36 protein-coding genes and 1 pseudogene (1 of these 37 cut by a window edge) are annotated in these 45065 nt (G+C 57.7%); 25 read left to right on the top strand and 12 right to left on the bottom strand.

Annotated elements, in window-relative coordinates; genetic code table 11:
• Nucleotides 1-729: 729 nt before the first annotated feature.
• Together CWI75_RS12305 and CWI75_RS12295 are read left to right on the top strand one after the other, a co-directional pair.
• Nucleotides 730-3921 (top strand): type I restriction endonuclease subunit R, encoded by a 3192-nt coding sequence (locus CWI75_RS12305; protein ID WP_101521777.1) that lies wholly within the window; start codon nt 730-732, stop codon nt 3919-3921.
• Nucleotides 3922-4546: 625 nt separating this feature from the next.
• Complete coding sequence (locus CWI75_RS12295) at nt 4547-5215, top strand: hypothetical protein (RefSeq protein WP_101521776.1); 669 nt, start codon at nt 4547-4549, stop codon at nt 5213-5215.
• 552 nt (nt 5216-5767) lie between these two features.
• On the opposite strand, the gene CWI75_RS12290 is transcribed toward CWI75_RS12295, so the two are convergent.
• The 7 genes from CWI75_RS12290 to CWI75_RS12260 all read right to left on the bottom strand — a co-directional run bounded on the left by CWI75_RS12290 (nt 5768) and on the right by CWI75_RS12260 (nt 12943).
• On the bottom strand, nt 5768-7918 hold the full coding sequence (locus tag CWI75_RS12290) for a DUF5906 domain-containing protein (protein WP_101521775.1): 2151 nt from the start codon (nt 7916-7918) through the stop codon (nt 5768-5770).
• Complete coding sequence (locus CWI75_RS12285) at nt 7915-8628, bottom strand: hypothetical protein (RefSeq protein WP_146003590.1); 714 nt, start codon at nt 8626-8628, stop codon at nt 7915-7917. Before CWI75_RS12285 ends, CWI75_RS12290 begins: the two co-directional genes overlap by 4 nt.
• 71 nt (nt 8629-8699) lie before the next feature.
• Complete coding sequence (locus CWI75_RS18920; protein WP_101521773.1) at nt 8700-8903, bottom strand: helix-turn-helix transcriptional regulator; 204 nt, start codon at nt 8901-8903, stop codon at nt 8700-8702.
• A gap of 459 nt (nt 8904-9362) precedes the next feature.
• Nucleotides 9363-10190 carry a hypothetical protein gene (locus CWI75_RS12275; RefSeq protein ID WP_101521772.1) on the bottom strand — a complete coding sequence of 276 codons (828 nt, stop codon included), beginning with the start codon at nt 10188-10190 and terminating at the stop codon, nt 9363-9365.
• 21 nt (nt 10191-10211) lie between these two features.
• Nucleotides 10212-11453 (bottom strand): tyrosine-type recombinase/integrase, encoded by a 1242-nt coding sequence (locus tag CWI75_RS12270; RefSeq protein ID WP_101521771.1) that lies wholly within the window; start codon nt 11451-11453, stop codon nt 10212-10214.
• A gap of 302 nt (nt 11454-11755) precedes the next feature.
• Entirely contained in the window at nt 11756-12307 is a 552-nt protein-coding gene (locus CWI75_RS12265) for a nucleotidyl transferase AbiEii/AbiGii toxin family protein (RefSeq protein ID WP_101521770.1), read from the bottom strand.
• 39 nt (nt 12308-12346) lie between these two features.
• Complete coding sequence (locus CWI75_RS12260) at nt 12347-12943, bottom strand: DUF6088 family protein (RefSeq protein WP_101521769.1); 597 nt, start codon at nt 12941-12943, stop codon at nt 12347-12349.
• Nucleotides 12944-13420: 477 nt separating this feature from the next.
• Here CWI75_RS12260 and CWI75_RS18350 point away from each other — a divergent pair, with 477 nt between their 5' ends.
• The 11 genes and pseudogenes from CWI75_RS18350 (at nt 13421) to CWI75_RS12215 (ending at nt 26525) form a co-directional block, all read left to right on the top strand.
• On the top strand, nt 13421-13594 hold the full coding sequence (locus CWI75_RS18350; RefSeq protein ID WP_155523014.1) for a hypothetical protein: 174 nt from the start codon (nt 13421-13423) through the stop codon (nt 13592-13594).
• The gene (locus CWI75_RS12255) at nt 13591-14955 is read left to right on the top strand and encodes a PQQ-dependent sugar dehydrogenase (RefSeq protein WP_101521768.1); all 1365 of its coding nucleotides are present in this window, start codon (nt 13591-13593) and stop codon (nt 14953-14955) included. The genes CWI75_RS18350 and CWI75_RS12255 overlap by 4 nt, the downstream gene beginning before the upstream one ends.
• Nucleotides 14956-14978: 23 nt before the next feature.
• Nucleotides 14979-15173, top strand: a pseudogene (locus tag CWI75_RS18695) (peroxidase family protein); the annotation flags it as partial.
• A gap of 436 nt (nt 15174-15609) precedes the next feature.
• Complete coding sequence (locus CWI75_RS12245) at nt 15610-16017, top strand: BlaI/MecI/CopY family transcriptional regulator (RefSeq protein ID WP_101521767.1); 408 nt, start codon at nt 15610-15612, stop codon at nt 16015-16017.
• Between the two features lie 4 nt (nt 16018-16021).
• Nucleotides 16022-16990: a M56 family metallopeptidase gene (locus CWI75_RS12240; protein ID WP_101521766.1), complete on the top strand. Its 969-nt coding sequence runs from the start codon at nt 16022-16024 to the stop codon at nt 16988-16990.
• Between the two features lies 1 nt (nt 16991).
• Nucleotides 16992-18176, top strand: a complete 1185-nt coding sequence (locus tag CWI75_RS12235; RefSeq protein WP_101521765.1) for a TolC family protein — start codon at nt 16992-16994, stop codon at nt 18174-18176.
• A 2-nt stretch (nt 18177-18178) separates the two neighbouring features.
• Complete coding sequence (locus tag CWI75_RS18430; protein ID WP_162300066.1) at nt 18179-18538, top strand: hypothetical protein; 360 nt, start codon at nt 18179-18181, stop codon at nt 18536-18538.
• A complete protein-coding gene (locus CWI75_RS12230; protein ID WP_162300065.1) occupies nt 18528-20054 on the top strand; it encodes an efflux RND transporter periplasmic adaptor subunit in 1527 nt (508 codons plus the stop codon). Before CWI75_RS18430 ends, CWI75_RS12230 begins: the two co-directional genes overlap by 11 nt.
• 15 nt (nt 20055-20069) lie before the next feature.
• Entirely contained in the window at nt 20070-23153 is a 3084-nt protein-coding gene (locus tag CWI75_RS12225) for an efflux RND transporter permease subunit (protein WP_101521763.1), read from the top strand.
• Nucleotides 23154-23248: 95 nt separating this feature from the next.
• The gene (locus CWI75_RS12220; RefSeq protein ID WP_101521762.1) at nt 23249-23743 is read left to right on the top strand and encodes a nitroreductase family deazaflavin-dependent oxidoreductase; all 495 of its coding nucleotides are present in this window, start codon (nt 23249-23251) and stop codon (nt 23741-23743) included.
• A 634-nt stretch (nt 23744-24377) separates the two neighbouring features.
• Complete coding sequence (locus tag CWI75_RS12215; RefSeq protein WP_101521761.1) at nt 24378-26525, top strand: hypothetical protein; 2148 nt, start codon at nt 24378-24380, stop codon at nt 26523-26525.
• Nucleotides 26526-26602: 77 nt separating this feature from the next.
• On the opposite strand, the gene CWI75_RS12210 is transcribed toward CWI75_RS12215, so the two are convergent.
• Entirely contained in the window at nt 26603-26998 is a 396-nt protein-coding gene (locus CWI75_RS12210; protein WP_101521760.1) for a hypothetical protein, read from the bottom strand.
• A gap of 192 nt (nt 26999-27190) precedes the next feature.
• Here CWI75_RS12210 and CWI75_RS12205 point away from each other — a divergent pair, with 192 nt between their 5' ends.
• Nucleotides 27191-28273, top strand: a complete 1083-nt coding sequence (locus CWI75_RS12205) for a DUF2855 family protein (protein ID WP_101521759.1) — start codon at nt 27191-27193, stop codon at nt 28271-28273.
• A gap of 22 nt (nt 28274-28295) precedes the next feature.
• Here CWI75_RS12205 and CWI75_RS12200 read toward each other — a convergent pair whose 3' ends face one another.
• A complete protein-coding gene (locus tag CWI75_RS12200; RefSeq protein ID WP_101521758.1) occupies nt 28296-30050 on the bottom strand; it encodes an N-acyl-D-amino-acid deacylase family protein in 1755 nt (584 codons plus the stop codon).
• 338 nt (nt 30051-30388) lie between these two features.
• On the opposite strand from CWI75_RS12200, the gene CWI75_RS12195 reads away from it, so the two are divergent.
• Together CWI75_RS12195 and CWI75_RS12190 are read left to right on the top strand one after the other, a co-directional pair.
• Complete coding sequence (locus CWI75_RS12195) at nt 30389-31327, top strand: NAD(P)H-dependent flavin oxidoreductase (protein WP_101521757.1); 939 nt, start codon at nt 30389-30391, stop codon at nt 31325-31327.
• 48 nt (nt 31328-31375) lie between these two features.
• The gene (locus CWI75_RS12190) at nt 31376-31738 is read left to right on the top strand and encodes a DUF3127 domain-containing protein (RefSeq protein WP_101521756.1); all 363 of its coding nucleotides are present in this window, start codon (nt 31376-31378) and stop codon (nt 31736-31738) included.
• A 14-nt stretch (nt 31739-31752) separates the two neighbouring features.
• Here CWI75_RS12190 and CWI75_RS12185 read toward each other — a convergent pair whose 3' ends face one another.
• Complete coding sequence (locus CWI75_RS12185; protein WP_241521197.1) at nt 31753-32073, bottom strand: type II toxin-antitoxin system RelE family toxin; 321 nt, start codon at nt 32071-32073, stop codon at nt 31753-31755.
• Between CWI75_RS12185 and CWI75_RS12180 the strand changes: the two genes are divergently transcribed.
• Both CWI75_RS12180 and CWI75_RS12175 read left to right on the top strand, forming a co-directional pair.
• Nucleotides 32053-32910 (top strand): SDR family oxidoreductase, encoded by an 858-nt coding sequence (locus tag CWI75_RS12180; protein WP_101521755.1) that lies wholly within the window; start codon nt 32053-32055, stop codon nt 32908-32910. The genes CWI75_RS12185 and CWI75_RS12180 overlap by 21 nt on opposite strands.
• 63 nt (nt 32911-32973) lie before the next feature.
• Nucleotides 32974-33828: an SDR family NAD(P)-dependent oxidoreductase gene (locus tag CWI75_RS12175; RefSeq protein WP_101521754.1), complete on the top strand. Its 855-nt coding sequence runs from the start codon at nt 32974-32976 to the stop codon at nt 33826-33828.
• 6 nt (nt 33829-33834) lie between these two features.
• Here CWI75_RS12175 and CWI75_RS12170 read toward each other — a convergent pair whose 3' ends face one another.
• Nucleotides 33835-35076, bottom strand: a complete 1242-nt coding sequence (locus CWI75_RS12170) for a cytochrome P450 (protein ID WP_101521753.1) — start codon at nt 35074-35076, stop codon at nt 33835-33837.
• A gap of 189 nt (nt 35077-35265) precedes the next feature.
• Here CWI75_RS12170 and CWI75_RS12165 point away from each other — a divergent pair, with 189 nt between their 5' ends.
• From CWI75_RS12165 to CWI75_RS12145, 5 genes are all read left to right on the top strand, one after another.
• Nucleotides 35266-35703, top strand: coding sequence for a nuclear transport factor 2 family protein (locus CWI75_RS12165; RefSeq protein WP_101521752.1), 438 nt, complete (start codon nt 35266-35268; stop codon nt 35701-35703).
• A gap of 147 nt (nt 35704-35850) precedes the next feature.
• Nucleotides 35851-37128, top strand: coding sequence for an O-acetylhomoserine aminocarboxypropyltransferase/cysteine synthase family protein (locus CWI75_RS12160; protein ID WP_101521751.1), 1278 nt, complete (start codon nt 35851-35853; stop codon nt 37126-37128).
• 140 nt (nt 37129-37268) lie between these two features.
• Entirely contained in the window at nt 37269-38519 is a 1251-nt protein-coding gene (locus CWI75_RS12155; protein WP_101521750.1) for a cytochrome P450, read from the top strand.
• Nucleotides 38520-38529: 10 nt separating this feature from the next.
• The gene (locus CWI75_RS12150; RefSeq protein WP_101521749.1) at nt 38530-39501 is read left to right on the top strand and encodes a Rieske 2Fe-2S domain-containing protein; all 972 of its coding nucleotides are present in this window, start codon (nt 38530-38532) and stop codon (nt 39499-39501) included.
• 65 nt (nt 39502-39566) lie between these two features.
• A complete protein-coding gene (locus tag CWI75_RS12145) occupies nt 39567-40331 on the top strand; it encodes an acetoacetate decarboxylase family protein (RefSeq protein ID WP_101521748.1) in 765 nt (254 codons plus the stop codon).
• Between the two features lie 13 nt (nt 40332-40344).
• On the opposite strand, the gene CWI75_RS12140 is transcribed toward CWI75_RS12145, so the two are convergent.
• A complete protein-coding gene (locus CWI75_RS12140) occupies nt 40345-41973 on the bottom strand; it encodes an ABC-F family ATPase (protein WP_101521747.1) in 1629 nt (542 codons plus the stop codon).
• A 415-nt stretch (nt 41974-42388) separates the two neighbouring features.
• Between CWI75_RS12140 and katG the strand changes: the two genes are divergently transcribed.
• Together katG and wrbA are read left to right on the top strand one after the other, a co-directional pair.
• A complete protein-coding gene (katG, locus tag CWI75_RS12135; RefSeq protein WP_101521746.1) occupies nt 42389-44617 on the top strand; it encodes a catalase/peroxidase HPI in 2229 nt (742 codons plus the stop codon).
• Nucleotides 44618-44721: 104 nt separating this feature from the next.
• A protein-coding gene (gene wrbA, locus CWI75_RS12130; RefSeq protein WP_101521745.1) for an NAD(P)H:quinone oxidoreductase crosses the window boundary here: on the top strand, nt 44722-45065 show its 5' portion. Its footprint extends 256 nt past the window's final position; the window shows 344 of its 600 coding nt (coding positions 1-344); the start codon lies at nt 44722-44724; its stop codon lies off the right edge, out of view.

Below are 45065 nucleotides of genomic sequence, written 5' to 3'. Positions count from 1 at the left end.
TATTTAGCCGTTTTAGAACCGTCCGTGGAAGCGGGGTAGAACCCAGAGCAGTTCTCGGGATGGGAGAAAGGATGTATTTTCGGAAGAGAGAGCTGAGAGAATTAACTGGATCCGAGCGACTCTAGAGTCGCCTGCAGCCAACTGGAAGGCAGGATGGAATAATAAGTTAAAAAGGACCGAACACTCCAGACGAGTGGCCATTCTGCACGACGACTACGTAGTCGTCATACGGTTGAAAGTGAACGGAGAAAATCTGCAGGCTGAGTTCGTAACCGCCTTCGTGGCAGATAACTCCCTCGGTAAGATTCTCGCTGGGGAGCAATGGAATCGAGAGCAATGTTTTAGAGAACTCTCGTGAAGTTTGGTGGCCGCTGATTTGCCAGGCTGGCTCAGCAGACCGAAGCCTCTGTAAGTTCCACGCCGATTGGCTAAGAACCGAGATGGAATATAGCAGGCCGCCAGACGAAAAAAAAGCCCAGCGTTCGCCGCTTTTATACCATTTTGGAATAACCGTAAGAGATCTAGTATTAACACTAAGCCATGGAAAGCAGGAGACCACTGAAATATTCATCGAGGCGTAGGATAGATTGACGGTTTTGAATCCAGCGTAGCCACTGTAGCAACCGTATCATACGACTCTAACAAAACGGCTCGTTGTGTTTGCACTGGACTCTTCCTTACCATACCTTTACCAGACAACCAAACCAGAACAACAGTAAAGGCTCAAGGATGGCTGACAGCCGGGAAACGCAATTCCAGCAGGACATCATCACCCAGATGGTGGCTGAGGGCTGGCTGACAGGCCCTGCCAGTGGCTATGACCGCACCACAGCCCTGTATACGGAAGATCTCCTGGCCTTCTATCAGGAAGCCTACCCGGGCCCCTGGCAGAAGTTCAGTAAGAACAACCCCCAGGACCCTGCGGGTGCGCTGGTAAAAGCGGTCGTCAGAGAGCTGGACCGGCATGGCACCCTGGAAGTACTGCGCCATGGCTTCAAGGTGCCGGGGGTAAAGATTGACCTGTGCAGCTTCCGCCCTGACCATGGCATGAACCCCGAGGCCCAGGCGCGGTATGTCGCCAATCGCCTGCGTGTAGTGCAGGAGGTGTCTTACTCACCCCATGCACGGGAGGGTGAGTACAACCCGCGCCTGGACCTGGTGTTATTCGTCAATGGTATTCCCACCGCGACCTTAGAGCTCAAGAGTCAGTTCAAGCAATCGGTGGAGAACGCCAAACGGCAATACCGGCAGGACCGGCCACCAAAGGATCCCATAACCCGCAAGCAGGAGCCGCTGCTGAGCTTCAAGCGCGGCGCCCTGGTGCACTTTGCGGTGAGCCAGGCAGAGGTGGCCATGGCTACCAAGCTTGATGGCAAGGCGACCTACTTCCTGCCGTTTAACCGGGGCAGTCTTGAGGGTGGCGCCGGCAATCCGCCCGCACCGGACGGCGACACCTACGCTACCGGCTATCTGTGGCAGGAAGTGTTTCAGAGGGATGCCTGGCTGACTATTCTCGGGCGCTTCCTGCACCTGGACCGTAAGGAGGTCACTCACTTCAACGGAACCAGGGGAGTTAAGGAATCACTCATCTTCCCCCGCTACCATCAGTGGCAGGTGGTTAACCGGCTGGTTGAGGCGACTCGTACTGAGGGTGCGGGGCAGAAGTATCTGATACAGCACAGTGCCGGCTCCGGTAAATCCAATTCAATAGCCTGGGTCGCGCACCAGCTTGCTTCGCTCTACGATGAGAGCGGCGACAACAAGCTCTTTAATTCTGTTGTGGTGGTAACGGACCGCACGGTGCTGGATAGCCAGCTGCAGGACACCATTTACCAGTTCGAGCATGCTCAGGGGGTGGTGCTGCGTGTTACCCGCGACATCGGCAACCAGAGCAAGTCGGAACAGCTGGCGGAGGCACTGGCCAACCAGACCCGGATCATCATTGTTACCATACAGACCTTCCCGGCCCTATTTGATGCCCTGGACAAATACCCGGAGCTTACCAGCGGTCGGTATGCAGTGATCGCAGATGAGGCTCACTCCTCACAGACAGGTTCCTCGGCCACCAAGCTGAAAGCCATCCTGGGTGCTGACAGGCCGGAGGGGGATGAGGTCAGTGCCGAGGACCTGCTGGATGCCGCGGTACAGTCGCGCAAGCCCAGCGAGACCATCAGCTACTATGCCTTTACCGCTACGCCCAAGGCGAAGACCCTGGAGCTGTTCGGGCGGCCACCCAATCCAGAGCTACCCTCGGGCTCGAACAATCTGCCGGAACCCTTTCACCTGTATTCAATGCGCCAGGCCATCGACGAAGGTTTTATCCTGGATGTGCTGCGTCGCTACACCACCTATAACACCGCATGGAAGCTGTCTCATCCCCATGCGGACGGTACTGAGGTGGAGTCCCGCAAAGCCTCCGCCAAGCTCGCTCGATGGGTTCGGCTACATCCCTACAATATCAGCCAGCGGGTTGAGATTATTGTGGAGCACTTCCGTGAGCATATTCGCCACCTGCTGGACGGGCAGGCGAAGGCCATGGTGGTCACCGGCAGCCGCCAGGAGGCAGTGCGCTATGCGCTGGCCATGCGCCAGTACGCCACTGATAGAGGCTACCAGGACGTGCACCCGTTAGTGGCCTTCTCTGGCACTGTGCCGGCCGATGAGGTCATTCCGGAGGAAGTGTCCGAAACCAGTAGTTTGCTTAACCCGGGTCTCAAGAGCCGGGACCTTGCCGATGCGTTTGATACCGCCGATTTCAATGTGATGATCGCCGCCAACAAGTACCAGACCGGTTTTGATCAGCCCAAGCTGTGCGCCATGTACGTCGACAAGAAGTTGCAGGGCGTTGACTGTGTGCAGACCCTCTCCCGGCTGAATCGAACCTTCCCCGGCAAGGAAACCTTCATCCTGGACTTCTTCAACGACACCCAGGATATTCTCGATGCTTTCGCACCTTACTATGGCAAGGCTGAACTGGAGGATGTCTCGGACACTCAGGTGGTCTATGACATCCAGAAGACTCTGGATCAGGAGGGTATTTACCATGGCGAGGAGGTTGCCGGCTTTGCCACCGCCTTCTTTGACCCCAAGGCGCCTGCGTCAAAGCTGAGCTTCTACTGCCAGCCGGCGGTGAATCGCTTCAGTGTGCGCTACAAGGCCGCTGTGGAGGATGTACGGCTGTGGGGCCAGAGCAGTGCCGCAGCTGAAGGAACGGGCGACAGGGAAGGTCTTGCCCGGGCTGAGCGGGAGCATCAGGAAGCAGGCAAGGCCCGCGACGCCCTGGAGCTGTTCCGCAAAAACCTGCAGAGCTTCGTCCGCGCCTATGAGTTCCTGTCACAGATTGTGCACTACGACGATCCGGAGCTTGAGCAGCTTTGCGTTTACGCCAGACACCTGTACCCATTACTGCGCATCGACCGGCTGGAAGAAGACCAGATTGATGTTACCGAACTCTCCCTTACGCATTACCGGCTGACCAAGCGGGCAGAGCTTGAATTGCGTATTGCCGATGAAGAAGGTGAGTACGGACTTAAGCCCCTCACCGAAGTGGGGTCGGGCAAGCCCTACGACCCAGAGAAGGAGCGGCTCTCCGAGATCATCAACAAACTCAACGAACTCTTTGGAGCCGAGGTGGGCGACGACGACCAGTTACATTTTGCCAATGGCATTGCTGACCGCATTGAGCGCGACGAAGAAGTCATGGCCCAGATCCGTAACCATTCCCGGGACAAGATCATGCATGGACTGTTCCCGAAGCGGGTTCTTGATGCGGTGCTGGATGCGTTGGGAGATAATGAGAAATTGTCACTGCCCATTCTCGACAGCGACGAGTGCGGACGCCATTTTGCCATGACGATTCTGCAGGTGCTGGCGATGCGGGATATTCATGCTGGGGCGTTAATGGGGAGCTCGGGTGCCTAGCCTGGGAGCATGAAGCAAATTTATTTGATCACATATCCCACGGGGAAAATTTACGTCGGCAAAGACAGTATCGGCAGTCATAGGTATTTTGGTAGCCCGGACATGAGAGTGGTCAACGACGACTTTGCCAGCTTGCCGGATTCCATCAAAAAATATTATATCGTCAGGAAGCAAGTCCTGTGAGAGCTGTTCGGAAGCCGAGCTTTCAAAGAAAGAAGTAGAATACATCCGAGCTTATAACGCGAATGATCCCATGGTTGGCTACAATCGATGGCCTCGCTTCACCGGCTCTTAACAACGCGCCGGACGTCGCTGCAAAGCGCAGGGTACTTCCTATCAACGTAAAAACGATCAAAGTCTGCTCGGATGTAGCCGCGTAATGACCTGCAAGCGGATTCCCGCGTATCTTGGCGGGGCTCTCTGTTGCCAATGAGCAGCCCGTGGAGCGGCGCGGACAGTACACGTCGGCTGAGGACGAGGTGCGAGCGAGGGAACGGGGACTACCGTCTGACCCGAATCCCATTACTCCGTATGGTTAACGAAAGAGCGCCTGATGCGGGCCTTCCCTGGGCCCTACAGAGGTCATATGCGGTTTCTTTAAGTTCAGGCCTAGCGAGTTAGGAACATGCAAACACCTTTCGATTTTTTGGAGCGAACAAAAAGTGCTGTAGAACATTTACTCGATGGCATAAACGAATACATAGCCATCTTGAATCCCGCAGCGGGGCCAATCCTCGTGGGTATATATAAAACTCAAGCGGAACGAGGAGCAGCCATGGCAAGATGGATAAAATATAATCAATCCGAATTCCAGCAGGCTCAGCAAGTTCAACGCGACTACATGGCTGAGCAAGATGCCATGGGTGTGCTGTGTGGTTCACTTCTTCAAATTGCGGCAGTAGGTGTCGAGCGATACGGAAGAAATCAAATTATTCCCGGCAATATCTATCCCTCGATCAAGGCAGGGTCTCGCCAAGAAAAGTTTTGCACTGGAAGACTGATCCGTAATGTCCAGCTCGGGTTGGTCATCTACGCAGCCCGAAACCAATACAACCACTTGGATGAACTCGAACTTCATAAAACTAGCACCGCAGTAATGAATTTATTAGCAACAGAACATGATTATGGTCCAGGAATACGCGATCCAGCATACGACATGCAAAACCGTCAGCTGGATAATTACCTTCAGTGTTTCGATCCTATGATTAACACAGCCGCTAAAAGGGAGTCCGTTGAAGATCCAAATCCGAGCCTCGGCCACTCCAGACGCCTCTATGCGGAATGTCGGGTCTAGCTCGGAAGTGTCCTCGCCAGATTTAATCTCATTAACTCGCCTCGACCCGATACCCGACCGATAGCCGTTAGTAGTGCGCCCGATACTATACCCGCCGACAATCTTGCCGATCTATTCCGGACTTACGCGCTGAATATTGGGTTTCATGTAGTTTTACCGCGAGACCGCGAGTCCGCTCGGTAGATGGCAGGGCTGTCAGCGTTAGAGGCGACCTCTTCACAATGCCGAGCCGCCGCGAGGCCGCGTCTACACTGAGCCGGTCAGGGGTGTCATAGTAGTCATAGCTAGATTTTAAAAAGATAAGTAGGAGTATTTTTAGCGGTTATCACGGTCGTGACACGCGCAAAAGTGTTTAAATTAGGGTGACAGCCATGACAGCCATGACAGCCATGACACAAGCCAGTAGTTTGGGTGGATGCGCGCTGTGATGTTGCTATGGTCCGGAATACGCAGTCGTTAGTGGCTGCCAAAACGAGTTCTGCCGCCAGCCAGCCTGGTGAGGGGCGGCTGGCGGCAGTTACAGGTGGGTTCCGGCACTTAATGGCCAATGGATCACGCGTCGTTATCCTGTTCCCCCCAGTCATGTGGCTGCCCCAGCGCCTGTTCAAACTGGCGTCTGGCTGCGGAGAGCGTGGGCATCAGGTATCCCTTCACCCGTCTGCCATCAACCGTGGGTCGCGTGGGACTCAGGTTAACGAAACTTTTTATTTTTTTACCGAATATAGCCAGGGTGCATGGGTAACGTTCCCCGAGTTTCCTGGCGTTATTGAGGTAGTAGTCATGGAGGCGGCCTGAGCCAGCAAAAGCAGGCCATGCGTTCTGCCTATGAGCACTAAATGCTGCTGCCGACTCGAGGTTGCCACTACTATCGCAAGGGCCAATGCCGCCTTCGTCAAGCACGTCAAGCCACCAGCGTTCAACCGACGACAATGATAGTTCTTTTTGCTCGGCCAGGGCAGCGGTGCGCGGAAACTGCCGGATTTCTACGCCAGATAGGTCTCGGCTCAGCAGTTCGTGCAGCAGCGCCTCCCGGCCACCAGTGTCCATCTGTTGCTGTAGTGTGGCGAAATACGTGTGGTCCTGGATGTGTGTATCGGCCACTTGCAGCACGAAAAATCGACGCTCCTCTAAACCGGCAGGGACGGCCCAGTCACTATTGGTCGCCATGATGACTCGGGTGTAGTTGCCCAGCTCAATCACGCCTTGATATTTTTGCTCGTACTGCCGCCGGGGTTCTGTGATCAAAGTCTTGAGGGTGCCTTCCTGCTCTTTGTTGCCTCCCCAAATGACCTCGTCTGCAAATACAAGAACAGCATTCTGGAGATGGCCGTTAAAGCGCCCCAGCAGGTGCTCACGGCTGGTTACATGCCGGAAATGGTTACCAAAAATACGGCCAAAGTTTAATGCCACCACACCCTTTCCGGTACCCTGCCGTCCTTTCATGACGACCGCGACACCTGGTAATTTTCCCGGGAACTGGACGAGATGAGCCATCCAGTTCAGCAGGTAGTCATAGCACGCGTCATTACCGGAGCATATGTTGACACGAAGGTGCTCCAGGAACAGGGAGCAATCTCCGGAGCGCGGTTCCACGTCGAGTCCTCGCCATAGGTTGTAGACATCGTCGTTCGCCGCCGTGGTGGAAGGGTCGAAGGTGATGTCCGAATATGACCGGCGAGTAGGGTGGCTCATCCAACAACTGCCTAGGGGTTTACCTTCAAACTGATGGTTATTATAAAAATTTCGAAAATCGGAGGGCCCCATGAAGTCCACCCCGCGTTCCCGTTCACGCAGCACGAGGGTTTTGCCGCCGACCGTAACGACCGCATGGTCCCGGTTCAGTGCCGCTATCTCCTTGGGTACTACGCGGGCCTCTGCCCGCTTCCGAGCGTCGGTTTTCTTGATTGACGCGTAGGTCATTTGGACCTTTTTCGTGGGAAGAGGAGGGCTGCAGCACGTTTTATTCCAGTCAGTGAGTATTGCCACTGCCTCATCGTCGCTGCACCCCTGGCTAATGAGCCGACCGGCATAGCTTGCCAGCGCGCTGGTGCGTTGGCCGTCGTGGTAGACCTGCTCTGGCTTGAATGGCGGTAAACTTGCGGCTGACGCCGCCTCTGGAGGTTCCTCGTACAGTTCTAGCCCACGGGTTATTGTCTCCACGGTATAGGCAGGATGATGGGACAGTCTCTCAATTCTGGTCAAGAAAGGCTCAGAGAGCTTGCCCGTGACCTTGTCGAGCTTCCTGTGGTAATACCCTGGGACGCGCATTATGCGCGGCAGGTCATTTACTGACGGATCTCCATTGAACCTGGCAGCGAGGCGCCGCTGTAACGTGGTGAACTCGTCCAGGTTGCAATCGCTGACCAGGTAGTAGGCGTGCCATTTCCCCCGGCTGCTTTCCACAATCATATGCGGCTGCAGGCCCGCAGACAGTACGGGTTCGAGCGGCGGGCCGTCCAGATCAAGAAAAAGGGATCTTACCCTGGTAATATTTGCCGCGCTTCGCCCTTTGCCGTCAGTTTCATTGACGCAAGCAAAAATGCCCATTCCAGCGGCGTTTAATTGGCCGAGCTGGTCCTGCACTTTGGACAGTGTGCCATGCAGTATCCTGGGCTGGCCCGCTTTGAGCGGTATCACTTGGAAGGTGTGTGTGTCGCCGGGGTTACTGGCGAGGTGGTCTATGAAGCGGGCTGCGTCGCTCATTGTTGGCCCCCCATTTCTAGGAGGCTGTAGGATATGGCGATTTGGTTTTGATCATCCCAATCAAACTCGTAATCGGCAATTTCAACCGTAGTTACTTCAAACTTGGTTTTGTCCAGCCTGCTGGCCACGCTAGCGGGGTACTGAATGCCGAGTGTCCTCAGTTCATCTGAGGTTTTAGGCCCAGTGCTCAGCGCTGCTTTAAAGAGAGCGATATCCTGCTGGCATATTTCTCGGGGGACGTTTTTGAGGCTTGGGCTCGCTATATCTACAAGCATCTTGATGTCAGTTCTGGCGGCGAGCTCCGTGATCGTATTCGGACAGCCTGGATATTCGGCTAGTTCTGAAACTGCCACTGCGTGTTGTACTTTGCTATGGAAGTCCATGGCGCTTAACGCTCGGCTGTAGGCATTTCTGTGCTCGCAGCACAACACGGCGCGGGTTTCTGCTAATAGCTCTGCCCTTAATAGTGCCTTTATATGGCATGTTGTCTTTAGCGGCTTGAGAAACCGCGCATCATGCCCATGGTCAGCGCACGCATTCCATATGTCGTTGTTGTAGTAAAAGGCTTCACGTGATCCGCCGGAGAGGATGGGATTGATTATTTTGTAGGGTAGGCTCCGGCTTATATCAGAGCCTCTAGGCCTGATAGTGCGTTTGGCCAGGAGGTTAATGATGGAATCCGTGATTGGATGATTGCGGGTAGTTTTCATGGGTTGTGTCGCCTTTGTCGTGTTGGTTGAGTAGAAGTGATGTGGACCTGAAAAAACTGACATGATCGGCATCATTTATTTCCCCCTGCTGGCTGTCTTGATGCGATGAATGCCTGGATATCGGTTGCTCGCCACGCCACTGTGCGCGTACTGATCTGAAGGCTCCTCGGGAACTGGCACCGCTTTTCTAGGCGCCAGGCTGTAGTGCGGGATATGCCTGTCATGCTCTGGACTTCAGGCCAGCGCAGGAGGCGGTCTTGCTGATGTGAATGCATGCGATTGCTCCGCGTTTCGGGTGTTGACGCCATTAAACAACGGCCACCGGATGCGTAGCGCTACGCATAGAAAAATAGCTACACGACCGACTACGCGTCCGCCCATGAGGTATGCCTCAACCGGGCTAGGCGGAGCTAGATATGAAATGAAGCGGGGGAGGGGGGTAATTCATCAGCTGAGGGATATCGTGCTACGTTAGCTGGCCGGAGATCATATCGGGAAGGGGGTAGAAGGGCGGCCAGATAAGTTTAGCCGCGTCCCGAGGGTCCATTGCAAATCAGTGGGATCTGGTGGTAACTGAGGCTACTGCTGCCTTCGATAGTAGGTAGCAGCCACGCTCCGATATGCCAAGCTCTCTTATGTGGGGGTGGTTTGGTATCCAGTGAACTTCTGTTCTATGACTGCTTTCCGACCGTGTCCTCGTCTGTCGAAGAGTTTTGGTAGAGGAAAACTTACGTTCAGCGCGGTCGCTGCTTCCTTAGGCGTCTACTGAATGTCGCCTTCGTATACTCCGTTTTCCTCGATTCGAAGTGTGTTGTCCAGTAGCTGAGCGCCAGGCATGGCGGCCTACTTCCGGGAGGGCCTGGTTCGAAGGTAATTGCAAAGGTGTTGTCGTCCTGATGGTAGAAATCTTGCCAGCCTGGCGCCCGTTGGTAGAATCGATCCCAAGCATCTGCAGGTGAGATTTCTGGGTGACCTTTCAAAATATCATCGATAATCATGTCTACCACTTTGTTATAGACATACACTCTCCCGGGCTGGCCGCCGGAGTGACGGGCCCTAGTCGTAGCTTCTGTTAGCACGCTAATCTTCTCCGCTGGACGGTTATCGTTATTTTCCTCTGTCGTCTGTCCCTGGGGGGGGTGCTCAAGACCGATGAGTATATCCCACGCGGGGTGATCGCCCCTTTCGATGGTTGCAGGGGAATAGTCAATAATATTGCTTACATGATCGTATCCGCAAAATTTCTCGTAGCACGCCAAAAACGGTGTGGTTAAGGTGCCATCGTCGAGACGCATACCAGCGCTACGTAAACCTTCAATGAGAGCCGATCCGTGGAGAAGAGATTCCACTGGTAAGACATCCTGCTCAGTTTCAAGTGCCTCCCTTCCGAGGATACCCTGTTCGGGTTCAAGTTCAGACAAGATGACATCAAGCACTCGGTCGAGTACCCCCTTTTTCTCTAGCCACTTCAAATGTCTGATGCGTGCAGTGGCCTCGGGCGAGTCTTTTTTTCCATCGCAACCGATAGCACGAAGGTCGTTTTTTTTTCTCTGGTTACCCATTTTTCCGTCCCGTCTTAGCTATTAGTTTTTCCGGTGCGTACAATTGATATCACGATTGCTCGACGAGCAGAAGCTCGCCCAGTCTGCCATAAGCTGTTTCCGTAGATCGAAGAGATCGCCCCGGCGATAGGCGCGCTCCACAGCATCCCCGACCGTATGCGCCAGGCACAGCTCGCAGGCCTCCCGGGGGTAGGTTGTCTGCTCTGCAGACCAGTCGCGGAACGTGGACCGGAATCCATGGACCGTAATCTCCTGTTCACCTATCCGCCTTAAAACAGCGGTTAGCGACATATCCGACATCGGGGCGCCATTCTTGCTGCCTGGAAACACGAGAGGGTTTTTTGCCACTCGTGGGAGCGCTTGGAGCAGCTCAATCGCCGCATCGGTTAGCGGTACGCGGTGTTCTTTCCCTGTTTTCATGCGGCTGCCGGGTATGGTCCACGTACCCTGGTTGAGATTGATCTCGTCCCATGTTGCGCCGCGTACTTCACCCGATCGCGCAGCCGTTAATATTGTAAACTCCAATGCTCTGGCGCCCATGCCGGCACGCTTTCTGAGTATCGTAATAAACTCAGGTAATCGATGGTAGGGTAAAGCGGGGTGGTGTTTGACTGCGGTGACCTTGCGTACAGGGGGGAATATATGGTCCAGGTGGCCGCGCCACCTGGCGGGGTTCTCACCTTCCCGGAACTTACTGACCGTCGCCCAGCTGATGATATTCTCCATACGGCTCCGCACCCGGGACGCAGTTTCCGACTTGACGTGCCAAATAGGTTCCAGGACGGAGACTATATGTGGTGTATCTATCTCATTAACTGCCATACTGCCAATTTTGGGGTAGACGTAGGTGTTCAGCGTCGCTTCCCACTGCGAAGCATGTTTGGCGTTCTTCCATCCGTGCCGCTTTGACTCGATAAAGGCATCTGCACACTGTTTAAATGTACGCTTGAACTCTTCAGTGGCTTTTTCTTCTTGGCGCTTCGACTGGGCCTCGCGCATAGGGTCAATTGGGTTGACGGGGTCTTTAACCTTGATCACCAACTCTCGGGCCACGTCTCTGGCCCGAGCCAGAGTGAGGCCCCTCAACGGGCCCAATGACATATTTCGGCGGGTGCCGTCAGGTGCCACATACCGGAAGATCCAGTTACGGCTATTCCCCCTCACGAACAGGTATAAATTTCCACCATCGGCATGCCAGCCATTTGGCAGGCCCTTCAATGATATCGGTTTTAACTTCCCCGGTAGGTGGTCTCGCTTTGTCATCAGATCCCTCTCCTGTATACCATATTGTATACCATTTTGAGTGAGATGTAGTGAAGTGTCTTGAAACCTTATGGAACGTTATGTTCTGATAAGTCATTGATTATAAAAAATAAATAAATCTCTTATGAAATCTTATGATACCTTATGGAACGTCGGGAAGGCGGACTCTCTCTCCGCCATTTTCATATAAGATTTAAAATCAATAATTTAAAACGAAATCTTTCAAATACTCACCAACCTACCCGGCAAATAATAAGCGCTCGGTAGGGTCTAGAATGGCCCCCGCTATCACCGATCCCACACTAAGGTCTCATTATCGTAGTGGATTCGTTGATGGTTGCTTCGATGGTAGCACAGGCGTCCAGCAGAGCATTGAACGGAAGTGCGTCACCAACCATGACCTCGTCAGCGATCATGGCTTCATAATCTTTGGCAAGGGCAGTTCTCGCATCGCCGTCTGGAACGAGCTTCAGCTTCCCCGTCGTTGCTGCGAAATAGTCAATGGTTTCGCCGTCCATGTCTTTTTCGATAAAGAAAAGTGACTTGTGCTCAGCAACAGTTGAGGCAATTGCGTGATTCGATATTGCAGCAGCGTAATGTTGGCTGCGACTGATCGCGGCCAGGTCGTGCCAATGTCTAGCATAACGCTCTCCGCGGAGACGGCCCTGGGCGCAGAATACGTGGGCAGCCGTCGCTTTTTCCCAGAACGTTCGAGCAAGGCTCATGACCTGTGGTGATGCAGTTGGGAATTCGATCTCAGCCAGGTGCTCGGCAATGTCGCATTCTACAGATTGTCTTTCGTGCGGCTCGCCCGTTGCTCTACCGCCGAATTCCAGTGTGACAACCGGCGCTATATACCCCGTTGGTCTTTCTGACCGAGTTCAAAAAAACTCTCAGGCATGCGCCCCTTCCTTTCCGATGGCCTGAGCCATCCAGGAAGGGAGGGCAGCGCGGGCCAATGTCAACGCTCTCCATTCGGCCGGGGGAAGAGTGCGATGCAGCGATGCCAGGGATGCATCGGCATGTGTCGATCCGATCCAGGCCAACGCCCGGACGGCCTCGCCGGCAGGCCGCGGTCCAAGCATCAGCATCCAGCGGGGGGTGTGCTTGATCAGGACTTCCCCCTTGCCCAGCTTGAGCTTTCGGGTGCGACCGGACGTCAAGTAAACCTCCTTGATGGGTACCTGCTGGGTCAGGCCCAGAGCGTTAGCTGAGTTTGCGCCGTGCCGAACCACGGTTTCACCGCTTCGCTCTGCCAGCGACCGTATAACCTTTTCAGGCGCGGGTGCGCGAGTCCCAAACCTGCTTGAAACCGGGGCCACGTAGGTGCCGCGCGCCACGCGCATCAGATTGCCTCCTTTGGTCAGCCGTGAGAACGCCTGATCAACAGCGGCTCGGCTTCCGAGGTGCAGGAATTCTTTAGGCGATAGCACGCCACCCTCGGGGAGGGAGCGGGCATGTCGAAGGATGGTTTCGGGTAAGGTCTTCATTGGGGCATCTCTGGATGATGTCAGAATTATATATAATTCTGACATCATGGAAGCCGAAATAGTTTTGTTCTCGCCTGAGTGCCAGGCCGGCGATCGTCACTAGCGAGCGTAGCGGGGTAGTGACGATGGCTTCGAGCCCAGAAACTACCCTGCTGGGAGGCAGGTTTTCGGCAGGACGCACGCGTGACGGGTTCGTAGACTACCTGCCGTAGACAGAATTACCCGTGGCCACTGCGGATCAGTGGCAAAGAGGGCGCTCGCCCTCGACCGTTTGGGGCAACATTTTCATCCACATCGCGACAGTCGTCGCAGAAACGCTAACCGAGATAAGAAAGCACCGTGAGCAACCTGAACTTCTGCAACCCAGCCGCACAGTCCACCTGGTCAGGAGGAGTGCAAACTACTATATTCAGCAGTGGCTGAGAAAAATTGTACAGTTGCTGCCAGGAAGCTCCCCTTCAGCACAAGGATAAGCACATGCGTGATCGCGATATTTCCAGGGTTCGTCATGGCACGAGGCTGCGCTGGATCCATATTTCGGTGTCGCGGAAGACCGCCGCGCACGACCTGGACCTCGGTGACGGATACGAGGCAGCGGTGGTCAACCTCAAGTTCACCGGCAGCAATCCAACACAGGAATCGCTGTCTTGAGAACGACAGCGTTCGCATTGGCATTTTCAACCCTGATTGCCCTTCTGTCAGCCTGCGGAGAGCACGCACGCTTGCCGGCGGAAGCCGGGGTCGGCACTGATCCGGAATTGCCGCAACCCAAATCCACCCTGGTTCCGACCATAGAAATCGCCCCAGCGGTCGGGTGGAGCGACGGGGCCGCTCCGACCCCGGCTGCGGGCATGGAGGTAACGGCTTTTGCCGAGGGCCTGGACCACCCGCGTTGGCTGTACGTCCTGCCCAATGGCGACGTGCTGGTCGCCGAGACCAACGCGCCGCCGGGAAAAAGCGGTATCGACGGCATCAAGGGCTGGGTGATGAACTGGGTGATGAAACGCGCCGGGGCCGCGGTGCCGAGCGCCAATCGCATCACCCTCTTGCGCGATACCGATGGCGACGGCAAGGCCGAATTTCGCAGTGTGTTTCTCGAGAACCTGCATTCACCCTTTGGCATGGCACTGATTGGAGACACGTTATATGTGGCCAACGCCAATGCATTGCTGAAAGTGCCCTATCAGATCGGCAATACCAGCATCAGCGTAGCCCCCGCCAAGGTTACGAATCTGCCCGGCTGGGGCGACGAGTTGAACCATCACTGGACCAAGAGCCTGCTTGCCAGTGCCGATGGCACGCGTTTGTATGTGGGCGTCGGCTCCAACAGCAACATCGGCGAGAACGGTATGCAGGCCGAGCATATGCGTGCGGCCATACTCGAGGTCGACGCCGCCACCGGCACTACGCGGATTTTCGCTTCGGGCCTGCGCAACCCGGTCGGCCTTGACTGGGAACCGCACACAGGTGTGCTGTGGGCGGTTGTCAACGAGCGCGACGAACTCGGCAGCGATCTGGTGCCGGATTACCTCACCTCGGTCCGCCGGGACGCTTTCTACGGCTGGCCCTACAGCTATTACGGCCAGCACGTCGATGAGCGCGTGAGCCCGCAACGGCCCGCACTGGTGGCTAGTGCAGTCTCACCTGATTTCGCCCTGGGCGCACACGTAGCGCCTTTGGGTCTGGCCTTCAACAACGGCGGCGCGACCGGCCTCGGCGCGGCCGGCCTCGGCGAGGGCGCGTTCGTCGGCCTCCATGGCTCCTGGAACCGGCAACCCTTGAATGGCTATGAAGTCGTCTTTGTAACGTTCAGCGGCGGCCGGCCGGTCGGCCCATTGCGAGAGGTGTTGTCCGGCTTTTTGGACGCTGACGGCAACGCTCGTGGGCGGCCTGTGGGCGTGGCACTGGATGGGCGTGGAGGTCTGCTGGTAGCCGATGATGTCGGCAACTCGGTATGGCGCGTAACAGCAGCGCGCGATCTGCCTGCCCGTAGGCCTCTAAGCAGGCAATGACCAAAACGGGCCTTGCGACCATTAAGGCGCGCCGGCTGCTGTGGCCGATCAAGAAGAAGTACGGCGAGAAGATCTCCTGGGCCGACCTGTTGGTCTTCGCCGGCAACCGCGCACTCGAGACGATGGGCTTTCGCACTTTCGGTTTCGGCTTCGGCCGCGCCGACATCTGGGCTCCCGAGGATGACATCTATTGGGGTCCCGAAACCGAATGGCTCGCGACCGGCCGACGCGCACGCCCATCTCGAGCCGAGGCACGACGCGTTCCGCAACTACAGGCAGACGCAGGCGACATCGATCCCGGCCGAGCACCTGATGGTCGACCGCGCGTTCATGCTGAACCTCAGCGTGCCGCAGATGGCGGCGAGCAGAGAATGATTGACCGCTTGGTCAGGGGCTGGGTCAAGGTCATGGAGAACGACCGTTTCGACCTGCACCGTTGAGATCCCTTCGAGACGGGAGGGGCGGTGCCGATGAATCCCGGGCGCGTGGTACCGAGCTGTTCACGGGCAAGCGATCCTTGCCCGGCTTGGAGCATTCCCGACCCGGTCAGTCATAAAACCGATTGACAATGGGTTTTATGACCTATAGCGTGCTTCACCATTGAGAAAGGGGTGTTCCCTCATTCCGCTTTCTGACTACGCAAGCCGAGATTTTATGGATTTGAACACGAACAGTACCCCCGGGCTCTCCTCGTTGGGTGATTTGGAAATCGCTGTACTGGAGTTTGTCTGGCGAACACCGGAAGCGAGTGTCAAACAGGTTCATGCCGAGCTGGGCGTCGAAAGAGGCTTGGCCTTGAATACCATCCAGTCGACCCTGGACAGGCTCTTTCGCAAGCAGCTTCTGAACCGCGAGAAAATCAGCTACGCCTTTCATTACAGTGCCCGGGTACCGCGAGAGAAACTCCTTGCAGGACTGATCAACGAGGTACTCCAACGCTTCGAAAACGACAAGGTATCGTCTCTGGCCGCATTTGTTGAAGTTGCTGAGCAGCTGGACGGGGACGCATTGCAGGCGCTTGAAAACGAATTGAAATCGCGTCGCGGGAGCAGAGGAGTCTAGCGGTATGGACTGGGTCAATCTGCTCTGGCCGTTCGCCCTGGTTGCACTGATTGCATGGGGGTTCGGTGTCATTGCCGTGTCGCTTTATCTCGCGAATGCGTGGCGTAGTGACCCTGCTCCCTCCATTCGCGAGCGGCGACTCATGCTGCTCGCCGGGTTGCCCTGGATATGGGCAATACTGCTGGTGCTCACCGTAAACAGCGCTTCTCTTTTTGATGCCATATATCGTCAGGGAGCCCATTGTTCATCGCACAGCCACGGACACCTGCATGCCTGCTCTTCCAGTGAATATTTGCTTGCGTCTGGGGCGGTTGAGTTGACCGTCGTGGGCATTCTTCTGTTTTTGGTGGGCTTCAACTGGACTCGCATTGCTGTACGTGAGAGAGGTTTGCATAAGAGAGTCGCCACATTGTCCCGCCTCTCCCAGGGCCGCCGCAAGTTGCGTATCCTTGATGATGTTACTCCGCTGGCCCTGGCGGTCGGAGTCCGCGATTCTTTTGTATTACTCTCCCGTGGCTTGCTTGCTCGACTGACCCCTCGCCAGCGTCGCGTGGTGCTGGCTCACGAAGTGGCTCACCTTCGTCGTGGCGATACATTGCGCAATGTCATTTTCGAAGTAATGCTGGCCATTCATCCCTTCTGGCAGGCAAAAAAGCTTCGCGATCACTGGCGACAGGCGCTGGAAGAAAGCGCGGACGACAGTGCGGTCGAACAGTTTGGCCGGGAGGCCGTGGCAGAAACACTGATCCAGGTAGCGAGGGTCAGCAGGACAAATAGTTCGGGAATGTTCTCCATGTCTGGAGCCGGGACGATTCACCGTATCCAGCGTCTGCTGGCGCCTTCTACGGTACGACAGCCAAGTTCTCCGTGGCTTGAAGCGCTCTGTCTCTGCTCACTGGTCGGAGTGGTACTGGTGGGAAGTTACTATCACCACGGTATGGAAACTCTTGCCTATTGGCTGACCGGGGGGTGATGTGAGGCTGATCCTCGGTTCAATCCTGTTCTTGGTCAGTGGTTCGCTACTCGCTTCCGGCCTGGCGGAGTACGAGGCTGTTGAGCAGGCGCTGCGCCGTCCCGCGATTACCAACCAGCTGGACGCCCGGCGCGGTATCGCTCGGGGACGCGTAGAGTCTGCCGGTCGTTGGGACAATCCCGAAATTGAATATGACTGGGAATCGCTGGACTATGCCGGCGGATCAGTCGATGAAAACAGTTTCCTGGTTCGCCAGCGCTTCGATCTCGCTGGGGTGAAGCGACTCGAACGATTGTCGGCCAGTCTGGACATGGAGGCGGAACAGGCGCGTATTGAGTTAAGCAAGCGGGAGCTTGTGTCCCAGGTGCGCGAAGTCTTTTATTCCGCCATGGCTGCCAAGCGACGTCAGCGTGAAGTCAAGCGCTGGCAGGCGCGCCTGGAAGAACTGGCGCTGGCGATCGCGGCCCGGGTTCAGGCCGGTGATGTGTCCCGCTACGATGAGACCCGGGTTGCGCGGGAGCTGGCCCTGCTGGAAGGCGAGTCGCTGGCGGTGAGTAGTGAAGCAGAATCCGCTCGCGATGGGCTCGCGACACTGACAGGCCAGGAGAGCTTCGAACTACTTGGCCAGGTGCTGCCGCCCGGTGCTCCGCCCGATAGTTTGCCGTCACTTGTGGGCCGTCACCCCCTGCTTGATGCACTGGGCGCTGAGGCTGACAGTGCGGCGCAGTTGCAGGAAGCGGCGAACCGCGAGCGTTGGCCCCAGGTCAGTCTGGGCCTGGGTTACAAGGAAAGCCGGCAACCGGGTATGCAGGCCGACGGTACCATGATCTCGCTGGGTATCGAGCTGCCCTTGTTCGACCGCGGACAGGGTCGGAAAAATACAGCGAAAGAACGCTCCCGGTTAATCACGGTGGAGCGTCAGCTTGAAGAGCAGCGTCTGCTGGTTGAGGCCAGAGCCATAGTGCGGCGCTGGCAGGCAAGTATCGGCGCAGTGGATGCCCTGGGTCGCGAGCAATCCCAGGGTCTGATTGGCATGGCCGAGGCGGCCTACGAAGCCGGGGAAATTTCCGTTATGGAGCTGATGGATGCCTGGCGCGCTGAGCTGAATACACAACTGCAATTGATCAGCAGTTCCTTGGCCGCGAGACAGGCCTACATCGACTGGCAAACTTTCACCGGAGAATGATGATGAAACTTGGTTATGTGAGCACAGCAGACATCAGGGAGATCGGCACAACAAGTTGCCTCCAGAGGGCTCTGTCGGGAATTTTGCTGCTGTCGGCGGCGTTGCTGCTGGGAGGCTGTGACGCAAAAGTCAGTGACGATCACGGCCATGAACATGAGTCTCAAGCCGAGGCGCATGAACATGGAGAAGAGGCCCACACTGATGATGCGGCGCCAGCCACTGAAGCCTTCTACGGCGAACCGGCAGAGACACAGTCCCCCGAAGCCATGTCGGCACCCGAGCTGGAGGCGGAACCATCAGAGTCGCAGCAAGGGGCTGGCCATACCCACAGTGATGGCGCCGAACACCAGCATGACCATTGAGCGGCGTATTCTTGCCAGTGCGCTTCTGCTCCTTCTGGCCTCCTGCTCCGACCACGATCACAGCGGCGAGGAGCACGACGCCCATGGCCCGGAGCCTCTGGTATACACCCATTACACAGAGACGACGGAACTCTTCGTAGAGTTCCCGCCGCTGATTGCGGATGAGACGTCCCGGGCCCTGGCGCATTTCACTCGCATGGCAGACTACACGCCGGTCAGAGAGGGCACAGTGGATGCACTTCTGGTAAAAGCGAGGCAGACCGTGGCCCGGTTCAGAGTCTCAGCACCCACTCGGGACGGTTTGTTCACTCCGGAGATCACGCCGCGCAATGCGGGCGAATATCAGTTGCTGATAAAGCTGAGTGGGCCTGAGTTGAACGCCACCCATGATCTGGGCAGTGTCAGGGTTTATCCAACAGCTGATCAGGTGGACGTTCATCAGGCCGAGCCTGAAGGAGATATCAGTTACCTCAAGGAGCAGCAGTGGGAGGCCAACTTTGCCACCGCAGTGGTCGCCGAGCGTCCTCTGCGGCCCTCGGTACCGGGGTTTGCGACGGTGATGGCCCCTATTGACGGTGGCGCCGTTATCCTTGCCCCCGAGGACGGGTATTTTGCCGGCGTCGATATTGCGAAGGCCGGGATGACCGTGGCCGCCGGTGACGTGTTGGGATTTTTGGTGCCCCGCCTTGGTGTAGGCAGGGATTGGGGCGATGCCCTGGTCGCGCTGCAACGGGCACGCAGCGAGCTTGAGCTCAGCGACCGGGAGCTGCAGCGGGTCACGGGTCTGGTTGCACAGGGCGCGGTTCCAGAGCGGCGTCTCCACGAGGCCAGGCAAGCGCATGCCATAGCCGAAGCGGAAGTGCGCACAGCCCAGGCACGAGTGGATCAGCGCCTGGGTGGCGATGATGCTGCGGGCATCGCTCTCAGGGCACCGGTGTCTGGCCAAGTCGTGGAGAGCCGCGTTCGCCCCGGAGCGATGGTGAGTGAAGGCGATCGAGTGTTCCGGATTGCCGAGCGGGAGCGTCGCTGGCTGCAGGTCAGGGTTGCAGAACATTTCGCCCGTGATTTGTCCGGAGCGAGCGGCCTGTGGCTGGAGCTTCCCAGCGCCAGTCCGACGATTCTCGACGCCGACAGCGGCGCCAGCATCGTGCAGGTCGTGACGGCGATAGAGCCCGAAACTCGCACGGCCAGCGTGACCCTGGAATACCCCTCAACGCAGGGACCAACGCTGCTTGGCAGCCGGTACCCGGCGCGTGTGTTTACCAGCGCCCCGGAGTCTCGCCTTGCGGTGCCGCGTTCGTCCCTGGTGGACGACGGTGGTCGCCAGGTGGTGTATGTGCAGACCAGTGGCGAGACCTTTGCCCGCCGGGTGGTGGAAACCGGCATGATCGACGGACTCTGGGTGGAAGTACTGCGCGGGGTGAGCGCGGGCGAGCGGGTGGTGAGTGAAGGCGCCTACTACGTCAGGCTGGCCGCAGCCGGCGGCGATGACATTGGCCATGGCCACGCTCATTGACCCCGGAGACCGCGCATGATTGATCGCATAATTCAGTGGTCTTTGGCCAACCGCTTGCTGGTGCTGGTAGGCGCTCTGGCCCTGTTGGTCTGGGGCAGTATAGTGGCCCGCAATACCCCGGTGGATGTATTTCCGGACCTGACTGCGCCCTCGGTTACCGTGGTCGCCGAGGCGCACGGCATGCCGCCGGAGGATGTAGAGCTGCTGGTGACCCACCCGATTGAAACGGCCATGAACGGGGCCGTGGGGGTACGTAGAGTCCGCTCCAACAGCGGCGTCGGCAGCAGTGTTATTACTGTCGAATTCGAATGGGGCACGGACATCTACCGGGCGCGGCAGATTGTGGCGGAGAAGCTGCAAGGGGCGCGGGCCAGCTTGCCCGTGGACCTCCCGCCACCGCAGTTGGCACCGGTGTCCTCCATTATGGGTGAGATCCTGTTCATCGCCCTGCGCTCGGAAACCCACGACGAGATGACCGTGAAAACCACCGCGGACTGGGTGGTACGGCGGCGCTTGCTGGCAGTGCCGGGCGTTGCTGAAGTTATCCCCATCGGTGGTGAAACCCGGCAGTATCAGGTCATCGCAGATCCGGAAAGGCTTTCCGCCTATGGCATTACCCTCAATTCCCTGCGGCAAGCTGCCGCTGCCGCCAGTCGCAATGCATCGGCGGGATTCATTACCCGCAACGACCAGGAATTTCTGATTCAGGGCATTGGGCGCGTGGCCGACATTCAGTCGCTGGAGCAGGCGCTGGTAGAGAGTCGCAACGGTGAACCCATCCTGATTCGCGATCTCGCAGAGGTTCGCATCGGTCCCGCGCCCAGGCGTGGTACCGGCGCCTACAAGGGAGAACCCGCTGTGGTTCTCGGTATCCAGAAGCAGCCGGGGGTTAATACCCTGGAACTGACTGGGCGCCTGGATAGGGTATTTGCTGACATTCAGGTGGGTTTGCCTGAGGGCATGACCATAGAAACCGACGCTTTCCGCCAGGCGGACTTCATTGGTACTGCCATCGACAATCTCAGTGTCGCCCTGCGCGATGGCGCCATCCTCGTTGTAGCCATCATGTTCGCCTTTTTGTTCAGTGCCAGGGCCACAGGTATTGCCCTGGTGGCGATACCACTCTCCCTGCTGGTGGCAGTGCTGACGATCAAGGCCATGGGCGGCAGTATCAACACCATGACGTTGGGCGGCATGGTCATAGCCGTGGGGGCGCTGGTAGATGACGCCATCATTGTGGTCGAGAACATCGTCAAGCGCCTGCGGGAGAATCAGGCCCATCCAAAAGACCGGCAACGCAATGTCGCTACCGTGGTATTCGAAGCGACGCGGGAGATCGAAGGTTCGATTGTCTTCGCCACGCTCATTATCATCCTGGTGTTCCTGCCTCTCTTTTTTCTCAGTGGGGTGGAGGGGCGTCTGTTACAGCCTCTGGGCCTGGCCTATGTGGTGTCACTGGCTGCGTCGCTGCTGGTGGCGCTCACCGTCACCCCGGTGCTGTGTCTGCTGGGATTGCCTGGTAGCAAGACCGTTCGCGACGATCACGACACCCGATTCATCAGTTGGCTGAAAGCGGCCTATCGCCCAATGTTGTCAGGTGCAATGCGGTACCCCCGTCTGGTGATGACCAGTGCGTTTTTGCTGTTGCTGGTAGCGGTGGTATTCCTGGGTATGGCTGGACGGGGATTTTTGCCGGAATTCAACGAGGGTAGCCTTACCCTGAGTGTGGTGACTCTGCCGGGAACCGCACTGGAGACCTCCGATGAGATCGGACGCAAAGTAGAATTGATCCTCCTTGAGCAACCCGAAGTGGTTGCCACGGCGCGACGTACCGGGCGAGCGGAACTTGATCCTCATGCCCAGCAGGTGTTCGCTTCGGAAATCGATGTCATGCTGTCCATGCAGTCGCGCAGCAAGGAAGCACTGTTGGCGGACCTCCGCGGCGCGTTCTCGCGCCTGCCCGGTACCAATGTCATCATCGGCCAACCCATTTCCCACCGCATCGATCACATGCTCTCAGGCACGCGGGCTAACATCGCCATCAAGATCTTCGGCGAGGATCTGACTGAACTGCGCCGACTCGGACTCCAGGTAGAGACTCTCACCGCAGACATTCCGGGAGCCGTTGACGTGGCCATGGAAGAGCAAAGTGAGATTCCCTTTGTGAGCGTCAGGTTTGATCGCGCAGCCCTTGCCAATTATGGCCTGACCATGGCGGAGGCTGCCGAGTCCCTTGAAACCGCGTTTACTGGCACTACGGTGGGTAGCATACTCGAAGGGCAGGCGAGTATAGATTTGGTTGTGCGCCTGCAGGAATCTGCGGGAGACGATATTGAGGCGGTGAAGCAGACCCTGCTGACCCTGCCCTCTGGCGCGGTTGTTCCCTTTGCAGCCTTGGCGGATATCCGTACAGAGCGCGGCCCGAACGGAATTGGGCGTGAGAACGTACAGCGTCGCATGGTCGTGATGGCCAATGTCGCCGGAAGGGATCTAATCAGTCTGGTGGAAGAAATTCGCGGCACGATCAATACCAATATCGAGCTGCCCGCCGGCTATCATATCGAGTACGGTGGTCAGTTCGAAAGTGCCGAGGCCGCCAATACTCGCCTGTTGCTGCTGGGTGGAGGTGTGATCGTAGGCATATTCTTCCTGTTGATGGCGGCATTCGGGTCGGCTCGGGACGCAGGTGTCGTAATGCTGAACCTGCCGTTGGCGTTGATCGGTGGCGTCGTGGGGGTGTGGCTTTCCGGGGGTATCCTGACCATCGCGGCGGTGATCGGCTTCATCACCCTGTTCGGTATTGCTACTCGCAACGGGGTAATTCTGGTTGATCATATCGGGCGGTTGGTACGTGAACAGGGGCTTGATATCGACAGTGCCATTCGTCGGGGCGCCGAAGAGCGACTTATTCCAATTCTGATGACAGCCGCGGCTACTGCTCTGGCACTCGTGCCCCTGGCTTTGGCCAGCGGTGAACCCGGCAGCGAGATACAGTCTCCCATGGCGGTAGTAATTCTTTGGGGGCTGGTAAGTGCAACTGCACTGAACATGCTGGTCGTGCCGGCTGTTTACCGTTGGTTGGGTAGTGCCCGCCAGTAGAAGTGGGCGAAGCTTTCTCACCCAGCTTGTGAGAGCATGTTAAATACCTTGGTCTTTAGTATGATCCGGGTAACTGTGTTCAGGGAACTGATGAAATGACGAATAAATTTGACTATGTCAAAACCCGCCGTGAGGACGTTGACGAGATTCCGACCAAAATGGTGCCGCTGGTAAGGCGTGTAATGAAGGTTTATACCCGTTTCAACGTCTGGGTATACAAGAAGAGCAATGGCAGGTTATTGAAAAACTTCCCAGGTGGTTATCCGATTTGTATTGTTACCATGGTCGGGCGCAAGTCTGGCCAGCCGCGTGAGATCGCCCTTATTAATCTCCCCCAAGGTGAAAATAGATACCTGGTGGCTTCGCAGGGGGGTATGGAAAAAAACCCGGTTTGGTATTACAACATCGCGGCAAACCCTGATGTTGAAATTATGGTTGGCGGGCTTAAAAAACCTTACCGGGCCAGGCAAGTAAGTCCTGATGAGAAACGCGAAGCATGGCCTCACCTGTTAACGCTCTACCCGGGCTTTGATGAATACCAGGCTCGGACGGATCGTGATATCCCGGTTTTTATTTGCGAACCGCGCTAGGCGCTTTTTAATTCTCAACTCACCGCCGGCGATCATCAGCTTTGCCGGTAGTGGCTGATCTGCACTTCATTCCCAACTCGTTAAAGCCATGGGTTTATGAGTGTCCACGCCATGATCCTTTTAACCCCCCTTATTGATTGAAATCAATTTCATTTCGACATCGGTGACTACGCTGTATTAGTCAGCTGCAGTTACCTGTTAGCTCCCCCTCCCAATTTTCATTACGGCGGATGCAATACGTCATGTTGGAAGTAAATAAATTGCTACTTGCGATCGCCGTCCTGGTCATGTCAGCGACAACGTCGGCCGAATCCCCACCCGACGCGTCTACTACACAAGCTCCTGTCAACGAAACGCTCGGGGAAGAACCCGATGACTTTGCTATGGAGCGGGAGCGGTCCGTCCAGAAGGGAGAGCGCCAGCGACGGAGAAGCGGTAACCCACCCGAAGATCCCGGTCGTGGCCTCAAGTCGGGAAGTGATAGCGATGTACCAGCAGACGATGTACCACCAGATGATGTAGCGCCAGACGATGTACCTGTTCGAGAGGGTCCTTACGGGGACCGCCAGAAAGCCAAAAAGCCGGGATTCCCCCGATATTAATGACATGTTGTTTTAATCTATGAGGATGCATCATGAACAAAAATATACAGTTGTTTCCCTTTTCCAGACGTCGCCTGGCGATAACGATATCCATGCTTGCCAGCGGAGCCACGCTGGTTGCCGGCACGGCGTTGGCGCAGGACATTTCGCCGCCCTGGGAGTCGCCGGTACATGTTTTCTCCATCCAGGACCTGCAGTCCGGCTTTGATGGCAGTACCTTTGGCCCCGCCGGGGCAGCCCAGGACCCGGATGCCATCTGTGGATTACCGGGAGGTACGGCTTGCCCCGCAACAACAGACCCGGCGACCGGGCTGCCGCTCGTCGCGCCCTTTACTGACAAAGATGGAGTGATACTGTATCCGGTCGACTCGGAGTTCGGCTTCGAGGTAGTGGACTTCCTTGGCGCCCAGGCGAAGACCCGCGAAGCGCCTCGGGATTATCAGGAGGGATTTGTCGGCAACATCTTCGACGGCGCAGAGGTCGTGGGAATCAAGATATCCAACTTCGCTACCGACACCTATAAGGTGAAACCGCCGATGGGCACCTGGTGCCAGGGGCTGGGTGGGACATCAGTGAAATGCTCAACAGAACATTATGTGGTGATGGAACATACCCTGAGTTGCCACGAAGTCGTGCCCTATTTCTTTGCGGACCCCACTGACGGCAGCCAGGCCTACCTGAGCTTACCGGACGGCAGTGACTTTTTTTCCTGTGCCGATGCTGAGCTTGACGACAATGCCAGCATCCTGGTTAATGGAATGCCAATAGGAGGACTATTGACCGACGTAAAGCCGGGTGTGCAGATGGATGCCAATGACAACACAACGGTCCGTAATGACATTGCCGTCAGCAGCGACTACTCGATCACATTGAAGGATGACGGTAAACCTCTCTACCGCTGGGGCGCTTTGATTAAACGCCCCAATGACGTCCGCCTGTACGCTCGCTTACCCTTGCCTGACGCCTGGAAAGAACCGGATGCCGACTACCAGATTGAAAGCGCAAAACTGGTGGTAACCCACTGGATTACCAACAACCCCAATGACCAGCTGCGACCGGAAGACCTGGAGAACGAAGCCGCCACCGGACGCAAGCCTTCCTATCGTGTTGATGCCGCGGGCAATTGGGTGTCAACTCGTGAATGTTACGAGGGCGATGGTGACTTTATTGATAGCGAGGAGGGTTCCTCGGATCCCGGCGCAATTGGTGTGGGAACCATCTTCAAGAACAACAGCACCAACTATTCAATTCCCGCCGGTATCAATCCACCAGAACCGTTTTCTTCCGACCTGGTCGGCGGCTTTACCAACGCATTCTATACTAGCATCAATCGCGACCCTTTCGAGTGGTCCTACGTTGATCCCGTGGCCGCTGCCAGTGGCGAATTCGAGTTCATCGGCACGGCGCTGCCACTAAGCCCGGTGGAAGTTGCCGACCGCGGATTGGAGCTGGTCTCCGGACCACGCTGGCGCCTGAAAGCCAACAAATTCGGCCAGGATATTCCCGGGCTGGAGATACCCCTTATCGAGTGCAGCGCACCGCCTTTCGCCAGGGAAAATGTACGCTATGAAGTAGGCGAGACGGTGACCACGGTCATCAATCTGCTGGACTGGGACGAGTCGGAAGGGCCTTCGCCGCTGGCCACGAGTAAGGGTTGGGTAGACGTTCTCGAAAACGACTTTGTCACTGTCGCTGATACTATCAACGGTGTTCCCGTCACCACCAATGGCCTGCCGATGACCAATGACTTCGACCTCGCGGTCTATGTTAAAGGTGACCGCAAGCCCACGGCAGTGTTCACTGCTCAATTGATCATCAATGAGGATGTAGAAGTACCGGTACCAGACAGCGATATGTCGATAACCAACTTCAAGGTTCCGAGTAAGGTAAATACTTTACGCAGCAACATCCTGATATCGGCAGTAGTGGGTAATGATCCCAGTGCCCTGGCAAGCGGGTCCGGCACAGTCAATATCAGTGGCATTGATGGCACCGGAGCTGAGGTTGGGAATTTCTCCGCGAGCTTCTCTGATATCGAGCCCGGCAAGAAGGAAAACTTCAAGTTTCGCTGGACCAGCCCGGCCCAGCGCACCGAGGTTCTCTGGACAGCCACGGTGACTGTTGATGGCCAGGTCGTCTCCAGCGCCCAGGGCATGACCCTGGTTCGCGACAAGGGCTAAATGCCCGTCTTCCTTGAGGGAAACAGCATGCCGATCACGTTTTTTGCGTTGATCGGCATGCTCATGCGATAGGGCAATCAAAAGAGGCTCTGGAGAGCCGGCACCGCCACGGCCAGTAAGATCACGCCCATGAGGGCGGAGAGCACACGGAAGTTGCCGCTCGTAGTGGCTTCGATGGAGGCGAGTTTGATGTCCTGCTGGTTGAGGCGGCTGTTCAATGCTGTCTCCAGCTGGGCTCCAATGTCCACAAAGCGCTGATCGATGGTAGTAAACCGTTGCTCAAGCTTCGCATCCTGCTCCGCAAACGTTGCGCGCAGGGTCGCATCCAGATAGTCCCTCGTAACGATATTGTCTGCGTAGAACCCGAATGCTTCCGCCATCAGCTCTGCCTGTACCTCTGCTTGCGATTCCGGCACCCCGGCACTTTTCAGGCGCCGGGCATAGCGCAATGAATCAAATGCGAGTGTTGCCATAGCATAGCCTCCTTGCGGCGATCCGCCAAGTATGCGCGGTCCGCTGGCAAAGCCGTACATCCGATTCGCTCGGGTATGGCAAGGGAGTAGGTCTGCTGGCCATCCGTGAGGCCTGCGCGTCTATCACCGGTATACCCATCGCATTCCCCCCTTAGCCGCGCTATGCTTTCCACCAAATAGCAGGAGACAACCATGGCACAGACTGTTCAGGTCCTTCGCAATAACATTACCACCGCACGCACCCAGGACACGCCACTGGGTACATTGGCGGAAAGCGCGGTCCGGCTGAAGATTGAAAGCTTTGCGGTAACATCCAACAACGTCACTTATGCGGTGATAGGTGATGTGTTCGGTTACTGGAACTTCTTTCCGGGCGAGGGTGATTGGGGCGTGGTGCCGATGTGGGGCCATGCCGTGGTGCAGGCATCCAGCCATCCCGATGTTGTCGAGGGTGAGCGGGTGTACGGTTACCTCCCGATGGCGACACACCTGGATGTGGTGCCGGGAAAAATTTCCGACAGCAGCTTCATGGACATGGCTGCTCACCGCCAGCCCATGAGCCCGATTTACAATCAATACATGCGCCTCGCCCATGATCCCGAACACGACGCATCGAAAGAGGCGGAGCGGATGATCTTTGGGCCGTTGTTCAAGACCGGTTTTCTGATCGAGAGCTTCATGCGGCGGGAACACTGGTTTGGTGCCGAGGCCGTGATTCTCACCAGCGCATCGTCCAAAACCGCGCTGGGCCTTGCCAGTGTGGCCAGGCATCGTTCACCGGCTACCCGCCGAATAGGGCTTACCTCAGCAGCTAACATGGAATTTGTGGAGGAGACCGGGCTTTACGATGAGGTGTTAGCCTATGATGCGTTGGACAAGCTCGCCCAGGTGCCCAGCGTCTCTGTGGATTTTGCGGGAAATGGCGCGGTGCTTGCGCGGATACACGCGCACCTGGCGGATAACCTGAAGTATTCCTGTCTCGTTGGCGCTACCCATGTGGAGGCGCGCGGCGGTGCGCTCGGTGGCGTCGATAAGATGGCAGGGCCCGAGCCGGTCCTGTTCTTCGCGCCGGATCATGCGGTTGCGGCAATCAAGGAGCAGGGTGCTGCAGCATTTGGTCGGGATATTGCCAAAAGCTGGCACCACTTCCTGGCGGATGCGGAAGGTACGGTTACCGTAGACGTTCGCAGCGGCATCGACCAGGCGCGCGCTGCATTTGTGGAAATGGCTGGCGGTGAGGTCGACCCGTCCCTGGGGATTGTGATCGAGCCCTGATGGGCTACTTGCGAAACGACATTTACGCCGCCACGTCGCCCTGACCCACGCTCTGGGGTCCACGAATGAGGCCGCCCGGTGTGGCGCCTGTCCATTTGCCATCCCGAAAAGTGACCGTCCCACCTTTTATCGTGGCGAGGTAGCCGTCTGCCTTCTGCAGCAGACGTTTCCCCCCGGCGGGCAGGTCGAAGGCCAGCCATGGCTTGCCCAGCTTGATCGCGTCAAGGTCGATGATATTGAGGTCTGCCAGATAGCCCGGCGCAATGACTCCGCGATCATTCAGGCCATAGAGTCGTGCCGTATCCTGGCATTGACGCTTGATGGCGTGTTCCAGCGCGATCCGGTTACCGCGTTTCCGGTCGCGCACCCAATGCTCCAGCATGAATGTGGTGGAGGCCGCATCGCAGATGGTGCCGCAATGCGCGCCGCCGTCCGACAGGGAATTTACCGTGTCGTCGCTATGTTGCAGCGGTAACAGAAACTCCAGGTCGCCATCAGTGTAATTCAGGATCGGGAAATAGATGAAGCCGGTGCAGTCGTCATGGCAGAGCAGGTCATAGGCGTACTCCGCCGCATCCTTGCCTGCCGTCGCCGCCCGTGCGGCGACACTGCCATCGGGGGTCGGCTCATAATCAAAATCATCATCCATTTCGTATTGGGCGACGAACCCCTGAATGATCACGTTATATAGTTCGCGAAGTTCGGTGGGCGTTCCCGACAAATCGCTGTCCTCGGCCAGCAGTTGTGTCTTGAATGCCGGGTCGAGTAATTTTGCTTTCTGTTCATGCCATGGCAATTCGGCAATGGCATGCCAGCTGGGGCGGAACAGGAACGGGTGTACCGTTCCCTGCCAGGCCATGATGATGCCGTTGCCGCGCAGGGCGATCTGCGCGACGATGTTCGCGCCAGCCCGGTTTTCTGCACGCATTCCGGCGATCTGTTCCACCAGTGACATGTCCTTGGCGATACTTTGCAGGGCGGCGAAGGTGACGGGCAGGCCGGTTTCACGGCTGAGCTTCCCCATCCAGCCGAATTCGTTCCATTCATGCTTCATGTCGCTGGCCATTTCAAACACGCCATGCCCGACGCGGCCCATCGCCTTGCCGATCTCCACGAGTTCTTCCTCCGTGGCCGTGGTCCCGGGCACCAGTTCGCCATCGACTGAACGATGCAAAACGGTGCGACTGGTGGAAAAGCCCAGGGCGCCTGCCGCAACGCCTTCTTCCACGATGGCGGACATTTGCCGGATATCGTCCCGGGTCGGCACGGCGCCCGGTTTCTCCCGGTCGCCCAGCACGTAGGCCCGGACTGCGCCATGAGGAACGTGGGTCCCGACATCGACGGCACGCGGCATTTTTTCCAGTGAATCGAGATATTCGGGGAAGGTTTCCCAGTCCCAGGTAATGCCTTCTGCGAGGGCGGTACCCGGGATATCCTCCACGCCTTCCATCAGGCTGATCAGCCATTGATGGCGGTCGGGCCTGGCGGGCGCAAAGCCGACACCGCAATTGCCCATAACGACCGTGGTGACACCGTGCCAGCTGGATGGGGCCATTTCAGGGTCCCATGTCGCCTGCCCGTCATAGTGGGTGTGGATGTCCACAAAGCCGGGGCTTACGATGTTGCCACCCGCATCGATTTCCTCGACGGCATCACCGGTGACAGTGCCGACCTGGATAATCAGGCCGTTTTTCACGGCGACGTCACCGGAATAGCCGGGCGCACCGGTTCCGTCCACGATGGTGCCGTTGCGAATTATCAGATCGAATTTTGCCACAGTGATTGCCTCTTTTATTGTTATTGAGTTCGGGTTGTCCCCGGGGTCGTACTATGCAGATTAAATCAGCTGTTGCCCTATCACAAGCGTGTCACCGCAGTCGGGCGAGCTCACGGATGAAGAGGGTGATGTCACGGCTGGTGCGGGGCCGTCGTCGCATATCAGCTGGTAAAAGCGGGCCGGCATGGATCACCGGATTTCGTTGTGTGACGGTATACGTGACCGGATAGGCATAAACCGTGACGTAATGTCATAAAAAATGCCAATATGCCGTTTCTGTAGCTGCCCTTCGCCGTTGATTCGGGGGGGGGAATTCAAGTAGAACAAGGACCCGGAAAATGACCATCGAAAATCGCGTGACCAGGCTCACTGGCACCCAGTACCCCATCATCCAGGCACCCATGGGCTGGATAGCCCGTTCGCAACTCGCTTCCGCCGTCAGCAACGCCGGGGGCCTGGGGATCATTGAGACCTCATCGGGGGAATTGGATATTATCAAGCGCGAAGTGGCACTGATGCGCGAGTTGACCGACAAGCCTTTTGGCATGAATGTGGCCCTGTCCTATGTTAAAGGCAGCAATATCATCGATTTCGTGATCGAACAGGGCATTCGCTTTGTCACTACATCCTCCGGTAGCCCCAGTGTCTGTACCCGGGATTTCCAGGCCGCAGGTATCACCGTGTTTCATGTGGTACCCACCCTGGAGATGGCCCTCAAGGCGATTGATGCGGGGGTCGACGGGCTGGTGGTTGAAGGCGGTGAGGGTGGCGGTTTCAAGAACCCCAGCCCGGTATCTACCATGGTGTTGCTGCCCCTCATCTGCTCCCGTGTTGAAGTGCCGGTTATTGCCGCTGGCGGCATCAGTGACGGTGTGTCGATGGCAGCGGCCTTCGCCATGGGCGCTGAGGGGGTGCAGATGGGTACGCGGATGTTGTGTTGTCTGGAGTCGCCGGTGCACGATAACTGGAAGCAAGCTGTGGTGGCGGCCAGAGAAACGGATACCGTCTTCCTCAACCAGCAATCACGCCCGGCCCTACGCGCCCTGCGTACGGCACGCACGGCTGCCCTGGAGCCGCTGGGCAAGTTCGATATCATGGAAAACATGGCTGGAATTCCACAATTGTACTTTGGCGGCGATATGGAAGCGGCCATCCCGCTGTCCGGTGAAGTCTGTGGGCGTATCGATAACGTGGTCAGCGCCGAACAGGTCATCGATGATACAATTACGGCCTTTCACGACACCATCAAGGGCTTGTCGCAGCGCTACACCCGCTGATGAAACCGATGGCAATCCCAACCAATACCGTACAAGGAGACCAGGCGCGTGGCCTACGATTTAACCGGCAAGATCAAGCTCATCCAGGAACCGCAGACGTTCAACAGCGGCTTTACCAAACGCGAAATGGTAGTCACCGTCGAGGACGGAAAATATCCGCAGGAGATCAACCTGGAGTTCGTGCAGGACAAGATCGCCTTGCTCGATGGCCTGCAGCCGGGGCAGGAAGTCACTGTCACTTTTGACATTCGGGGCCGGGAATACAACGGTCGCTACTTCAATAATCTGCAGGGCTGGAAGATTGCCGCGGCCGATGCCTCATTCGAGCCCGCTCCGGACTATGACAGCTACCAGGGCATGCCCAGCCAGGATGGTGATCCCGGTTACAGTGATGACGACATTCCATTCTGACCCGAGCGGCCCACTCACTGGTATACAAGACGTCGATGACCAATCTTGACGACAGGAACGGTTACCACCGAGTCACTGACTTCATAAATGATCCGATACACTCCCTGTCGGATGCGATAGCGTTCCTGCTCGGTAAGCTTTTCACAGCCCACGGGCCTTGGATTTTCCGCCAGGCCTTCAATTTTGGCCAGGATACGTTTCAGGTCTTTTTGCGGTACTGAGCGAAGCGCCTTGATCGCAGAAATGATAATAGGCGTGCTGCTGAAGCTCCTGTAATCTGGAGTATCAAATAGATTCCGCCCAGGAGGCACACCATGACCCTGCAAGACAAGCACGTGCTTATCACCGGCCCCACCGCGGGGATTGGCCGGACCACGGCGCTGGCCCTGGCCGCACAGGGTGCCAGCCTGACCCTGTTGTGTCGGAACCCCGATAAGGGCGCGGCCCTGGCCGATGAAATCACCGCTGCGGGTGGAGTGGCGCCAACGGTGGTGATGTTGGACATGGCCAGTCTGGCCAGTGTACGCCAGGCGGCACAGGAGTGCCTGGAGTTGGGGCGCCCGGTGGATGTGCTGCTCAATAACGCGGGCATCGTGAACACCAGCCGCCGGACCACGGTGGATGGTTTCGAGGAGACGCTGGCCGTTAACCACTTCGCGCCCTTCCTGCTCACCGGGCTGTTGCTGCCCACCATGCTGGAGGTACCCGGCGCGCGCATTGTCAACGTAGCCTCCGCCGCCCACGCCTTTGTGCGCGGTATGGGTTTTGATGACCTGCATGCGGAACACGGCTACAAGACCTTCCGTGAGTATGGGCGGTCCAAGCTGGCGAATATCCTGTTCACCCGCAGCCTCGCGCAGCGGCTTGCCGCTTACCCGGTGACGGTAAACAGCCTGCACCCTGGTGCAGTATCTACCTCCCTGGGCACGCAGAACGGCGGCGTAATGAGCCGGATAGTGCCGCTCCTGATCAAGCCCTTTTTCCGCACGCCGGAGCAGGGCGCACAGACCTCCATTTACCTGTGCACCAGTGATGCAGTGGCCGGGACCAGCGGGGAATATTTCGCCAACTGCAAGCCTGTGCGGCCCAAGCCCTGGGCGCGGGACGAGGAGGCGGCACAGCAATTGTGGCGTATTACCGAGGAGAGTGTGGGATTTCAGTATCCAGTGTGAGGGTGGCGAGCTGTCGATTTAATGATACGGTAAAGGCTTCATACTAATTCGCGGACGCAATTTATGAGCCAGGACATGGCGGTTTTCAAGGGCGGTGTGGCAGTCATCACCGGCGCGGGGTCAGGGATTGGAGAAGGCCTCGCGCGCCTTGCAGCCAAGCAAGGTATGCGCGTGGTGCTGGCGGATGTAGCCATGGAGCGTACGGAGCGTGTGGCGCAGGAGATCCGGGCCGGCGGTACTGATGTGCTGGTCGTCCATACTGACGTTGCCGAGCCGGAGGCACTGGACCGTCTGGCGGCCATCACCCACGAGACCTTCGGCGATGTCACCTTGCTGGTGAACAACGCCGGTATTGAAACCCTGGGTTATGTCTGGGAACTTCCGGCGGCACTGTGGGAAAAGACCCTGAACATCAATATTAACGGGGTGATCCATGGTGTCCGCGCGTTCGCCCCAGGAATGCTGGCGTCGGGCAAGCGGGCCTGGATTGCCAACACGTCTTCCATCGGCGGCCTGGGAATCATGCCGATCCAGACCTCCTACGTGCTTAGCAAGCACGCGGTCCTGTCATTCAGTGAATGCCTCTATCTGGAAATGCAGATGAAGAGGGCGCCGATCCATGTCTCCGCAATTCTGCCCGGCCCGGTGGCTACCCGCATTTTCGAAGACTCGAAAACCGCGGAAGATCCCATGAATGCGAACCATGGCCAGATCATGCACAACATGCTGGCCAGTGAAGGGATCAGCGGCGACGAAGCTGCAGAGCGCATCCTGCCGCAAATAGCCGCTGGCAAATTCTGGGTCTCGACCCACCCCGAGGTGACCCGTGAGTTTGCCAATAACCGCGCCAGTCACTTGTCCAATCTGGCGGACCCGGCGTTGCCCGCGGAATTACTGGCGGGCATGGGGTTGGGATAGCGCGCCTCAGGTGACGGCGACCCCGTCCCGCTGCCGGAAAGCCAACGGCATACGCTTGAAGCCGTCCATGAAATTTGAGCGAAAGTGGGTGGGGGGCGCCGTCAGCTCGAAGTCCGTGAACCGGATCAGCAGCTCCCGGGTCATCATTTCCAGGTTGAGGCGCGCCTGATGCTGGCCCGGACAAACATGTACCCCAAAACCGAAGGTGCGCAGGTGGCGGCGGGTTGCAGCGCGGTCCCGGGTGATATCAAAGCACTCGGGGTTGTCGAACAGCTCGGGATCATGAGCGACAGAGGAGAGCAGGCACACCACCTTGTCGCCTGCCTGCAGGGTCTGGCCCGCCAATTCCACCTCACGGGTCGCGGTGCGGCGGGTATAGACTACCGTGTTGCGGTAGCGCAGGATCTCCTCCACCGCGTCCGGAATCCGCTCGGGTTCCGCCTGTAGCAAAGCCAGCTGCTGCGGATGCTTGATCAGTTCGTGGAACAGCCACGACAGGGTATTGCGGGTAGTCTCGGTGCCACCCACCATGACGCCCTGCACCGCCGCACCAAATTCCTCATCGGTTAATCGCTGGCCTTCAATCTCGGCTTCCAGCAGGTGTTGGGTCATGTCATCTTTGGGGGTATCAAGCCGGCGCCGGGCGGCCCATTCGGCAGCCCAGCGGATCAGTTCGGCAGACGCGGCGAAGCCTTCTTCCCGGCTGCCGGTATAGTCCGGATCGTTGGCCAGGGTCATACTGTTGACCAGGTTCACCAGGTAGGTCTGTTCCGTTTCCGGAAAACCCAGCAAGGTGAAGATGACATGCACGGGCAGGGGCATGGCGATCTCACTGACGAACTCGCAGTGGCCCTTTGCGGCAACGCCGTCGACAATCTCGGCCACCTTGCGTTGCATCATGCCTCGGCGTTGCTCAAGTACGTCCGGCTTGAAGGCGTGATCTACCAGGCCCCGTTTGGCGCGATGCGTGGGCGGATCCGTGAAGGTCATCGCCTGGCGCAAAGTGCTGAGCAGGGGTTCAGGGATGTCCTCCAGCAGCGGTCCGTTGCGGCTGGAAAACGTGGCCGGCTCGCGCAGTACCTGGTCGATATCGGCCTTGTGCAATACCAGCCAGTAGGGTTCCCCGTTCGGGTCCTCCTGGCGGATAACGCGATGGTTTGCCCGCAGTTCGGCGATCGCTTCGCGGGGCGTGCCCTCCTCGAAATTGGCGAGATTGAGCAAGTCGTGATGCAAGGGGCAGCGGCTCATGGCGGGATCCAGGCAATAGGGTTATCGATCCGGTCGATCATAACCCGGCCGATCGGTGGTTTCGAGACGGGCTGGACCAAGTCTTTGTACCCCGGGCTGTCGTGGCTTTCCTTTGCCTGGTGGCTTCTACAGCAAGCTGGCGTTTAATATTGTTCATCGAGTCCAATGCCAACAAGCGAGAGGAAATCCATGGACACATTGCAAGAGTTGCTAGATGAGCGCGATATAACGCGGGTCCTGGTGCGTTTTGCACACACGGTCGATAGCAAAGATTATGCTGGGCTGGCCGAGGTATATACCGATGATCTCACCTTTAATTATGGCGGAGGTGAGCAGGAGGGACTTGATACGCTCATTGACCTGAACCGACGGCATCTGGATGTCTGCGCGGCCACACAGCATTTGCTCGGCAGCATAGTCATCAAAGTCGACGGCGATAAGGCGGAGAGCAGGAGTTATGTCCAGGCGCGCCACCAGGGTTCTGGTGACAAGGCGCATCTGTTCTTCGACACCAATGGCGAATACAAGGATTGGTGGGAGCGCCGCGATGTGGGCTGGCGGATTGTCCGTCGCGAGGCAACATGGTCTGCGCACTACGGTGATCCCTCGGTTATTGGCATCGGGTAGGAGCCGCCACCGCCGTTTGAACTCCATTCATGCCCCTCGTCACCCGGGACACTAACGATACCAATTTGACTTTCCCGCAGGCCAACGCTGTAATGCTCTGATGGAGCTCACGCTCATTCAACATTACGCAGTATTCAAGGAGAGCTCATGCGCCCGGAAACCATTGCCCTGCACGAAGGCTACGACGGTGATCCCGCCACCAACGCCGCAACCACGCCGATTTATCAAACCACGTCGTTTACATTCAACGACACCCAACACGGCGCTGACCTGTTTAACCTGGCTGTGCCGGGGAATATTTATTCGCGCATAATGAACCCGACCAACGCCGTGCTCGAGGCGCGTTTGACGGCACTGGAGGGCGGTATCGGCGCCCTGGCCGTGGCGTCGGGTATGGCCGCCATCCGCTATGCCATCGAAACCATTACCGCCATGGGTGACAACATTGTGTCCACCAGTCAATTGTATGGTGGTACGTATAACCTGTTTGCCCACACCTTTCCCAAGCAAGGTATCGAGGTGCGCATGGCTAGTGCCGGCGATCTGGATGCGGCGCGTGCGCTGATCGATGACAATACCAAAGCGCTTTTTTGCGAATCGATCGGGAATCCCGCGGGCAACGTGGTCGATATTCGCGCCTGGGCCGATCTCGCCCATGAGCACGGTATCCCGTTGATGGTGGATAACACCGTTGCTACCCCCTTCCTGTGTCGCGTGTTTGACCACGGCGCCGATATCGCCATTCATTCCCTGACCAAATACATCGGCGGCCACGGTACGACCATTGGTGGCGCGGTTGTGGATTCAGGCAGGTTCGACTGGACGGCGGACAAACGGAAATTCGCGGTACTGAATACGCCCGACCCAAGCTATCACGACGTGGTCTACACCGAGGCGCTGGGCGCCGCCGCCTTCATCGGCCGCTGCCGTGTCGTACCCCTGCGCAACACCGGTGCGGCGCTGTCGCCACACAGCGCTTTCCTGATCATGCAGGGCCTGGAGACACTGGGGCTGCGCATGGAGCGCCACTGTGAGAATACGGAAAAAGTGGCGGCACATCTGCAGGCCCACCCCGCGGTCAACTGGGTGAATTATGCGGCGTTGCCAGACAGCCCCTATAACGAGGTGTGTGGGCGCATTCTCGGTGGGCGCGCATCGGGTATCGTGAGCTTCGGCATCAAGGGCGGCACGGCGGCCGGTGCCAGGTTCATCGATGCACTGCAACTGATCCTGCGCCTGGTGAATATCGGCGACGCCAAATCATTGGCCTGTCACCCCGCCAGCACCACGCATCGCCAGCTTAATGCCGACGAGCTGGCCAGCGCCGGGGTTTCCGAAGAAATGATTCGCCTGTCCATTGGTATCGAGCACATCGACGATATCCTGGAGGATATCGATCAGGCCCTGGCGGTAAGCCAGGCCTGATTTCGCGATAGCCTGCTGTCGGTGGTGATGGCAGGCTTTAATATCGCCAGTGGTCTGCACTATTCCTGATAAGCTCGACTGGCTTGCAAAGATGCACATGTGTATACTTTCTTCTCCGTCGCAGGCACAGGAGCAGAATCATGCAGGCCGCCACCGAATCACAGCAACCCATCGATGCCCTGTTCGATCCGGCATCCCCGGAATACCTCGAAAACCCGGTGCCCCAGTTTCTCGCCCTGGCGCGGCGCGGACGTCTGGTCTGGTACGAGCCCTGGCAGGCATGGATCATGACCCGCATGCCGGACATCATGGAATGCTGGCGCAATGAATACCTCTCCTCCGATTTCTATGACTGGGAATTTGCACCCCCGCGGCCGCCGGAAGACAAGTGGAGTAATTTCGAGAAGGCGATGATAGGCCACAGCCTGCTGGCAGATCACGGTCATCACCGGCTGGTGCGGCGCGTCGTGTCCCCGGCCTTCTCCCGCAACGTGGTGGATGAGATCCAGCGTCGCATCGCGCCCGATGTGGTAAAGCTGATCGATGAGCTGGGTGACCTTGAGAGCTTTGATTATATCGACAAGGTGGCCAACCACATTCCCTTCATCTCCATCAGTCGAATGGTGGGTTTGCCCGAGAAATACTGGCCCGAGATCAAGCAGGTAATCCTCACCTTTACCGAGGCCTGGAATCCGACTATCAGCGATGAGCGCCGGGAGGCGGCGCGGCAGGACAGCAACCGCGCCATCGAGATCCTGCAGCGGGTGATCGCCGAGCGGCGGGCCAATCCGGGGGAGGATGATTTTCTCAGTGTGCTGCTGAAGATCGAAGCGGAAAATGAGAGCTTTGGCGAATGGGATATTATTACCCTGGTACTGGCACTGATTGGCGCGGGGGCAGATACCACCCTCGTTGCCCAGCAGTGGACACTGTATTCCCTGCTCAAGCACCCCGAGCAGATCCCCGCGGCACTGGAGTCGCCGGAGGCTTTTTCCAACGCCTTCAGCGAGATCATGCGCTGGTCAATTTCTTCCAAGATGGGTTTTGCGCGCTATGCACCCGCGGACATGGAGGTGCTGGGTCAGGCGGTACGCAAGGGCCAGATGGTGTTGATGATGCCGCACCTGAAGGACCACGACCCGGAATACTATGACCAGCCGGAGCGCTTTGACGTCAAGCGCGAGTTCAATCCCGATGTCCTGTTCGGCTACGGTCCGCGCTTCTGTATTGGTGCGGCCATGGCCAAGCGCCAGCTCTATCTCACCATGGTTGAGCTGTTCCGGCGCTTTCCCAACCTGGAGCTGGATGGCGAGCCGGAAAAGGATAATTCAGATCACAACGCCATCGTGTTTCGCGAGTTGCGCGTACGCACCAACATCGACAAATCATGAGGCAGGTGTCATGAACAAACGTTACCAGAAACCCATTCCCTACGGCTGGTTCGCGATCGAATACAGCGACAACCTGCAGCCGGGCGAGGTAAAGCCCGTGACCTACTTCGGTCGCGAACTGGTGATGTTTCGCACCGAGTCCGGCGCGGTGTCCGTGCTTAATGCCTACTGCCCCCATCTTGGGGCGCACCTGGGCTATGGCGGCGTGGTGAAAGGCGAGGCCATCAGTTGTCCGTTTCATGCCTGGGAATTCAGTGGCGAGGGTTACTGTACCTCGGTGCCCTATGCCAACCGCATACCGCCGAAGGTTGCGGACAAACAGTGTATCGTCAGCTACCCCACCCTCGAGCGCAACCAGATGATCTGGGCCTGGTATCACCCCCAGGGCGTTGCTCCCGCCTTTGAAATCGACGATGTCCCCGAACTGCAGTCCCCGGACTGGATGCCGCTGGAAACCTACGAGTGGAAAATCAACACGATTATCCAGGAGACGGGCGAGAATGCGGCGGATCTTGCGCACTTCATTACCGTGCACGGCAACCCGGCCATGCCCCAGGGCAGTGTTGAGCTGAGCGGCCCCCGCCGGGTCACCGAGTTCGACTCCCAGGCCCACAGTATCGACGAGCAGGGTAATGTCGATCTCAGCGGCGACAGCCACGACGCCGTTCACCTGCGCTCTGAAAGCGTGGGCCCCGGGTTTACCTTCCAGCGTTTCTCGCGCCTGTTCGATGTGGTCATGATGGGCACCGTAACGCCGATCGATGACCAGAACGTGCAGCTGCGCTTCAACTTCTCAGTGCCGCGCAAACAGTCGGAAGACAACAGCATGATGGCGAGCGGTACGGTGCAGGAGATCGTGCGCCAGGTAGAGCAGGACATTCCGATCTGGGAGCACAAGGTGTATCTGGAAGACCCCGCCCTGTGCGACGGCGACGGCCCGATTGCAAAATACCGCAAGTGGTTCCAGCAGTTCTATGCCTGAGCGGTGTCCCGCTCCGGTATGCATGATGATTTTTTCCAATAAACGATAACAGAGGATAGAGAATTATGAATGAGAATCTCGCAACCACGCCTGGCGATCACTACAACTGGCCGATGCTGAAAATCCGTTACCTGACGGACCCCGCGAAACTGGCGGCAGTGTTGCCGCCGGGTTTTGAGCCCGGCAGCCGCCCCGAAGTGACCCTGACGGTTTACAATGTGCCGGTTAATGGCGAGCCCGAGCAGGGGCTGCTGACCACGGTGAGCTGTACCTACAAGGGCAGGGAAGGGCAGTTCGCGCTCGGTTACGCCATCGACAAGGAAGCGGAGATCTTCATCAGCCAGGAGAAGTTTGGCCAGCCCAAATACCCGGCGGATATACTTTATTATCGCCTGATGGACCAGGTGGGAGCCCGGGTTTGCCACCAGGGCTATACCTTTCTCGAGTTCAGTGGCCAGGTAACGGACACGCTGGACAACGGCCCCCGTTTTGACGAATACGAGTTCTGGGTCAAGTATTCACGTGCCGCGTCCTATACCAAGCCGGGTTTTGATTTCCCCCCGCACGTGGTCAATGTGGTCAGTAACTACGGCACAGTGCAGAAGCTGAAAGTGGAGGGTGAACTGATCCTGCGCGATAGCCCCTGGGACCCGATTACCGAGCGCCTGCCGCCATCCTCCAGGCCGGAAACCTGGTTGTGGACGCCCGAGTTCCTGGGACGCAGTGTGGACCTGGGTGACCCGCTGGATGCCGACGCCTTTGAACCCTGGGCCAGCACCATCGGCAATTCCCGCTGGTTGGGGACTAACGGCGGCCCGCTCAAGGGCTGAAAGGGGGCGTTTATCAGCCGCCTGCCGACGCGTAACCCCGACCCTGTGGGGTTTCCGCCGAGGTTTCGACCAGGTACTCCTCATAGGTGCCCTTGAAGTCCACCAGCTGGTGATCCTTGATCTCAATCACCCGGGTTGCCAGTGAGGAGACGAATTCGCGGTCGTGGCTGACAAAAATCAGCGTGCCGTCGTAGTTCTCCAGCGCCAGGTTCAGCGACTCGATGGCCTCCATGTCGAGGTGGTTGGTGGGCTCGTCCAGAATCAGCACGTTGGCGTCGGTCATTATCATTTTGCCGAACAGCAGCCGATTCTTTTCACCGCCGGAGCAGACTTTTGCTTTTTTCAGGAAGTCGTCGGATGAAAACAGCAGCCGGCCCAGGGTGGCGCGCACGATCTGGTCGTCGTGGTGGGGCCTGCGCCACTGGCTCATCCAGTCAAACAGGTTCAGCTCGCAGTCAAAATCCGCAGTGCTGTCCTGGGGGCAGTAGGCGACGGTGGCGTTTTCGGCCCATTTCACCACGCCGGTGGTGGGCTGTAGTTCATTGAGCAGACAGCGCAGCAGCGTGGTTTTGCCGGCACCATTCTCGCCAATGACCGCCAGTCGGGTACCGGCATCCAGGATCAGGTTGCTGCCGTTGAAGAGTGGCTGGCCGTCAAAACCGTGGCCCAGGTTTTCCAGCACCAGGGCCTGGCGATGCAGTTTCTTGTCCTGCCGGAAGCGGATGTAAGGGCTCATCCGGCTTGAGGCCTTGATGTCATCCAGCTTGATCTTGTCGATCTGCTTCGCCCGTGAGGTGGCTTGCTTGGCCTTGGAGGCATTGGCGGAAAAGCGGCTGACGAACTGCTGCAGGTCAGCGATCTGGGCGGATTTCTTCGCGTTCTCCGAATGCAGGCGCTCCCGGGCCATGGTGGAGGCGGTCATGAAATCGTCGTAATTGCCGGGGTAGAGACGCAATTCACCGTAGTCAATGTCCGCCATGTGGGTGCAGATGGCATTGAGGAAATGGCGGTCGTGGGAAATGATCACCATGGTGCTCTTGCGCTCGCTGAGCATGCCTTCCAGCCAGCGGATGGTGTTGATATCCAGGTTGTTGGTAGGCTCGTCCAGGAGCAGGATATCCGGGTCCGAGAACAGGGCCTGGGCCAGCAAGACCCGCAGTTTCCTGCCTGGCGCCACCTCGCTCATGGGACCAAAGTGCAGCTCGGTCTCGATACCGGCGCCCAGCAGAATCTCACCGGCGCGGCTTTCAGCGGTGTAGCCGTCCATCTCCGCGAACAGGGTTTCCAGCTCCGCCACTTTCATGCCGTCCTCGTCGGACATCTCCGCCAGGCCGTAGATGCGGTCGCGTTCCTGCTTAACCGCCCACAGTTCGGCGTGGCCCATGATCACCGTGTCGATAACCGAGTACTGCTCAAAGGCGAACTGGTCCTGGTGCAGCTTGCCGATACGCTCGTTGGGCGTAATTGACACGTTGCCGGCGCTGGGCGTAAGGCTGCCATCCAGGATCTTCATGAAGGTCGACTTGCCGCAGCCGTTGGCGCCGATCAGGCCATAACGGTTGCCGTCGCCGAACTTGACGGAAATATTTTCGAACAATGGCTTGGCGCCAAATTGCATGGTGACGTTTGCTGCGCTGATCACTGTGGTGTACCTGGGGGAGTTGGGTGGAGCGAGGTTTATCCGCGAGAGGGTGCGCATGATACAGATTTGCGGGGGTTGCGTCGAGAGCAGGGCTGGTTGTCGGCAGCGTGCAGTCGTTATCGAGAATCAGTGATCAAGAATGAGTCATCGAGGAACAGCATCAGTGTTTTAGGTCAAGGTGCACCCTGATAATCAGATTTCCCGAACATCACCATCTACAAATCGCCATGGATAGTCTATACCTGTAGCTCTACACTAAGAGTGTTCGTGTTGGGCGTGCACCTGTGAGTCAAATGGTGGTTGCGACCATCGCGAGGGGTTCGGGCCAGGGCCGGGTTGTGAGGGGCTGGCGCGGAGTACAGGTTGGTGCGGGAGCACCAACGTTTGATCGGGAATATAAAGAGGGGTTAACCCCATGCTCAAGAGAAAATTACCAATAGCCGTACTGGCCGCCGTCCTGGCGGTACCTGCCGTAGCGTCAACCGGGATGTTCCAGGGCGAGGCCAAAACCAACCAGTTCTGGTGGCCCGAGCAACTGGACCTGCAACCACTGCGTGACCATAACCCATCCTCCAACCCTTATGGCGAGGATTTCAACTACGCCAAAGCCTTTGCGAGCCTTGACCTGGAAGCCGTGAAGAAAGACCTGAAAGAGGTGATGACCGATTCCCAGGACTGGTGGCCGGCGGATTACGGCCATTACGGGCCCCTGTTCATTCGTATGGCCTGGCACAGTGCGGGCACCTACCGCATGCAGGATGGCCGCGGGGGCGCCGGTGGCGGCCAGCAACGTCTTGACCCGCTCAACAGCTGGCCCGATAACGTCAACCTCGACAAGGCCCGGCGCCTGCTGTGGCCAGTCAAGCAGGAATACGGTCGTAATATCTCCTGGGCTGACCTGATGGTACTGGCCGGTACCGTGGCCATGGAAGACATGGGCTTCAAGACATTCGGGTTCGCGGGTGGCCGTGCCGATGACTGGGAGCCGGACGTTATTTACTGGGGCCCGGAAGCCGACATGCTGGGTCGTGAACGCTACAACGAAAAGGGAGAGCTGGAAAACCCTCTCGCCGCTACTCAGATGGGCCTCATCTATGTGAATCCAGAGGGCCCTGGCGGCAATCCCGACCCCCTGGCAGCCGCGGAACAGATTCGTGTCAGCTTCGGCCGCATGGCCATGAATGATGAGGAAACGGTCGCCTTGATCGCGGGCGGGCACACCTTCGGTAAAACCCACGGCGCTCACGATCCTTCCGAGTGCCTCGGCCCCGAGCCGGCAGCTGCGGATCTGGAAGAGCAGGGCCTGGGCTGGAAGAACAGCTGCGGCAAAGGTAATGCCGAAGACACCACGGGCGCAGGCCTCGAGGGTGCATGGACGGCGGCACCCACGCGGTGGACGATGATGTATCTGCAAAACCTGTTTGCCCATGAATGGGAGCAAACCCGCAGCCCTGCGGGTGCTATCCAATGGCAGCCCAAGGATGGCGCTGCGGCCAATACCGTTCCCGATGCACACGTTGAGGGCAAGTTCCATGCGCCCATGATGTTTACTACCGACCTGTCATTGAAGGAAGATCCGGCTTACCGGAAAATTTCCAAACGGTTCCTCGAAAACCCGGACGAGTTCGAACTGGCTTTCGCCAAAGCCTGGTTCAAGCTGACTCACCGGGACATGGGCCCACAGGCACGCTATATCGGTCCCGATGTGCCGGAAGTTGCGCTGATGTGGCAGGACCCGATTCCCGAAGTGGATTACAAGCTCATCGGTGCCGGGGATATAGCCAGGCTCAAGAAAGTCATTCTCGATTCTGGCCTGACCACCGATGAACTGGTCAGAACCGCCTGGGCATCGGCTTCCACCTACCGGAACACGGACATGCGTGGTGGCGCCAATGGCGCGCGTATCCGTCTGGCGCCGCAAAAGGACTGGCCGGTTAATGATTCCGAAGAGCTGGCAAAAGTGCTGGAGACCCTTGAGGGTATTCAGGAGGATGTAAACAGCTCGCGGCTCAGCAGGAAGAAAGTCTCACTGGCGGACCTGATTGTACTGGGTGGCGCAGCGGCCATTGAACAGGCGGCGAAGAAGGCCGGTTATGACGTGGAAGTACCTTTCACGCCTGGCCGGGCAGACGCCACCGAGGAGCAGACCGAGGTTGAATCCTTCGCGGTACTCGAGCCAACAGCGGACGGTTTCCGTAACTACTATGGTGATGGCAATCGGTTTTCCCCCGCGGAAATGCTGGTAGACCGTGCCGACCTGCTGGGGCTGACGGTACCGGAAATGACCGTGCTGGTAGGCGGCATGCGGGTACTTGATGCGAACGCCGGCGGCGTCGACCACGGCGTATTCACCGATCGTCCCGGCACCCTGAGCAATGACTTCTTTGTCAACCTGCTCGGCATGTCAGTGAAGTGGTGGAAATCCGAGGACTCTGAAGGTCTGTACGAAGGCCGGGATCGCTCCACGGGTGAGGTGAAATGGACGGCAACACCGGTCGATCTCATCTTTGGTTCCAACGCGGAACTGCGCGCTGTCGCTGAGGTATATGGCTCAAAAGATGGTGAGGAAAAGCTGGTCCGTGATTTTATCGACGCCTGGGTCAAGGTGATGACTGCAGACCGCTTCGACCTGAAGCGAGCCTGAACTCGACTGCCCGGGGCCGCTCGTTACCGGTTTAGCCGGTAACGAGCGGCCCCGGGCCCTTTCAATTGTCGGGCTAACCGGCAACGCGACAAGGAGATGTGAGCATGGCAAAGGTTCTGGTACTTTACTATTCAATGTACGGCCATATGGAAACCATGGCGAAAACCGTCGCTGAAGGTGTCGGTGAGGTGTCGGGCGCCGAAGTCACCATCAAGCGTGTTGCCGAGACCATGGATGAAAAGGCTTTCAAAAAAGCCGGCGGCAAAACCGACCAGGAAGCCGAAGTGGCAAGCCCGGATGACATGGCAGATTACGATGCCATCCTGTTCGGCACACCAACGCGATTTGGTAATATGTGCGGGCAGATGCGCACCTTTTTTGACCAGACCGGTGCTCTGTGGGCCAAAGGCACGCTGTTTGGCAAGCTGGCCAGCGTATTCGCTTCCAC

The sequence above is a fragment of the Kineobactrum sediminis genome, from assembly GCF_002868715.1.
Taxonomy (GTDB): Bacteria; Pseudomonadota; Gammaproteobacteria; order Pseudomonadales; family Halieaceae; genus Kineobactrum; species Kineobactrum sediminis.
The sequence above is the reverse complement of the archived record's forward strand: the minus strand, read 5'-3'. Positions and strand labels throughout refer to the sequence as shown.

Bases quoted from the DNA above. Each gene is read 5' to 3' on its own strand.
- CWI75_RS12165 (WP_101521752.1), top strand. From the start codon at position 35,266: ATGGACACATTGCAAGAGTTGCTAGATGAGCGCGATATAACGCGGGTC.
- CWI75_RS12175 (WP_101521754.1), top strand. From the start codon at position 32,974: ATGAGCCAGGACATGGCGGTTTTCAAGGGCGGTGTGGCAGTCATCACC.
- CWI75_RS18430 (WP_162300066.1), top strand. From the start codon at position 18,179: ATGAAACTTGGTTATGTGAGCACAGCAGACATCAGGGAGATCGGCACA.
- CWI75_RS12145 (WP_101521748.1), top strand. From the start codon at position 39,567: ATGAATGAGAATCTCGCAACCACGCCTGGCGATCACTACAACTGGCCG.
- CWI75_RS12160 (WP_101521751.1), top strand. From the start codon at position 35,851: ATGCGCCCGGAAACCATTGCCCTGCACGAAGGCTACGACGGTGATCCC.
- CWI75_RS12150 (WP_101521749.1), top strand. From the start codon at position 38,530: ATGAACAAACGTTACCAGAAACCCATTCCCTACGGCTGGTTCGCGATC.
- CWI75_RS12240 (WP_101521766.1), top strand. From the start codon at position 16,022: ATGGACTGGGTCAATCTGCTCTGGCCGTTCGCCCTGGTTGCACTGATT.
- CWI75_RS12210 (WP_101521760.1), bottom strand. From the start codon at position 26,998: ATGGCAACACTCGCATTTGATTCATTGCGCTATGCCCGGCGCCTGAAA.
- CWI75_RS18350 (WP_155523014.1), top strand. From the start codon at position 13,421: ATGCGTGATCGCGATATTTCCAGGGTTCGTCATGGCACGAGGCTGCGC.
- CWI75_RS12220 (WP_101521762.1), top strand. From the start codon at position 23,249: ATGACGAATAAATTTGACTATGTCAAAACCCGCCGTGAGGACGTTGAC.
- CWI75_RS12275 (WP_101521772.1), bottom strand. From the start codon at position 10,190: ATGGGTAACCAGAGAAAAAAAAACGACCTTCGTGCTATCGGTTGCGAT.
- katG (WP_101521746.1), top strand. From the start codon at position 42,389: ATGCTCAAGAGAAAATTACCAATAGCCGTACTGGCCGCCGTCCTGGCG.
- CWI75_RS12215 (WP_101521761.1), top strand. From the start codon at position 24,378: ATGAACAAAAATATACAGTTGTTTCCCTTTTCCAGACGTCGCCTGGCG.
- CWI75_RS12180 (WP_101521755.1), top strand. From the start codon at position 32,053: ATGACCCTGCAAGACAAGCACGTGCTTATCACCGGCCCCACCGCGGGG.
- CWI75_RS12285 (WP_146003590.1), bottom strand. From the start codon at position 8,628: ATGAAAACTACCCGCAATCATCCAATCACGGATTCCATCATTAACCTC.
- CWI75_RS12225 (WP_101521763.1), top strand. From the start codon at position 20,070: ATGATTGATCGCATAATTCAGTGGTCTTTGGCCAACCGCTTGCTGGTG.
- CWI75_RS12295 (WP_101521776.1), top strand. From the start codon at position 4,547: ATGCAAACACCTTTCGATTTTTTGGAGCGAACAAAAAGTGCTGTAGAA.
- CWI75_RS12195 (WP_101521757.1), top strand. From the start codon at position 30,389: ATGACCATCGAAAATCGCGTGACCAGGCTCACTGGCACCCAGTACCCC.
- CWI75_RS12155 (WP_101521750.1), top strand. From the start codon at position 37,269: ATGCAGGCCGCCACCGAATCACAGCAACCCATCGATGCCCTGTTCGAT.
- CWI75_RS18920 (WP_101521773.1), bottom strand. From the start codon at position 8,903: ATGCATTCACATCAGCAAGACCGCCTCCTGCGCTGGCCTGAAGTCCAG.
- CWI75_RS12260 (WP_101521769.1), bottom strand. From the start codon at position 12,943: ATGAAGACCTTACCCGAAACCATCCTTCGACATGCCCGCTCCCTCCCC.
- CWI75_RS12290 (WP_101521775.1), bottom strand. From the start codon at position 7,918: ATGAGCGACGCAGCCCGCTTCATAGACCACCTCGCCAGTAACCCCGGC.
- CWI75_RS12230 (WP_162300065.1), top strand. From the start codon at position 18,528: ATGACCATTGAGCGGCGTATTCTTGCCAGTGCGCTTCTGCTCCTTCTG.
- CWI75_RS12205 (WP_101521759.1), top strand. From the start codon at position 27,191: ATGGCACAGACTGTTCAGGTCCTTCGCAATAACATTACCACCGCACGC.
- CWI75_RS12245 (WP_101521767.1), top strand. From the start codon at position 15,610: ATGGATTTGAACACGAACAGTACCCCCGGGCTCTCCTCGTTGGGTGAT.
- CWI75_RS12305 (WP_101521777.1), top strand. From the start codon at position 730: ATGGCTGACAGCCGGGAAACGCAATTCCAGCAGGACATCATCACCCAG.
- CWI75_RS12170 (WP_101521753.1), bottom strand. From the start codon at position 35,076: ATGAGCCGCTGCCCCTTGCATCACGACTTGCTCAATCTCGCCAATTTC.
- CWI75_RS12270 (WP_101521771.1), bottom strand. From the start codon at position 11,453: ATGACAAAGCGAGACCACCTACCGGGGAAGTTAAAACCGATATCATTG.